This window comes from Paeniglutamicibacter selenitireducens (assembly GCF_051550675.1).
Lineage (GTDB): Bacteria > Actinomycetota > Actinomycetes > Actinomycetales > Micrococcaceae > Paeniglutamicibacter.
The window spans coordinates 1-49493 of the sequence record NZ_JBPULF010000015.1 but is presented as its reverse complement, the minus strand read 5'-3'; the positions used below and the strand labels follow the sequence as shown (position 1 = coordinate 49493).

Sequence of the window (49493 nt, the reverse complement as noted above, 5' to 3'; positions counted from 1 at the left end):
TCCCTCCGGAATCCTTCGCATCCATCCCCCGCCGCCACCCTTTCGGGCTGCGCTGCGGTGTCCGGCGCGAGAAACAACTCTACGCCCCTTTGCCCCGGAAGTCCAAACAGCCACCTTCCACGCAAATCCGCACCGAGGTTCCCCGGACTGCCGCGGAATTCCGCCCCTTCGAGGGTCCAGGAAGTGGCAACTTGGCCGAAAACCGTTTCTGTGAACTGGCTCACCATTAACTGTGTGGTGGCTGCCGCCGCTTGCGCGAGGCTCAGGCCCCGTCTTCGAACCCTTCGGCCTGCACCAGGCAAATGGTGTCGGGGTCCTCCGTGGAATAGTGCCCCAGCGGATCGGCGTACTCGACCCATGTACCTGTGGGCTCGAGGTACTCGAAACGGTACTTGGCGCCGAGCCCGACTCCCGGAACGAAGATCTCCCACACCCAGCTGTTGCCGAGCCTCCGCATGGCATGGCTGGATCCGTTCCAGATGTTGAAGTCTCCGCACACCCTGACGGCACTCACGTCTTCGCAGTGGACCACAAATCCCGTGCCTTCAACTTCGCCCATCGGGGACGTGTAGTGCTGAAGGTGTGCGCCAAGCAAGTGCTGCTTGATGTCCAGGCCACCGGTGCGCAGTCGGTACAGCTCAAGTTCGCCGAGTCTTGGCGCGTGTCGGTACGGATCGTCAAGGGTGGTTGTGGACCCGTCCTTCTCCAACCTTTGGATCCGGTAGTCCGGGACCCGGCCGATCTCCTTGGATTCAAGCAACCCGACCCAAATGTCCCCCAGTTCACGGTGCAGGGGAACAACGCCCGCGGCACTGAGCACGTTCACGCCGTCCACTGCGCGTTGCAGTGTCCTCACTCCTACATGACCCACCAGGTTCAGGTGCGGACCAAGCACCGCATGGGGCGCTCGGTACTCCCCGCGGTCGACGGCTTCGAGCACGGGAAGCTGGACATGCAGTGGAGCACCCAGCGATTCGTCGAGTCGGTGCGGCGCATAGTCATCGGATTCGATCTGCGACTGCCTCATGGCAACAACCCCCGCTCCGTTTGCTGGCTCCACCGACCAAACCTGCGCAACGTCGGTGGTGCGCATCTGAACTGACCAAAGCATTCGTTCGGCTCGCCACCCACGCTACCGAGAATCGTAGCGCGTGGGAATAGTGCTTAAACGGGAGTGGTTCCCGGATCCTCGGCGGATCCGGGAACCACTCCCGTTCGTTCAATGCACCCGCGCCTCGGCACGGGCAAGCCGGCTGTTTAGGCGCTGCGCTTGCGGGACACCTCGTAGAGCGTGATACCCACGGCCATCGAGGCGTTCAGCGACTCCATGCCGGAGTTGATCGGGATCGACACGATCGAATCGCAGTTTTCGCGGACGAGGCGGGAGAGCCCCTTGCCCTCGGAACCAACCACGATGCACAGCGGCTCGGTGGCCAGGCCGAGGTCGGGCAGCGAAACGTCGCCGTCGCCGTCCAGGCCGATCACGAAGACGCCGGCGTCCTTCATGCCCTTGAGCGTGGAGGTCAGGTTCGGCGCGCGGGTCACGGGAACGCGAACCGCAGCGCCGGCGCTGGTCTTCCAGGCCGAGGCGGTCAGGCCGACGGAGCGGCGTTCCGGAACGATCACGCTGTGGGCGTTGAAGGCCGAGGCCGAGCGGATGATCGCGCCGAGGTTTCGCGGGTCGGTGATGCCGTCGAGCGCAACGAACAGCGGGGCCTCCTTGATGTGGCCCTTGTTGTACTTGGCGATGGTCGCCTTGACGGTCTCCAGCGCATCCTTGTAGTCGTACGGCGGGATCTGCAGGACGAGGCCCTGGTGGATGGCCTCGTCGGTCATGCGGTCCAGTTCGGCCTTGCCGGTTTCCAGCACGGGGATGCCGCGTTCGGCGGCGATCTTCAGGGATTCGCGGACGCGCTCGTCCATCTCGATGCGCACGGCAAGGTACAGGGCCTTGGCCGGGATGCCGGCGCGCAGCGACTCGACGACCGAGTTGCGGCCGGTGACGAGCTCTTCGCTGCCCTTGGCACGGCCGGTGCTGCGGCCGCGGGTTGCGGAGCCGCCCTTGGCCTGCGCACGCTTGGCTGCGGAACGCTCGGCGAGCTCCTTGTTCTTGAAGGCCTTGTGGTACGGACGGTCCTCGGCCTTGGGCGTCGGGCCCTTGCCTTCGAGGGCCTTGCGGCCGTATCCGCCGGTTCCGACGGAGGGGCCCTTCTTGCTCTTGCGTACGGCGCCGGAGCGCTTCTGTGCAGCAGACATGATGGTGAATTCCTTGGGTCGGGGCGGATTGCACGGCGATTTCACGCGCCGCCTACCTATTTTAGCGACACGTTGCGCAAAAACACTGCGCTTTGTGGGCGAACTTACCCTTTGAGGCTCCAGCGGGCGCCGTCCGCGGAATCCTCCACGACGATCCCGGCGGCCGCCAGGGTGTCGCGGATGGCGTCCGACCGTGCCCAGTCCTTGGCCTCGCGTGCCGCCGCGCGGTCAGCGAGCTGCGCGGCGACCAGGACATCCAGTGCCGCGCCCTGTGCGGCGTCGGCGGCGGAGCCCTGCTCGATGGTGTCGTCCAGGCCCAACGTGTAGGTCATGGCCATGACCTGCTGCATCGCCTGGTCGGCGGCCTCCAGGTCCCCGGCGGCCAGCGCGGTGTTGCCGCGGCGGACCGTCTCGTGCAGCGCGGCCAGGGCCTGCGGCACGTTCAGGTCGTCGTTCATTGCCGACTCGAAGGCCTCGGTGACCTCGAAGTGGTGCATGTCGATCGAGAAGTCGTCGTTCGGGCCGACGCCGTGGATGCGGGCCAGGGCATTGGCGACGAACCCGTCGATGCGCTCCACCGCGGCGCCTGCCTCCGCGAGGGACTCCGGGCGGTAGTCAAGCTGGGAGCGGTAGTGTGCCTGGCCCAGGAAGTAGCGGACCACGCGCGGGGTGGCGAGCTCCAGCATCTCCGCCGGGGAAATGGTGTTGCCGATGGACTTGGACATCTTTTCGCCCTGGTAGGTGACCATGCCGTTGTGCATCCAGAAGTTCGCGAAGTCGTGGCCCGCGGCCATCGACTGTGCCATCTCGTTCTCGTGGTGCGGGAAGCGCAGGTCAAGGCCGCCGCCGTGGATGTCGAAGGCGGTGCCGAGGTACTTGGTGACCATGGCGGAGCATTCCAGGTGCCAGCCCGGGCGCCCGGTGCCCCAGGGACTCGGCCAGGACGCGGTTTCCGGGTCGGTGGACTTGTGGCCCTTCCAGAGGGCGAAGTCGCGCGGGTCGCGCTTGCCGCGCGGGTCGGCGTCCGGGGCGCCCTGCATGTCGTCGACGTTCTGGTGCGTCAGCGAGCCGTAGGCGGCGAAGGAGCGCACGTCGAAGTAGACGTCTCCGGAGCCGTCGAGCGCCGGGTAGGCGTGGCCGCGTTCGATCAGCGTACCGATCAGCTGGTGCATCTCGGTGATGTGCCCGGTGGCGCGGGGCTCGTAGGTCGGCCGGCGCACACCCAGGGTGTCGTAGGCGGAGGCGAACTCCTGCTCGAAGCGGTAGGCCAGCGCGAACCAGGGTTCGTTGGCGAAGTAGTCCTCGTCGCCCTCGAAGTCCTCGCCGAAGGAAGCGGCGGACTTCTCCAGGATCTTGTCGTCGATGTCCGTCACGTTGCGGACCACGGTGACCTCGAAGCCGCGGTTCTCCAGCCAGCGGGTGAGGATGTCGAAGGCGATGGCGCTGCGCACGTGCCCCACGTGCGGCATGCCCTGCACCGTGGCACCGCAGTAGTACAGCCCGACCTTGCCCTCGATCAGGGGGACGAAGTCCCGGGTGGTTGCCTGCTTGGTGTCATAAAAACGGATGCTCACCACCCAAGGTTATCCGAGGCCGCGCGGATTCACTGGCGGTCCGGCAACGGGGCTCAGCGTGTTACGGAGTAGACCAGGGCCGTGGCGTAGGCGGTCAGCCCGTCCCCCGTGCCCTCGTAGCCCAGGCCGTCCGAGGTCGTGGCCGTGACGGTGACGGGTGCACCGGCCGCCTTGCTGAGCACGGCGTCGGCCTCCAGGCGGCGGGCGGCGAATTTGGGGCGGCGGCCCACGAACTGCACTGCCACGTTGCCGATCTCGAAGCCGGCCTCGCGCACCAGGCGTGCGGCCTCGGCCAGCAGCGTGGTTCCCGAAGCACCGGCGTACTCGGGGCGGTCGGTCCCGAAGTGCGTGCCCAGGTCGCCGATCCCGGCGGCGGAGAAGAGCGCATCGCAGGCCGCGTGTGCCACGGCATCGCCGTCGGAGTGCCCCGACAGTCCCTGGACGCCCGGGAAGTGCAGGCCGGCCAGCCACATGTCGCGGGGTTCGGAGGCATCGGCAACGGCATGGACGTCGATTCCGATCCCGGTGCGCGGAATGGGCATGGGGGCGGCCTCCCGCGTCGGCAGGTCTTCCGGCATCTGGTCGGGCTGGTTCACGGTGGAGCCTTCCTCGTTGCTCTGGCCCAGCAACGACCGGGCCAGGAGCAGGTCCATGGGTGTGGTGATTTTCAGGGCCTCCGGCGCTCCGGGCACGGTGTCCACGCGTTCGCCGAGGCGTTCCATCAGCATCGCGTCGTCGGTGATCCCTTCGGCGCGGGCGGCGTCCCACCCGTCGACCTGGGCATGGGCGGCGATCAGCGTCGCGGCGTGGAATCCCTGCGGGGTCTGGACCGCACGCAGGGATTCGCGGGCGGGCGTCCCCGTGACGTGGGGTCGTTCGGCACCGGCGTCGAGGGAGACGGACTTGATGGTGTCCACGACGGGCAACACCGGGATGACGGCCGTTGCTCCGCCGGCAAGTGCCGCCGCCACGGAGTCGAAGACCTCCGGAGGAGTAAGGCACCGTGCGGAGTCGTGGATCAACACGTGTTCGATGCCGGGGCCAAGCACCGAAAGCCCGGCGCGCACCGAGTCGTTGCGGGTGCTTCCCCCGGTGACGGTTTTGGGTTTCAGCGCATGCCCGGCGCAGAGCGCCGCCAGTTCCTGTTCCCCCGCCGGCAGGACGACGACGACCTCGCCGACGCACTTCGTCCGGGCGATCCGGTCAAGCGCGTGTTCCAGCAGCGGACGGCCATCCAAGGGAACGAGGGCCTTGGGCATCCCGTATCCCAGCCGGGTTCCGGATCCTGCTGCCACGACGATGACGGCCGTGTGTAGGGCCGTTGGGGGGTTCTGCGGGTTTTCTGCACTCACCACTCCAGCCTAGCCGTGATGCTCCGCTCGCCACGTGAGGCTCGGGCCCTGCCGCAATATGCCGAAGGGGTCCGAAACACCATGTGGTGTTGCGGACCCCTTCGGGATCAAACAATTCGAACCGTGCGGTTGCTACGAGGCAAGAACCTCGTCGAGCACGCTTTCGGCCTTGTCTTCGTCTAGCTTCTTGGCCAGCGCAAGTTCGCTGATCAGGATCTGGCGGGCCTTCGACAGCATGCGCTTCTCGCCGGCGGAAAGGCCTCGATCGTGGTCGCGGCGCCAGAGGTCTCGTACAACCTCGGCAACCTTGATGACGTCACCCGAAGCAAGCTTCTCCAGGTTCGCCTTGTAACGGCGGGACCAGTTGGTGGGTTCCTCCGTAAACTCGGCTCGGAGCACGTCGAAGACGTGGTCCAATCCTTCTTGGCCAACTACATCGCGCACGCCGACAAGATCGACATTTTCTGCCGGAACCTCGATCGTCAGATCGCCTTGGGCAACCTTAAGCTTGAGATACATCTTCTCTTCGCCCTTGATGGTGCGCATCTTGATCTCTTCGATCATTGCTGCACCGTGGTGCGGGTAGACAACTGTCTCGCCAACCTCAAAAACCATGTGGATAAACCCCTTTCCCACTTACCAGTTTATCACGGGAATTGCGGAAAATGGTCAGGCGGACTCCCCTACTCCCTAGTAATGGCGCGGATTTGGCCCTTCCCAAGCGGGGAAACTAGTGCTATGCAAACCGCCGATTTCCGGGTGTTTTCCAGCCGTGATCAGCGCCTTGATGACGCATGGATCTGGGGCCAAATCATGCATTCCGGGGAAAAGCGATTAGGCTAGGAGGGAGAGTGGCTTCCTCGGGTGCATCCTGTGTGCCCAATAGCTCACCCGAACTCGAAACTGATTGAGGAGTTTGTGCCGTGATGACCGCACAGAAAAACCGTGGACGCCGCGCCGTTGCGGCAGCTGCCCTGGCCATGTTGGCCCTTGGCGTTACCAGCTGTGGCGCCATCAACGAACAGGCAACGACCTTCCAGTACGCAGCTTCCGACGGCATCGTCCTGAACGTTGCGGATCTCGAAGTACGCAACCTGCTGATTGTCACCAAGAGCGCCACCGACGAGGCCCGCCTGCTGGGCTCGCTCGTGAACAACACCGCCACCGACCAGACCCTGGACCTGAAGCTCTCAACCGGCTCGGTTACCGTCAAGGTCCCGGCGAAGTCCGTTGTCGGACTTGAAAAGGAAGAGAACAAGACCCTCCTTCCCGCGACCGGCGTCATGCCGGGCGAGCAGGCAGACGCAACGCTCAGCGTCGCCGGCAACTCGGACGAGGTGCGCATCCCGGTTGTCGATGGCACCCTGAAGGAATACCGCGAATTCGTTCCGGGCGGCTTCGACGAGAGCAGCATCTCGCACCTGACCCCGTCGCCGAAGTCCGAAGAGCACCACTAACCACTTCGGTGTCGGCCACACGGCAACTCGACGCTTGAGCAACCGGGGCGCGTATCGATCTCCACCGGGATCGGCACGCGCCCCGGTTTTTTGTTGCCGGGAATCCTCGGCGGAGCACACGGACCGGCCCCGGGGAATCGCTTCCCCGGGGCCGGTCGCCTGTATGTGGTTGCTGCGGGTGCTCCCGCGCGCGGGCAGCTAGGCCTCGAACTTGTAGCCGAGCCCGCGGACGGTCACCAGGTGCACGGGCGCCGCCGGGTCCGGTTCGATCTTTGAACGCAGGCGCTTGACGTGCACGTCCAGGGTCTTGGTGTCCCCGACGTAGTCCGATCCCCACACCCTGTCGATGAGCTGGCCGCGGGTGAGCACCCGGCCTGTGTTGCGCAGCAGCAATTCCAGGAGCTCGAACTCCTTCAGCGGCATGGAGACCGGGGTGCTTCGCACCGACACCACGTGCCGCTCGACATCCATGCGCACCGGGCCGGCGGCAACGATGTTGCTGACCAGTTCCTCGCTCTCGCCCTGCCTGCGCAGCACCGCGCGGATGCGCGCCACGAGCTCGCGTGAGGAATACGGCTTGGTGACGTAGTCGTCGGCACCGAGTTCGAGGCCGACGACCTTGTCGATCTCCGAATCCTTGGCGGTGAGCATGATGACGGGAACCTGCGAGGTGGCCCGGATCTGCCGGAACACCTCGGTGCCGGGTTGTCCCGGGAGCATCAGGTCAAGCAACACCAGGTCCGCCCCGTGCCGCTCGAACTCGGTGACGGCGCTGAGTCCGTCCTCGGCGACCCGGACCTCGAATCCTTCCTTGTCCAGCAGGTACGACAGTGGATCGGAGAGCGATTCCTCGTCCTCAACCAACAAAATACGGGTCATCCCCGTCCTCCTTCCGGCCGCGCGGTGTGCGCTTGGGCCGCGTTGTGCTTGGGGTTGTTTTCTGCGGGGGCCACCGCGTCCTGCTCCGGCGTCTCGTCCAGGATCGGCAGGCGGACGGTGAAGGTCGAACCCTGCCCGGGCTGGGACCACACGGTGATCTCGCCGCCGTGGTTTGCAACCACGTGCTTGACGATGCTCAAGCCCAACCCGGTCCCGCCGGTTTGCCGCGAACGCGCGGCGTCGATGCGGTAGAACCGCTCGAAGATTCTTTCCTGCTCGTCCGCGGAGATGCCCGGACCCTGGTCGGTGACGGAGATCTGGATCAGCCCGTCGCGGTGCCGCAGCCCCACCCCGACGGTGGTGTCCGCCGGCGAGTATCGGATGGCATTGTCGATCAGGTTGCGCAGGGCCGTCATCAGCAGGTCGCGGTCCCCGAAGACCGGCTGGTCGACGGTTCCGCCCACCATGATCTTGATGCGCTTCTCCTCGGCCGGGAGCTTGTTGCGGTCGACCGCCTCGGCCAGCACGTCGTTGATGTCGACGATTTCGCCCTGCAGCACAACATTGGTGCCCTGCAGCCGGGAAAGCTCGATGATGTCCTGGACCAGCGCCGCGAGGCGCGCGGATTCCTTGTGCAACCTGGCGGTGAATCGGCGGACCGCGACCTGGTCGTCGGCGGCGCCGTCGATGGCCTCGGCCAGCAGCGAAATGGCGCCCACCGGCGTCTTGAGTTCGTGCGACACGTTTGCCACGAAGTCGTTGCGGACTGCCTCGGTCCGGGTGATCTCGGTGCGGTCGTCGGCCAGCAGGAGGATGTATTCGTCGCCCAGCGGTGCGACGCGAACGTGCACGATCAGGCTCGAGGAGCCCATGGTCCCGCGCGGCAGCTCGAATTCCCGCTCGGCGATGACCCCGTCGGCCCGCACCTTGCGGGCCAGCAGCCGCAGTTCCTCGTGGATCAGCGTATGCCCGCGCACCAGGCCGTAGGCGTAGGAGGCGGGGTTGGCCCGGACCACCCCGTCGACCTCGTCGATGATGACGAAGGCGCGTCCGATGACCGAGAGCACGGCAGCGGAACCCTCGGGCAGGGTGGGTTCACCCACTGCGGGCAGGCCGCGCCGGCTCCGGACGGAACCGCGGTACGCCATGATGCCCACAACGCCCAGGGCCAAACCGACCAGGCCCGCAATCACGGAAAGCAAGACATCGTTCACGCTCTCTACCCTATCCGTCCCGCGCGCGGCCGAATGGGCAGAATCACTGGATGGCGAAACTCATTCACTAAACGTTCACCTTGAACCCCCACTCGGTTCATCTGGTGCTGTAAGAATGGACATGAAAAGTTCCGTGGCCCCTGCCGGCCACGGTGCCACCATCACGAAAGGACGCCCGCGTGCGTAAGGTTTTCCAGGCCGATTTGCAGCAAATCGGTGAAGAGCTCATTCAGATGTCGCAGCTTGTGGCCTCGGCCATGGAACGGGCCTACGAGTCCTTCCGCAACGCGGACATCGAATTGGCCCAGGAAGTCATCGCCGAGGACGCGAAGATCGATTTTCTGCAGACCCAGCTTGACGAGCGCGCCATCGACGTCCTGGCCCTCCAGGGTCCCGTCGCCTCCGACCTGCGCATGATCGTGGGCTCCCTACGCATGAGCGCCTCACTCGAGCGCATGGGCGACCTCGCCCGGCACGTGGCCCAGCTGGTCCGCCTGCGCTTCCCGCAGCCTGTCGTTCCGGCCTCGGTGGCACCGGTCTTCGCCGAGATGGCGGAGCTGGACATCGCCATCGCCCAGAAGCTGGGAACGCTGCTGGACACCCGCGACCTGGCCATCGCCCGCGAGATCATCGAGCTCAACGCCAGGATCAACAAGCTGCACGCCTCGATCTTCAAGGTGGTGGCAGCGGCCGACTGGAACGAGTCGGCTCCGACGACCGCCGATGTCACCCTGACCAGCCGCTACCTGGAACGCTTCGGCGACCACGGCGTCTCGGTGGCCCGCAAGGTCTCCTACCTCGTCACCGGCGAATGGGAACCGGTCAGCGAACCGTTCTAGCCACCGGCCACTGGCCACTGGCCACTGGCCACTGGCCACATACGACAAACCGCCGGTCTTGCGTGCGCCCGGGGCATTGCCCCGGGTACACCGGGCCGGCGGTTTATGTATACCGGTCGATCCGGTGGCGTGGCAGTGGCGTTGCTAACCCTCGCATTCGAGGCAGTAGCCAACGCCGTTGGCCTCTCGGGCGAGCTGCGAGCGGTGGCGGATGAGGAAGCACGACCCGCAGAGGAACTCGTCCTCCTTTTGCGGAACCACGGTGACCGTCAGCTCCTCGTTGGACAGGTCCGCACCGGGAAGTTCGACGCCGTCGGAGGTGTCGGCCTCGTCAAGGTCCGTGGCCACGCTGCGGGCGTCCGGCGCGTTGGCCGACTTGACCGCGTCGAGGGAGGCCTTGCGTGCCTCGGCGACGTCCGGGCGGACTTCATCATAGTCAGTTGCCACGAAATGCGTTCCTTACATGAGTCGGGGGTGCGTCGAGACAGCAGAGTACCGCATGAAACCGTGCGATAGCCCGCATCCGCCGAATTTATCTCTCCGCATTAACGCCCCGGCACTGCGTGCGCCGTCCTCGGCGCCTCCGGCACGGGAATTAAGCTACCTGCCGGGCGGGAACTCGTCGAGAATCCGGGCAATGTCGATACGCAAGTCAAAGCCGGCCAGCGAATAGCGCTTCAGGGCCTTGCCGTCCTCCGCCACGTCCGCCTCCCCCGAGACAAGCCCCGCCTGTTCCAACTTCGCCAGGTGCAGGTAGAGCAGCTGCCGGCTCATCGATACGCGCCTGGCCAGTTCCGAGACATGCAGCGGCCCCGCGGACAGCTCGGCCAGGATCCTCAACCGCGGTTCGCTTCCGAGCGCGGCCAGGACCGTGGCCAGGGGAACCACGGGCAGTTCACCCGGCATGCTCAGGACGGCAGGTCGTGGAGGGTCTTTTCCAGGCGCTCCAGCCGTTGGTCGATGGCCTCGAGCCGCTCCAGGTGGGCGCGTTCCCGTTCCAGGGAGGTGCCGGAGGCCCGCGGTTGGCCCCGAAGTCCCTTGGCCAGGAGGACGGCACCGACGGCCAGCCCGGCGAGGGCGAGAAGGACAAGGAACATGATGAAGTACCAGCCGGCCAGCATTACTCGGCCACCCCCTGGAAGGTTCGTTCGATGTTGCCCAAGCGGCGTTCGATGGACTCCGTGCGCCGGGCAATCTCCTCCCGCAGCTGCGCATCCTCGCCACTGTCGGCGGGCCGCCTGGTGCCGCGTGCCAACCTGGCGATGGCCAGCAGCAGCACTGCGAGAAGGGCTGCGACGAACAGGATTCCCAGCACTGTCGCGGCGATTTCGTAGCCGTTGGGCTGCAACGGGTTCCCCGCTGCTTCCTCGGCAAGCAACGTCAGGTGTTTCATCGGCTTCTCCCTGGTCCGGCGCTGTGGCGCTGTGTGAACCCACCATGTCACCTGCAACAAAAACATTCCAGGTGACGCGCCGTCCCGGGAAACACCGAAGGGCCTGCACCTTCCCGACGCGGGAAAATGCAGGCCCTTCTCTCCCCGCCGCTGCGGGGACGGGCAAACCCTAGTGGCGGCCCTGGTTTGCGACGGCCTTGATGGCGTCGGCGGCGGCCGCCGCGTCAAGGTACTTGCCGCCCGGAGTGACCGGGGTGAAGTCCTCGTTCAGTTCGTACACCAGCGGGATGCCGGTCGGGATGTTCAGACCCGCAATGTCCTCGTCGCTGATGCCGTCGAGGTGCTTGACCAGTGCGCGCAGCGAGTTGCCGTGCGCGGTGACCAAGACGGTCTTGCCGGCGGCCAGGTCCGGCTTGATGTCGCCTTCCCAGTACGGGAGCATGCGCTCGAGGACGTCCTTGAGGCACTCGGTGCGCGGGGCTGCGTCGCCGAGGTCCGCGTAGCGCGGGTCGTTGATCTGGCTGAACTCCGAGTCGTCGGAAAGCGCCGGCGGCGGGGTGTCGTAGCTGCGGCGCCATTCCATGAACTGCTCCTCGCCGTACTCGGCCAGGGTCTGTGCCTTGTCCTTGCCCTGAAGCGCGCCGTAGTGGCGCTCGTTCAGGCGCCAGCTGCGCTTGACCGGGATCCAGCTCAGGTCCGCGGATTCGAGGGCCAGGTTGGCGGTGATGATGGCACGCTTCAGCAGCGAGGTGTGCAGCACCTCCGGGGCCAGGCCGGCCTCGGTGAGCAGCTCGCCGCCGCGGGTGGCCTCGGCACGGCCCTGCTCGGTGAGCGTGACGTCGTACCAACCGGTGAACAGGTTCTTTTCGTTCCACTCGCTTTGCCCGTGGCGAAGCAGGATCAGTGTGTAAGTCATGACCCCATTCTATCGAGGGTGAAGTGCCTTACTTTGCTTCGTGACTCCTAGGCGTCGCGGTGTCGGACACTTTAGGATTAAATCAATGGTTCAGAAAGCGACTCGGCTCGGCGGACGGTCGCGAACCGGTCGTCCCTTGGGCCATGCCACCCGCGGCACCACAAACCCCAACCGGATGCGCCGCGTCGACCGCTGGATGACCGGCACCCAGGGCTGGCGGCTGCGCCCCGACGTCACGGGTGCCCCGCCCATAGCCGTCGACCTCGGGTTCGGCGCATCCCCCGCCACCGCCGTCGAATTCTTCGAACGCGTGCGCACGGTTGCCCCGCAGGCACGGGTGTACGGCATCGAGATCGAGCCCGAACGTGTGGCCCGCGGCACCGCCCTGGGGCTCGACGGCTTGGAGTTCCTGCTGGGCGGCTTCGAGGTCCCCGTCCCCTCCCCCGCCGCCGTAATCCGCGCGTTCAACGTGCTGCGCCAGTACGACGAGGCCGACGTCGCGGGCATCTGGGACACCATGTGCTCGCGGCTCACCGAGCACGGCGTGCTCATCGAGGGCACGTGCGACGAGATCGGCCGGCGCAGTTCCTGGGTTGCCGTGACCAAGGCAGGCCCCCAGTCGCTGAGCATCTCCCTGCGCTTCGGCGCCTTCACGCTTCCCTCCGACGTCGCGGAGCGGCTGCCCAAGGCGTTGATCCACCGCAACATCGAGGGCGAACGGATCCACGACTTCCTCCGGGCCGCGGACGCGGCCTGGCTGGCGGCGGCCCCGCTGGCGTCGTTCGGCAACAAGCAGCGTTTCGTGGCCATGTGCCGTGCACTGCGCGAGGGCGGCTGGCCCATCTGCGATTCCGCTTCCCGCTGGCGCCTGGGCGAAATGACGGTGCGCTGGGAGGCCGTGGCACCGCGCACGGGCCCGCTCGCCGTCGCCGGCTGAAACGCGCCGGCCCGGGCACACCGATCGCCTTTCGGAGGGCAGCCCCGCGGCATGGCGGCACAAAAAATCGCGGCGGCAAACCCCCGTCGCCGGGAATGCGCCACCGCGATCGAGCGCCCGCGGTGCGCGGGCACGCTGCGTCTAGTACGGGTAGTAGCCGCCCTTGCCGGAAACCGCGGGCTTCACGTCAGCCAGGTACACGCAGGCGATGCAGGCGCCGATGAGCTGGAAGACGCCGCCACCGCCGTTGGAGAGCGCTGTCAGGCCGCAGACAAGCACCGCGGCACCGGTCATCGCCATCCAGAACGGCTTGGTCCGCTTGCCTTCGCGCAGGAAGTTCTCGGCGGGGCGGCGCACCGCATCGGCCAGGGCCATGATCGCAATGACCGCCGCGACGATGCTGAGCGCCTTCATCAGGTAGAACTCAAACATTAGGGCAAAAACCATGGCTTCAGCTTAGCCGCACGAAGCCCGCCCATGCCGCAATCGGGCACGACGAGTTACCCGTGCCGGGTTCAGGAAGCGGCGAGGGCCTGTTCCAGGTCACGGTGGAGGTCCTCGACGTTCTCGATTCCAACGCTCAGGCGCACCAGGTTCTCCGGCACCGATTCCGGCTCGCCGGCATGCCGGCGGCGGCGCTCGGCCAGGGACTCGACGCCGCCCAGGCTCGTCGCGGGGATCCACAGGCGCAGCTTCGCGAGCATCGCGTCGGCCGCTTCGGCACCGCCGGCCACCTCGATGCACAGGATGGATCCGAATCCGTCCATCTGCTGCGCGGCGCGCGCGTGCCCGGGGTCCCCGGGCAGGCCCGGGTAGCGCACCCGGGAGATGGCCGGGTGCTTCTCCAGGCGCTGCGCCAGCTCGCGGGCGTTGGCCTCGGCCTTCTCCAGGCGCAGGGACATGGTCCGGATGCCGCGCAGCGTCAGCCAGGCCTCGAACGGCCCGGGGATCGCGCCGTGCAGGGTGCGCATGCCGTGCAGCCTGGCGTGCAGTTCCGGGTTCCGGGTCACCACGGCACCGAGCACCACGTCCGAGTGCCCGCCCATGTACTTGGTGGCCGAATGCACCACCACGTCAGCGCCGAGCTGCAGCGGACGCTGGAGCAGCGGGGTGGAGAAGGTGTTGTCCACGACGGTGAGCACGCCCGCGGCACGGGCTGCCTGCAGCAGCGCGGGAAGGTCGGCGACCTCCAGCATGGGGTTGGTCGGGGATTCGAGCCAGGCCAGGTCCGCCCCGTCGAATGCCCGGACCGCAGCCTCGGTGTCCGCCAGGTCGACGCGGCGCACCGTCAGCCCGAGGGTCTTCTCCAGTTCCGCGACAAGGGCGAGGGAGCCGTTGTAGGCGTGGTTCGGGATCACGAGCGAGCCGCCTGCCGGAAGCAGCGACAGGCCAGCAGCAACCGCCGCCATGCCCGAGGCGTAGGCCAGGGCCGGAAGCTCGCTGTCCTCGAGCTGTGCGATCGTCGCCTCCAGCGGGTCCCACGTCGGGTTCGTGAAACGCCCGTAGACCTTTTCGCCCGCGCCCGAGGCCCCCAGCGAATAGAAGGTCGAGGACAGCACGATGGGCGGGTTCACCGGCTGGTCGGTGGCGTGCGGCGGGCGCCCGGCAGACACCACGATGGTGTCCGGGGCCCAGGGGGTCTTATCGCTGGAAGTCATGTTTTCACGTTACTCCGGGCCGGACCCCCGTCCCCAGCTGGATGACGAAACGCCGCCGGGCTGTGACACGGCGGGAGCGCACCGGCCCGGTGCTCCCGGCACGCGGGGGCCGCCCCGCGCACCATCGAAAAGCGGCGCCGGACCCCAAGGGCGATAGGCTAGGACGGTGAGTTCTACGCAGCAGAATCCTAGATCAGCAGGCCGCTTCATCGTCTTCGAAGGCGGTGACGGCGCCGGGAAATCGACCCAGGCCGCCCTGCTGAGCGAGGAGCTGCGCAAAAACGGCCACACCGTGCTGCAAACCCGCGAGCCGGGCGGCACCCAGATCGGGGAAAAGCTGCGTTCACTGGTGCTTGACCACGGGCAGGGCACCGTCGACGCACGCACCGAGGCGCTGATGTACGCCGCGGCCCGCGCCGCCCACGTCGAACAGGTCATCCGCCCGGCACTGGCCGCCGGCACCATGGTGGTCTGCGACAGGTTCGTCGATTCCTCCCTGGCCTACCAGGGCGTCGGCCGGGCACTGGGCGAGGACGCCGTGCGCTCGATCAACGACTTCGCCACCGGCGGCCTGGCCCCGGACCTGACGGTGCTGCTGGACGTGGCCCCGGCCGCGGGCCGCTCGCGCCGCACCACCGGCGTCGACGGGGCACCGGTGGCCGAGGACCGCCTGGAATCGGAACCGGACGAGTTCCACGCCCGGATCCGCGACGCCTTCCTGCTCTTCGCGCAGCGGGCCCCGCAGCGCTACCTGGTGCTCGATGCGACGGGCACCGTCGACGATCTTGCCGCGGCCGTCAGCGGCGCCGTTGCAGCCCTCCCCGAAACGCCCGGGCGCGCGTCGTGAGCGTCTGGGACGACCTGCCGGGCCAGGAAAAGACCGTCGCGGCGCTCTCCCGCGCGGTGGCGGAGGGCAGCCCGTCGCACGCCTGGCTGTTCACCGGCCCTCCCGGTTCCGGGCGCTCGAACGCGGCCCGGGCCTTCGCAGCCGCCCTGCAATGCACGGTCCCCGACCCGGCGCTGCGTGGTTGCGGGAAGTGCAAGGCCTGCGTGACGGTGCTGGCCGGCACCCACCCGGATGTCGCGTTGATCGCCACCGAGAAGGTCAACTACCAGATCGAGGACGTCCGCGAACTGATCACCAAGGCCCAGGACCGGCCCTCCACCGCCCCGTGGCGCGTGATCATCGTCGAGGACGCGGACCGGATGACCGAGCGCACCACCAACGTGCTGCTCAAGTCCATCGAGGAGCCACCCCCGCACACCATCTGGATCCTGTGCGCGCCATCCCCCGCCGACGTACTGGTGACGATCCGGTCGCGTTGCCGCTCGGTCTCGCTTTCGGTTCCCACCCGGGCGTCGGTTGCCGAGCTGCTGGTCCGCCGCGACGGGCTCTCCGAGGCCCAGGCGGACTTCGCGGCCCGCATCTCCCAGTCCCACATCGGGATCGCCCGCCGCCTGGCCCGCGACGAGGAAGCCCGCCGCCGCCGGGACCGCACCGTGCGCCTGCCGCTGCGGCTTCGAGGGGTTTCCGATGCCGTCATGGCCGCCGCCGAACTCGTCGACCTGTCCACCGCGGAAGCCACCGCTGCGTCCACCGAACGCGCCGAGGCTGAAGCCGCGGCCCTGCGCACGACGCTCGGGATGGACGCCGACGCCCCGATTCCACCCCAGCAACGCGGCCAGTTCAAGGCCCTTGAGGAAAACGCGAAGCGCCGGGCCCGCCGGTCCACCCATGACGCGCTTGACCGTTCGCTGATCGACCTCACCACGTTCTTCCGCGACGTGCTGATGCTGCAGCTGCGCACCGGCACCGAGCTGGTCAACGACTACCTCGCCGACGACCTGCGGTCCTACGCCGCCGCGTCCCGACCCGAGGCGACGGTGGCCAAGATCGATGCCATCGCCGAGGCCCGCACGCGCATCGGCGCCAACGTGGCGCCGCTGTTGGCCCTCGAAGCCATGATGGTCGCCCTGCGGCCCGCCAAGTAACCGAATATTCAGCCCCACCAGGCTAAGGAGCCAGCATGAGAGCCTTCAGACGGCCAGTGTCCGTGATTGCAGCATTGGGCGCCGCGGCCCTGCTGCTGACCTCGTGCAGTCCTGCCACCACGGCGGACCCGACGACGGGTGTGCAAAGCGGCACGGGTTCCGCCACGGCGCCGACCCGGCCTGCGCAGGCCGCCGTCCCCGCCGGGCTCGAGGAGTTCTACACGCAGAAGCCGGACTGGTCCACATGCGGCCAGGGCCTCGAGTGCACCACCATCAAGGTGCCCATGGACTATTCCAAGCCCGACGGCGAGACCATGACCCTTGCCCTGAACCGGCGTGCGGGCCAGAAGGCGCAGGGCTCGCTGCTGGTCAACCCCGGCGGGCCCGGCGGATCCGGCATCGAGATCGTCAGGGATTCGATCCCCAGCCTCTTCGGGCAGGACCTGCAGCGCAGCTTCGACGTCATCGGGTTCGACCCGCGCGGAGTGGGTGCTTCGACGCCTGTCACGTGCGAGACGGCGAAGGAGCAGGATGCCAGCCGCCAGGAGCAGTACGACACCAGCACCGACGAGGGTTTGGCCATCATGCGCAAGTCCAGCGCCGAGTATGCCGCGCTGTGCGCCAAGCGCACCGGGCCGTCGCTCGGCTTCGTGGACACCGACTCCGCGGCACGGGACATGGACGTCATGCGCGCAGTCCTCGGTGACAAGCAGCTGAACTACCTCGGCTACTCGTACGGCACCTCGCTCGGCGCCCACTACGCGCAGCTCTTCCCGCAGAACGTCGGCCGGCTGGTGCTCGACGGCGCCATGGACCCCACGCTGACCAACGAGGAACTCACCATGGGCCAGGCCCTCGGCTTCGAGAACGAGATCCGCGCCTTCATGCAGGACTGCCTCGATTCCGGAAACTGCCCCTTCACCGGCACCCTGGAGGAGGCCCTGACGCAGCTGCGCGACCTGTTCGCCTCGGTGGAGCGCACCCCGATGCTGGCCAGCGACGGCCGCCGCGTGCCGATCATCGACTTCGTCAACGGGTTCATCGTCCCGCTCTACGCCAATTCCCTGTGGCCGGCCCTGACCGAGGGGCTGCGCAACGCGATTGCCGGGGACGTCGACGACATCCAGTTCTTTGCCGACATCACGGCCGGCCGCGAGGAGGACGGCAGCTACACCGGCAACAGCAACGCCGCGTTCACCGCGATCAACTGCCTGGACCACCCCATGAACCCAGACATCGCCGCGATGCGGGCCGACGAAAAGGCCCTTGTCGCCGCGGCCCCCACCATCGGCAAGTACCTGGCCTACGGGGCCGTGGGGTGCCAGGACTGGAAGTACCCGCCCAAGGGGAAGCCCGGCGAAATCAAGGCCGCCGGCGCCGCCCCGATCGTCGTGATCGGCACCACCGGCGACCCCGCAACCCCCTACCAGTGGGCGCAGGCCCTTGCCGCGCAGCTCGAGTCCGCCGTGATGGTGACCTTCCAAGGACACGGCCACACGGCCTACGGGCGCTCGAACAAGTGCATTTCCGACGCCGTGGAATCGTACTTCATCGACGGCACGGTTCCCGCCGACGGGCTCACCTGCTAGCCCCTCGGGACCGGGCACCAGGGGCGGGTCGGCACGTCGTTTTGACCGCTGCCGATTCGCTCCTATAAAGTGGTCACTTGTGGCGGTAAAACGCCACGGTGCCTCCTTAGCTCAGTTGGTAGAGCGTTTCACTCGTAATGAAAAGGTCGCCAGTTCGATTCTGGCAGGAGGCTCTGATTCACCCCCGGCTTTCCGGGGGTTTTTCATTTTAACGCCGCACCGGGCCCGACGCCCGCGCCCCGGCTTTCGGCGAGCGTGGCCGACGGTTGCAGCAGGCCGGTCCGGCCCGGGACAAAGGAGCCGCATGACAGACCTATCGATGCCGGAGCAGCACATCCCGCCCGCGTTGGCGCGGTTCCTGTCCCGTGCGCCGTTGCCGAAGGGGCTGCGCATCACCGGTTGCGTGCCCGATCCGCATCCGGAGGCCCGCGCCTATGCGGGTTGCAGCTTCCGGCTGGGTGGCGACCCGGGCACCAGGTTGAACGTGGTGTTCCGTTCCGCGAAGGTCACCCCCACCAAGGCCGGCCTGTTCGTCACGCTATGGCTGCGCGACGCGAAGGGCACCACCCGCCCCTACACCCCTGAGGACGACGTGGACGAGTTCTGGATTCTTGCCGAAACCGGCGGCGGAACCGGGTATTTCAAGTTTCCCGCCGGCGCGCTGGCCACGCACGGGATCCTGGGCACCGACGCTCAACCCGGCAAGCGCGGCTTCCGCCTCTACACCCCGTGGGACACCGACCTCAATGCCGGCGCCACCAAGGCCTGGGCCTGGCAACGCGGGTTCTTCACAGCGCCCAGCCGACAGGTGCCAAGCCGATAGGCTTTTTCCATGGAGAAACTTTCGCTGCAGTCCGAGAACCTTGAACTCGTCCCGCCGGTGGCCGGTGACATCGACGCGATCTTCGCCGCCTGCCAGGATCCCGAGACGCAGAACTGGGTGCCGATCCCGGTCCCCTACCTGCGCGAGCACGCTGTCGAGTACGCCACGACGCACACCGATACGACGTGGGACGCCGGAACCGAGTTCACCTGGACCATTCGCACCGCCGGCACCCTGGCCGGAGTGGTGGGCCTGTACCGCGTCGGCAACGGCTCGGCAGACCTGGGTTTCTGGATGGATCCCGCGTTCCGGGGCAAGGGTTTGCTGACCGAGGCATGCAACACCGTCCTGGAATTCGCCCTTGCACCGGCACCCGACGGCCTGGCGTTGGCCCGCATCGGCTGGAACGCCTACGCGGGGAACTTCGGTTCGGCGCGCGTGGCCCAGAAACTGGGGTTCCGCTTTGAGGGCACCGCCCGCCTGGGTGCGGCCCTGCGCGGGGAACTGCGCGACGACTGGGCCGGCAGCCTCCTGGCCACCGATGACCGCAGCGTGCAGCAGTGGTCGATCCTGGCCTGAGCATTCCCCTCCGCCGGACCACCCGGCCTTAAACGGCTGTGGGGACCCGGTTCAACGGGTCCCCACAGCCACTCGGTGTCCTCCCCGCCTCGGCAGGGAGGACACCCACGGGATTAGGCGAAGTCGCTCACGGCCGGGTCGGCGCTGATGCGGCCCTCGAGGCCACGGTCCAGGCCGTTGATCGCCGCAAGGTCCTCGGCATCCAGGCGGACCGCGAGGCCTTCGAAGTTCTCGACGATGCGCGACGGGGTGACGGACTTCGGGATCACCACGTTGCCGAGCTCCAGGTGCCAGGCGATGACGACCTGGGCCGTGCTGGCGTTGTGCTTTTCGGCGATGGAAACCAGAACCGGGTCGTTGAGCAGTTCGCTGCCCTGACCCAGCGGCGACCACGACTGGTGCTTGATGCCCTTGGACGCCTCGAACTCGCGCAGTTCGGCCTGCGGGAAGTACGGGTGGGTTTCCACCTGGTTGATGACCGGGAGCACGCCGGTGGCTTCCTCGAGTTCGGCGAGCGCCTCGATGGTGAAGTTGCAGACGCCGATCGACTTCACGCGGCCGGACTTCTGCAGCTCGATCAGCGCACGCCAGGTGTCAACGTACTTGCCCTGCTTGGGCTGCAGCCAGTGGATCAGGTACAGGTCCAGGTATTCAAGGCCCAGGCGCTCCATTGACGCATCGAACGCCGCAAGGGTTTCATCGAAGCCTTGGTCCGCGTTCCAGACCTTGGTGGTGATGAACATGTCCTCGCGCGGAACGTCGGTGGCGGCGAGGGCACGTCCCACGCCCTCCTCGTTGCCGTAGATCCTGGCGGTGTCGATGTGGCGGTAGCCGGCGTCGAAGGCCTGCTGGACGACGTCGGTGGCGACGGTGTCCTCGACCTTCCATACGCCGTAGCCAAGCTGCGGGATGCTGTTGCCGTCGTGGAATGTGAGCTCTGGGGAAACAAGGTTCGTCATGCCCTCATCCTGCCACCGCGAACCGTGGCCCGGGGCGCTTGCGCGTGTCGATCAGCGCTGGGCGAAATGCCGTTCCCGCGTTTCAAGGGCCGGCCGGGATCCCTCAGGGATTTCTCCGACACGGGGTGTAACACTCGGCCGGCTTCCGGACATAGAGGGAGCATGGACCACGTGACAATGCTTCCACGCCCCGGGCCGGCACCCGAAGAACGCTTCGCCGCCGTGCATGCCGCCTGCCACGACACCGTTTACCGGTACCTGGCACGACGGATCATTCCCGTCCACCTTGCCGAGGACCTCACCGGCGAGGTGTTCGTGATCGTCTGGGAGAAGGTGTTGGGCGGCGCCCAACCCGAAACGGCATACGTGGTGGCCATCGCCCGCAACCTGCTGCGCGGTGCCTACCGGGCTTCCGCCAAGGCGTCCCGGCTCAGCAAGGCCCTGGCCCATGAGCACATGCGCCCCACGGTGGAGAACCCTCAGGTGGCCCGGGCCCTGGCGAGCCTGAAGGAGCCCGCGCGGGAGCTCCTCTTGCTCACCTACTGGGATTCGTTCACGTCGGATGAGATTGCCGTCATCCTCAACAGCAGTCCCGGGGCCATCCGGGTCCGGCTGCACCGTGCGCGCAAGGCATTCGCCACGGCGCTGGCTGCCGATTCGGCTCCGCTTGCTTCCATGGGAAAGGTGGCACGACCATGACCACGCATTCGACCCGGCACCCTGTCGGGGAAGTCGATCCGCAGGCGGAGCTCCTGCTGCGCTCATCGGACCCGTTGCCCGGGGACCACGTCCGGGCGCTGGAACACAGCCGTTCACGCAGCGCCGCCATACCCTCCGGCACCTATGTCCCATCCATTTCCCAACAGGTCCTCTCCCTGGCCCCTGCGCCCGCGGGCAACGCCCGGGTTCCGGGCCGCTTGGCGCATGGAGCCCCGACGCGACGTCGCTGGGGCGTGTTCCTGGCCGTCGTCTCCTCGGCGGCAATCGTTGCGGTCATCGCGGTCCTCCTACCGTGGGGCAGTGGCCGGCTGCCGGTTGCCCCGCAGCCGGCAGCCCCCGCGACGGCTGTGGCCCCCTCCCCGTCCGACGGCGGGTTCAATCCCAACTACCCGGACCAGCGGGAAGCTTTCCGGGAATCCGGCGGCTACCGCATCACCGGCTGGTTGCGCCCCGCGCTTCCAACCGACCCCGCGGAGCTGCGTCGTACCGGCTGGCTGCTGAACGTCTACACCGTGGCGGGCAGCGACGAAACCATCGACACCGCCGACGGGCCATGGACCCCCATCGACCTCGGTGGCCGCGACACCTCCCTGCTGGCCCGGAACCAGGAAGCTGGCACCCTGGTGGTTGTCGCAAGCAGGCAGCCCGACCTGAAGCTGGTTGTCCCCGTCCCGGGGCCCTACGGGATCTTGGTCTCGGACCCCGTGAGGCTGGCCTCGGGGACCGTTGACGACGCCACGAGCCTGATGACCCTGGAGGGCGACTACCTGCAGATCCCGGATGTCCGGCTCAACGGCGCCCGGCTCTCCCAGTTCGCCGCCTTTGGGATGGCCCACACCTACACCGGGACACCCGGGGGGTCCACCACGGGGTTCAAGGCGTCGGGGTTCCATTCCTACACGGATCCGGAGGCCCGCTCGTGCATCGCCGCCGTGACGAAATCCGGAATCAAGATCCTGTCCTTCCCCGCGGGATCCACCGCCTCGGGATCCATCGAAGGCGAGCCGCTTCCCGATGAACCGATGGCCAGGCACTCCCTGCGGGTCATGCCGCAGGGCGCCCAGCTCTCCGAGGGGGATGGCGGCTCGACGTTCATCCTGGACACCGGGGCCACTCCGGCCACCACGTTCACGGCATGGCCGACGGCAGAGACCGGCACCTGCGGCGACCACAGCGGACAGATCGTGAAATTCAAGGACGACGGGCAGTAGTTGACGGGACCCACGGACAAGGGGTGGTTGGCCGGAAGGATCCGGCCAACCACCCCTCACGCTTTTGCGGTGTGCAGCACCTAGCGGTGCTTGGCCATTTCTGCCTCTGCGGCGGAGATGCCCTCTGCCACCAGGTCGGCGCGCATTGCCACGTTCTCCAGCCCGGCCGAGGCGTAGCCCCAGCGTTCACCGTCCATCCGCGACATCGCGGCGACCTGCGCGGTGGTGGCCAGGTCGTTTGCTGCCTTGGAGAGCATGCGGTGCACCGCGTAGAGCTCATGCGGAACGTTCTCGCCGGTGCTGGGGTTCTTAGCCTGGGCTTCGACGCAGAGCGCGCGGACCCGGGATTGCAGGTCGGCCAGGTGGTTGGCGATCAGGATCAGGGCGTTGTGCAGCTCATCGTCCTCGATCCCCTCAAGGACCTGGTGCACGCGGTCCAGCGACCGGCCGAAGCGGTCGTAGGCGCGTCGCCACACACCGTCGCCGAGCTCCTTGGCGTCACGGCGCGCATTGCGCGCGGTGGAGAACAGCCCCATCTGCGTGTTTACCCTTGCCTCTGCTCGGTCTCAAGGCCGTTCGCCTTGGCGGCCCGCGGGCCGCATTCGTCTGGAATATCCAGTCTAGAGGTACTGGCCGTACCCGCTGGCGCCGTCCGGGTGCTTTTTGTCCCCGGATTCCTCGGGGCCTTCCGCACCGTGCAGGCCGGCGGGTCCCATGCGTTCGGGCTCGCCTTGCTCGTTGATGATGATGCCCGGTGCAACCTGGGTGCCCGGTGGCAGCTGGCGCAGCGCCATGCGCTGGGCCAACTGCTGATTGGCAAGCTGCTGTGCCGCCATGGCTGCCTGCAATCCGTGGAAGACCCCCTCGAGCCAACCAACCAATTGGGCCTGGGCCACGCGCAGCTCCGCGGTGGTCGGTGTTTCGCCCTCCCCGAAGGGAAGGCGGATCCGGTGCAGTTCGGCGGCCAGTTCCGGGGACAGCCCCGCTTCGAGCTCGTGCACGGAGCGTTCGTGGATGTCCGCCATCCGGGCACGGGCCTGCTCGTCCAGGGGTGCGGAACGGACCTCGTCCAACAGCTGTTTGATCATCCCGCCGATGCGCATGAGTTTCGCTGGTTCACCCACGCCAACGATCTTCTGCCCGTCGTGTTCCGGCCCCACGGCGGAAACCGGTTTGGCTCCAGGAACGGGGCCGCCCACCGGTGCGTGCCCCAGTGGCGCGGGCCTGGCCTCCGGAGGGCCGCTGTGCTGGCCCGCGGCGAAACCGGGCACCGACGGCCACGGGGTGGAGCCGGGTGTCGGCGCGTTGGTTGCCTCTGGCTCTTCCTGGATCTGTGCGCTGTGCTCGGTCATGGCACCATCTTGCCACGGGCGGCCTACCGCCGGGAGGGCGAGCCCCCAGCGGTTTTCCCTTGCCGGTCCCTCCGGCTGGTGTCCCACGTGGGCCAACGGCGGGCCTTCGAACAGTGTTCGAAGGCCCGCCGTTGACCCACCATGCGGTTTGCCGACAACTACCGGGACTAGCAGCAGCGTCCCTGCGGGTTCTTGTCCTGCCAGTCGGCGTAGTCACGCCAGAACTCGCGTTCCCCCATGGGTTGCACACCGGGGTGGGTGCGCGCTTGGTGTTCGAGGTAGACACGGTACTTGTCGGCCCCCAGCACCCCCTCCAGGTAGCGCACGAGGGACCGGGCACCCCGCCAGGCGGCCGTGCAGGCGCGCGCCGCCACTGGGCGCCACGCGCCCGGAACCGATTCCCGGAGGGGGCCCATGGTCAGTGACCGCCCCGGATCACTTGGTGTTCGGCGGGAACGAGCTTCCAGGCTGCCTCGAGTTCCTTCTCCGCCGGCGAGGAAATGATGCCGCTCGGCGCGTAGATCTTCGAGGGCACCTCCGGATCCTCGGTGTTGGTGCCCGCGCCGTTGGGGTACGCCTTGATGGTGGCGATGATGGCCGTGACGATCACCGTCACCGAGAGCACCAGGAAGATCACCGAGAGCCAGCCCTGGACGCCGGTGTTGCGCACCACCGCCTCCATGGCCTCGACGTTCTTCGCGGACCCGAAGCTGGTTTCCCCGCGTTCCAGCGCCCCCTTGAACGCATTGTGCTGGGCGAAGTAGCCGACGGCCGGGACCGGCGAGAAGATCTTCAGGAACGATGCGTACACCGTCACGACCGTGGCGAAGGCCAGCGGCAGCACCACGATCCAGAGGTACTTGAAGTTGCCCCGCTTGGCCACGATCGTCATGACGACGGCCAGGGCGATGGCCGCCAGCAGCTGGTTGGAGATGCCGAAGAGCGGGAAGAACGTGTTGATGCCGCCCAGTGGGTCCGTGACGCCGAGGATCAGGATGTATCCCCAGCCGGCCACCATGATCGCGGTACAGGCCCAGGCACCCGGGCGCCACGAATTGTCCTTGAACTTCGGGATGAAGTTGCCGATGGTGTCCTGCAGCATGAAGCGCGCCACGCGGGTGCCGGCATCGACGGCGGTGAGGATGAACAGCGCCTCGAACATGATGGCGAAGTGGTACCAGAAGCTGGCCATGGCCGCGCCGCCGAACCACTGCTGCATGATGTGGGCGATGCCCACGGCCAGGGTCGGTGCGCCGCCGGTGCGGGAGACGACGCTTTCCTCCCCCACGCTTGCGGCGAGGTCGGTGAGCATGCCCGGGGTCAGGTTCACGCCGGTCAGGCCCAGCGAGTTCACGAAAGCCACGGCCCCTTCGACGGTTCCGCCGGTGGCGGCCGCGGAGGAGTTCATCGCGAAGTAGATGCCGCGGTCGATGGAGATCGCGGCCACCAGGGCCATGATGGCCACGAAGGATTCCATGAGCATTCCGCCGTAGCCCAGGAAGCGGGTCTGGCGTTCCTTTTCAACCATTTTCGGGGTGGTTCCAGAGGAAATGAGCGCGTGGAAGCCGGAGAGCGCACCGCAGGCGATGGTGACGAACAGGAATGGGAACAAGTGCCCCGCGACAACGGGCCCCTTGTCGGAGCCCGCGAACTCGGAGATGGCCGGAACTGCGATCTCCGGGCGGACCACGATGATGGCCACGGCCAGCAGGCCGATCACACCGATCTTCATGAAGGTGGAAAGGTAGTCGCGCGGGGCCAGCAGCAGCCACACCGGAAGCACGGCGGCGATGAAGCCGTAGATGATGATGAACCACGCCAACGTGGTCCGGTCCAGGTGGAAGAACTCGGAGCCCCACGCCGACTCGGCAACCCAGCGGCCCGATACGATCGCGAACATCAGCAGCGCGAAACCGATCACGGAGATCTCCATGACCTTGCCCGGGCGGATGAAACGCAGGTAGACACCCATGAACAGGGCGATCGGGATGGTCAGGCCCACCGAGTACACGCCCCAGGCGGATTCACCCAGCGCGTTGACCACCACGAGGGCCAGGATCGCCACGATGATGACCATGATGGCGAGGGTCGCGACAAGCGCCGCGGTGCCGCCGATGACGCCGAGCTCCTCGCGCGCCATCTGGCCCAGCGAACGCCCGCCGCGGCGCATCGAGAAGAACATGACAAGGTAGTCCTGGACTGCCCCGGCCAGGACCACGCCGATGATGATCCAGATGGTGCCCGGGAGGTAGCCCATCTGGGCGGCGAGGATCGGGCCGACCAGCGGGCCGGCGCCGGCGATCGCCGCGAAGTGGTGACCGAAGAGCACCCGGCGGTCGGTCGGCATGTAGTCCTTGCCGTTGTTCTTGTACTCGGCCGGGGTGGCACGGAAGTCGTTGGGCTTGGCAATCTTGCGCTCGATGAACTTGGCGTAGAAGCGGTAGGCGATCAGGTAGGTGCAGACCGCAGCGAAGACGAACCACATGGCGTTGATGGTCTCGCCCCTCGAGAATGCCAGCATCGACCACGCGACACCGCCCAGCAACCCGATGGCCACCCAGATAGCGATCTTGGCCGGCGTCCATTTTCTTGCTTCCGCCTCGATCGTTTCCGGGGCGACACCTGCCGGGGGCAATTCCGGCGCTGTGCTGCGATGCTGACTCATGGTTTTCCTCTCACGGGGTGCAAACGGGTGGGGCGCGAGTTGTGGACGCAGGGATCACGACTGTGTCGCAGGACACCTTGCGTTCACCACCCACCGTAGACCTCGAGGTAAACGCGGTCAGGCCTTCACGACGATTTTTCCGGTGTGATTCCCTGAATCGAAGTATTCGTGCGCCGAACGGACGTCATCGAACGTAAAACGGCGGTCAATGGCTAGGTCCAGGGCCCCCGAATCGAGCAACGGCAGCGTCCGGCGACGCACTTCCTCCACGATCCGCGCCTTCTGTTCCGCCGGCCTGGCGCGCAGTGTGGTCCCGATGATGCGCGCCCGCTTGGCCATCAGGGCACCCAGGTTCAGCTCCGCCTTGGCCCCGCCGATCAGCCCGATCACCACCAGGGTGCCGTCCACGGCGAGCGCCCGCACGTTCGATCCCAGGTACTTGGCGCCCACCACGTCCAGGATGACGTCGACACCGGCGCCCCCGGTAAGTTCGGCGGTGCGGACGGCGAAGTCCTCCTCGCGGTAGTTGATCCCGTGGTGCGCCCCGAGCTCCAGGCAATGGGTGATCTTCTCGGCGCTGGATGCCGTGACAAGCACCGTGGCACCGGCCGCGGCACAAAGCTGGATGGCCATCGAGCCGATCCCGCCGGCACCGCCGTGGATCAGCACCGTCTGCCCTTCACGCAGGTCCGCCTCGAGGAAGATGTTGGAGACCACCGTCGCGGCGACTTCCATGAACCCGGCGGCGTCGACCAGGTCGACGGAGTCCGGGATTTCAAGCACGTGTCCGGCGGGCACCGCCACATACTGTGCGTACCCTCCCCCGGCCAGCAGCGCGCAGACGCGCCTGCCGACGAGCGACACGTCGGTGCCGGGGCCGACGGCCTCGACGACGCCGGAGACTTCGAGGCCGGGGACGTCGCTGGCCCCCGGCGGAGGCGGGTAGACCCCGATACGCTGCTGCACGTCCGCCCGGTTCAGCCCGAAGGCCGCCACTTTCAGAAGCACCTCGCCGGCACCCGGGACGGGATCCGGGCGCTCGGTTTCCGCCATGACTTCCGTTCCGCCAGCACCCCGATATTCAATGGCACGCATCGCCGCCCGCTTTCCCTGGATCGTTTCCGTTTACCCCATGATCGCACCCGCCCGGGGCCGGGCGGGGTTCGCGATTTCGACACGCCTGCCGGGCCGCGCCGCAGGTGGTCCGCGGGTGAGGTGCGGCTGGCGTATACTTTTGGGGTCTGGATGGTTGTCCGAGCGGCCTAAGGAGCTGGTCTTGAAAACCAGTGTGCGGTAACCCCGTACCAAGAGTTCAAATCTCTTACCATCCGCCAAGCAGGAGAGGCAGTCCCCGTTCACGGGGACTGCCTCTCCTGCGTTTCCGGACCGCGGCGTTTGGCCGGACCCGGCTACGGTGCGAGGTTATTGCTCAGACGCACCAGCTCGCGGGCAATGTCCCGGGCGTCACCCAGGGTGCGGGCCGCGCCGTCGAGCGGAGCACCGGCCTGTGCGGCGATGGCGGTCCCCCACTGCACCGAGGAAAGCTGCAGGCCGAGCACGAAGATGGCACGGTGGGCCAGCCCGTGGGCGTCGACCAGCCGGTACGGCTCACCCACCACGTCGAGGCCCTGCCCCGGGATGGGTTCGCCTGCGGCGTTGCGCATGGTCAGCGGCGCGGCGAGCCCGTCGTCGAGCAGTTGGCGCAGCAGCGGCGAGGCGGTCTGCAACACCCTGTTGGCGGGCATCATGGCCTCGACCAGCACCGACGCGGTGTAGCCGGGCGAATCGACCCACGGGGACGAGGCAATGAAGGCGGAGGATGCGGGGTCGATCTCGAATTCAGGGTCCGGGCCGATGAATTCCACGATGGAGGCTCGCGCGAGCGCCGCCAGCTCCTCGATGCGCTGCACCGGCGGCCCGGAGGAGAGCCCCTCCACGAGGGGCTCAAACCAGCCCTGGACCTCGTGCAGGCGCGATTCGTCTGAGATCAGCCCCTCGGCGATCATGTTCTTGAGCTCCATGCGCCCGGCGTTCAACGTCCCGATGGCCATCTTCAGCGGGTCCTTCTCCCCGCCGGCGGAGGACAGTGCGTCGGCCTCCAGGTACTCCAGCACGGCGTTCTGGTACTCCTTCGCCGAGCCGAACCCGCGTTCGGCAAAGGGGTGACCGAGCCCCGGGACATCCAGGAAGCCCAGATCCGGGGCGTGCTCGGCCACCAGCTGCTGCGCCTCGGAGAGCCACACCTGCGCGCCGGCCTGGTGCTCGGCATCCAGCACCGACACGAGGCGGCTGAGGAATTCGTCCGGGTCGAGCCTGAAACGCCCGGGGGTCCTGGCGGCGGCCGTGCGGTAGTAGGCCAGCAGCACGTCGCGGTGCAGAAGCGGCCAGACGTGTGCCCCGAATTCCGCGGTGGCCTCCGGGTTCGTCACCCGTTGCTCCGCGATCCGCTGGATGATCACCTCGCTGTCGAAGTACTCCAGGCGGACCGAGCGCGGGATGAAGTCCTCGATGCAGGCCTTGGCCCGGTAGGGGGTACCGCGGCGCGAGGCGGCAACGATCTTGGGTTCGAAGCCGGACGCCCAGTACTCGAGCTCCTGGCCCGGCCCCCCGTTGACGGCGCGGAACTCGCCGCCGCGGCCCACCGTCAGTTCCACCATCACGTCGAAGAAGTTCAGGCCCAGGCCCCGGACGAGCGCGGTCTGCCCTGCCCGGATCTTCTCCCATGCAACGTCGCTCGGCACGTTCGGGCCCTGGTAGGTCAGAGCGATCTCGTCGGCTTCCTCGGAGATCGCCGACTGGGCAGGGTTCAGGTTCGCCGGGACGTGGCCGAGCGCCAGCACCACCGCGTCGGCGGTGAATTCCTCTGGCACGCCCGCGGGCTGCGGATGCGGGTAGGACTCGTCGACTCGCTGGGCCTGCAACACATAGCGGGCCTCCGTGCGTGCCAGGCTGCGGACTTCCGAACGTACGAAGCGGACCTCGGCGACGCGTTCAGCGTTACGCAGGGCCTCCGCTACCGACTCGAAGACATGGCGCAGGTAGCGCCCGTACAGGGCGCGCGGCGGGTAGGAGCCGCGTTCCAGGGCGGCGAGTTCCTGGGCCTCGACAGTGCTCAGCAGGGCCCCGTCGCCGCCGGAGGCCCGCCACTGCTCGAAGCTCAGCCCGGGGTCGTCCGGGTGGGTCCGCTCGGGGGCCACGGTGGGGAAGACCGACGGCGTATTCATCAGGAACAGCCGCGACTGCGCGGTGGACCAGACGCGTCCGGCGCCGGGTTCGAACTGGTCGAAAACCAGGACCCGGATCCGCCGGCCGAGGCCTTCGGCGTGCCGCAACTCGGCCGCAAGCCGTTCCAACACCGAGGTGCCACGTGGCCCGGCGCCGACTACTGCGATGGTGTACGGATCTGGTCCGGAATTCTGCTGCTCATTCACGGTTTTCAGCCTAGTCCCCCGCGGGTGTCCGGGTCACTTGGGCGCACCCGGCAAGATCGTCCCGGCATGAGAGACTTTGGCCATGAGTTCTTCATCGCCCCGCACCGCGCCGGATGCCACCCCGGCGGACACCTCCACCATGGTGGACCACGATGCCGCGGGAAGCGGCCCGGTACCGCCGCCCTCCCCGAACACCGAGGCACCTGCGGGCGAACCGGCCGACGCGCTGCAGTGGCTCGAGGAGATCGATTCCCCGCGGGCCATGGACTGGGTGCTGGCGCAGAACGCACGGACCGAGGCCGAACTCTTCGACGCCGACTTCGAGGCCAACCGCAGCGCCATCCTGGAAGTCCTCGATGCCACGGACCGCATCCCCATGGTGACAAAGCGCGGCGGGCACTACTACAACTTCTGGCGCGACGCCGAGCACCCCAAGGGGCTCTGGCGGCGCACCACCTGGGATTCCTACCAGGAAGCGGACCCGCAGTGGGAGGTGCTGCTCGATGTCGACGCCCTGGCCGCCGCGGACGGCACCGACTGGGTGTTTTCCGGCGCCCAGATGCTGCGTCCCGCACCGGGCGCCCCCTACACCCGCGCCCTGCTCAAGCTCTCCCCCGATGGCGGCGACCAGGTCCGGGTGCGCGAGTTCGACATCGCCGCCGGCGGCTTCGTGCCCGGCGGCTTCGACCTTCCCGTCGCCAAGACCAACGTGTCGTGGATCGACGAGAACACGCTGTATGTGGCCACCGAGGTCGGCGAGGGCTCGCTGACGCGTTCCTCCTACGCCCGCACCGTCCGGAAGCTGTCCCGCTCCCAGGAGCTGGAGGAAGCTCCGGAGGTTTTCGCGATCGACGAGTCCCACGTCCTCGCCTTCGTTTCGCACGACCCCACCCCCGGGTTCGAGCGCGATGTGGCGCACGACGTGATCGACTTCTACAACTCCAAGACCTACCTGCGCCGCGGGGATTCCTGGGTCCACGTCGAGGTGCCCACGGATGTCGGGGTCTCCTTCCACCGGAACTGGGTGCTTTTCTCCCCGCAGACCACCTGGACCCGCGACGGCAAGACCCACGTGCCCGGCTCGCTCCTGCTCGCCGAGCTTGACGCGTTCATGGCCGGTACCGCATCCCTGCGCGAGGTCTTCGTGCCCACCGACAACACGTCGCTGCAGTCGATCGACTTCACCGCCAACTACCTGCTGCTCAATGTCCTGCAGGATGTTTCCTCGCAGATCCTTGTCTGCGACCCGGCCCTCGATTTCGCCCTGAGCCCGTTGGAGGCCGGGGCTCCGCTGCACAGCTTCAGCATCTCCGCCGTCGACGACCTGGACCCCGAGTGCGCCGACGATTACTGGCTCACCATCACCGGTTTCCTGACCCCCACGACGCTGGCCCGCGGCACCGTCGCCTCCGTAACCGCGCCTGCGGCGCCGCCGCAGCTCGTCAAGGCCGCCCCGGCCCGCTTCGACGCCACGGGCTTCGAGGTGTCACAGCATTTTGCGGTGTCCGACGACGGGACGCGGGTGCCGTATTTCCAGGTGTCCCCCACGGACCTGCCGCTCGACGGCCTGAACCCGGTCCTGGTAAACGGCTACGGCGGATTCCAGGCCAGCCTCACCCCCGCATACGTTGGTCCGCTCGGACCGGGCTGGCTGTCGCGCAGCACACCGGAGGGACGCCGCGCCAGCTACGTCGTGGCGAACATCCGCGGCGGCGGGGAATACGGCCCGCGCTGGCACCGGGCGGCACTCCGCGAAAACCGCCACCGGGCCTACGAGGACTTCGCCGCCGTTGCCCGCGACCTCGTGGCCCGCGGAGTGACCACCCCCAGCCACCTTGCCGCAACAGGCCGCTCGAATGGCGGGCTGCTCATGGGAAACATGATCACCGGCTACCCGGAGCTCTTCGGCGCGGTTTCTTGCGGCGTCCCGCTGCTGGACATGCGCCGGTACACCCGGCTGTCAGCGGGCCACTCGTGGATCGCGGAGTACGGGGACCCCGACGTGCCCGCCGATTGGGAGTTCATCCGGACTTTCTCCCCCTACCACCGGCTTGACGACGCATTGCCCGCCGGAACGCAGTACCCCGCTTCGCTCATTTGGAGCGCCACAAGCGATGACCGAGTGGGTCCTGTCCAGGCACGAAAGATGGCGGCCAAGATGATGGACCTGGGCGTCGCAAACGTCAGGTACCACGAGTCCCTCGATGGCGGGCACGCAGGGGCCTCCGACAATGCCGCTTCCGCGACCATGCTGGCCACCAGCTACGAGTTCCTGTGGCGAAACATCGGCTCTTAATCGGTCGATATTCCGCGGGAAATCCATGTTTTCTTCCCCCGGCCGGATCTCGTTTTGTAAGCAGCGCCAGCTTTGGGTAGTCTTGGGGAGCTGGAAACAGCAAATTGGACACGTGCCAGAGCGGCCGAATGGGCTTCACTGCTAATGAAGTGTCGGGGTTAAACTCGACCGGGGGTTCAAATCCCCCCGTGTCCGCCAAATGGCCCCCTACGCAAGTAGGGGGCCTTTTTGCGTCCTGGGCTTCGTTGCGGGACTACGGACTCATAGGCCAAAAAGAGTGCCTGCACCGGGTGTTTCACCGCGGCCTCTCCATCTCAAGACCCGGTTCAACAAGGCCCGTCGGCCCGGTCCAAGGGCCAAAGGGCGCGTTCCTCGCAGCATCAAAAACGCGTGTTTCCGGCCCTGACACCGGCCGGCAACACGCGTTTCCCGTCTGGGAGGCAAATCCCTGTGCGAAAGACCTACTTGTCTCCGTCGCCGAAGGCGTTGAGCAATGTACGAACCATCTCATCGGGGAGGCCGGTACAACGGGCGACAATCACGGTTGCCTCGTCAAGTTCCCCCATGCGCAGGTGGTCAAGGAACTCGGTCCGCTCGGGTTCCGCCAGGTCGTTGACGCTGAAGTGGACGGCTCCGTCGGGACCCTGCCCCTCGAAGCTGAAGTCCGCGATGTTTGCCGAAGATGAGCTCCCGCCTCCCAGTGGCGAGGAAACAAGCATGCGGAGGATCTCGCCCTGGTCCAACCCCGAGTGCTTGGCAATCAACGATGCCGCACCGGGCAGGTCGTGGTCGCGCACGAGCGACATGAACTGGTCGTATTCAGCCGGCGGCAGGTCTTCGCTGGCGAATTCCCGGGGGTCGCCGTCGACCAGGTAGGAAACCTTGAATTGTGTAGAGGTCTGTTCGGCTCCGCTTCCAAACTCCTGCGCCCAATCGCTGGGCACCACCCACGCGTCGTCGTCCCCGATGGCCGGGGCGCTGGGAATGGACAAGGCCTCCTGGGGTGAGACCTCGCTCGCCGGAGCTGACGCAGGGTTCTCCAACGAAGGGATCGAGGCAGCCGCGCTCGGGCCTTCGTTCTCCGCGACCGGATCGGCGCCACCATTCGCGGCGAGTTCGGCCTGGCGTTCGTCCTCGAGCTGCTTGGCAATCGTCAAGCCTTCAACGGGTTCCTTGCGGATTTGCGGGTAGCGCTCAAGGCTACGCACGGCGATGATGCTCGCCTTGTACCCATCCCCCGTCATGGCCTTGTAATTCTGAACGGCCGCCATGAAGTCGCCCTGCGCCAGCGACCTGTAAACGGCGCGATGCCCCTCACCGGTGAGTTTCAAGGCTGCGGATTCTGCGGTCTCAGGAGTGATCGCTGCTGAAACCTCGGCCGAGTTCTTGGCGCGCAGCCGCGACAACCACAGCCATCCAAGACCAAGGATGAGCAGCGGAACGACGACCCAAAGCAGAGTTTCCATGTCTCTAGACTACGACCCTGCAGGTTCAAGGGCTAAGCCGGCGACACTGCAAAGTACAGGACTTTAGCGCGACCGACAGGGCGACCAAACTGCCCACCATGGTTCCAGTCGATACATCCGATGTCTAGACTGGGTCTATGGCAGTCACAGACGCAGCGATCACGCGCATCAAAGAAATGATTCTTGGCGGAGAGCTTTCCCCCGGAGACCGTCTTCCCCCGGAAAAGGAGCTGTCGGAGCGTCTTGGGCTTTCCCGTTCGTCACTTCGCGAGGCGGTCAAGGCCCTCGAACTCATCCGGGTACTTGATGTACGACGTGGAGACGGAACCTATGTCACCAGCCTTGAACCGCACCTGCTCACCGAGGCCATGTCCTTCGTTGTTGAACTGCACCAAGACTCCTCGATCCTTGAGCTACTCGAAGTCCGACGGATCCTTGAACCCTCGGCGGCGGGCTTGGCTGCCCAGCGACGCAGCGAGGAACATCTCGCCAGGCTCGAGGAATCCGTGCATGCTGTCACGGCTGAAACCGACATCCAGGAACTGGTCACCCACGACTTGCTTTTCCACTCGATCATTGCCGAAGCCGCGGGAAACGCATACCTCGGGACCCTTCTGGAGGCGCTCTCCAGCAACACCGTTCGCGCCCGCATCTGGCGTGGGTTGACGCAGGACCATGCGGTCCAACGCACCCTTGACGAACACCAGGCGATCCTCTCCGCGATTCGCTCCGGCGACACCGACTTGGCCAAGGCACTTGTCACGGCGCATGTTTCCGGAGTGGAGACGTGGCTCAGGCAATCCACGGCCAGCTGACGCCGGTTGCTTGCGGGGGTTCGGCGACGACTTCCTGAAGACCCCGCTCCTGAAAACAGGAAAGCCCGGTTCCGCAACCTCGCCCTGCATGGGGCGGAGGCGGCGGAACCGGGCCTTTCAGCGAGCCGATCCATCGGGAAAGGGCTGAGGCACGTGACTATTCGTAGAGGTTGGCCTTGATCTTCGCGTCATCGATGTTCTTGGCGTCGTACCAGTAGAAACCGGTGTCGATGACCTTTTCCACGGACTCCCCCTTGATGGCCGCAGCAGCAGCCTTGACGGTCTCGTAGCCGATCCCGACGGGGTTCTGCGTCACGGCGCCGGCCATCAGACCAGAGCGAATGGCGTCCATCTGGGCCTTTCCGGAGTCGAAGCCGACGACCGTGATCTTGCCCTTCAGGCCGAGCTCCTCGATGGCCTTGACCACGCCGATCGCGGAGCCTTCGTTGGTGCCGTAGATGCCCTTGAGGTTCGGGTTGCCGTTGATGATGGTCTTGGCGAGGTTTGCCGACTCGAGCTGGTCGCCGCCGCCGTACTGGACGGTGACGATCTTGATCTCCGGGTTGTTCGCCGCCATGTACTCGGTGAACCCATCACGGCGGTCCTTGCCGGACGTGGAAGTCTGGTCGTGGGCGACCACCGCGATCTCGCCCTTGCCTCCGATGAGTTCGGCCATGTGCTTCGCGGCCTCGGCCGCCGCTGCCTTGTTGTCGGTGGACGCCGTCGCCACAGGAATCGTCGAATCAACGCCGGAGTCGAAGGCGATGACAGGGATGTTCTTGGCCTTGGCTTCGTCCAGGATCGGGGTGGCTGCCTGCGAGTCCAGTGCTGCGATGCCCAGCGCCGAGGGGCTCTTGGACATTGCGGTCGTCAGCATCTCGATCTGCTGGGCCACGTCCTTCTCCGTGTTCGGGCCCTCGAACGTGACCTCCACGCCGTACTCGGTGGCTGCCTGCTCGGCACCGGTCTTGACCGACTGCCAGAACTGGTGCTGGAAGCCCTTGGAAACAATCGCTACATAGGGCTTCTTTCCGTCACTGCCGCTTGCCGCACCGGCATCGGGCGTCGTTGCCGTATCGCAGGCGGACAAGGTGAGGGCCAACAGCGACGCTGCTGCCAGGCCAATGAGCTTCTTGCGGAACATGACATGTACTCCGTTTCGTGATGGGAAAATGCGGGTGTACTGCGAGTGGCGATGTTGAGCTTTTCCGCCCAGGCTTGCAGCGCGCAGGGCGGCAGGGCCGGAGGTGGAAGTTCGTGGTGGGGCAAGGAGGAAGAGGTCGGGCCTAGCCGCCGCTCTTGTCCTTGCGGCGAAGCATGTCCAGGTACACGGCGAGCAGGATGACGCTGCCGATGGCTACGGACTGCCATTCCTGCGGGACATTGATGATGCGCAGGCCGCTGGTGAGCACGGACATGATCAGCGCGCCGATCACGGTCCCCACGATCGAGCCCTTGCCGCCCTGGAGCGAGGTTCCCCCGATGACGACGGCCGCGATGGCCTGGAGCTCGTAGCCCGCACCCTGGCCCGGCTGCGCCGAGTTCAGTCGGGAGGCGATGACCACGCCGGCCAAGCCGGTGAAGGTGCCGGCGAGGGTGTAGATCCACATCTTCCAGCGTCGGACGTTGATGCCGGACAGCGCCGTTGCCTGCTCGTTGGAGCCGATCGAGTAGGTGTAGCGCCCGATCAGCGTCTTGGACAGCACGACCCCCGCGATGACGGCCGCGATGAAGAAGATGAAGACCGCGTTGGGGATGATCAGGCCCGGGATCGACTTGCCCAGCGCCAGCTGGCTGAATCCGGGGGTGTCGTTGAAGTAGATCGGCTTGGTGCCGGAGATAACCAGGGCAAGGCCCTGGGCGACCATCATCATGGCCAGCGTGGCGATGAACGGCGGGATGCGCAGGTAGGAGATGAGCACGCCGTTGATCAGGCCGATCACGGCCCCGGCCAGGACGCCGGCGATCACGCCGAAGGCGAGCGGAAGGCCCATGTAGGTCAACGTCACGCCGACCATGACCGAGGTCAGCGACATGCCGGTTCCCACCGAGAGGTCGATGCCGCCGGTGATGATCACGAAGGTGGCGCCGAGGGCCAGAAGACCGATGACCACCGTGGAGAGCAGGATGTCGGAGAGGTTCGACGGGGTCAGGAACAGCGGGTTCAGGATGCCGAAGAGGATGACCAGGACGATCAGCGAGCCGAAGGCCATCAGCTGCTGCATGCTGGCGCGGGCCCGGACCATGAGGTCCGATTCCTTGCGTTTCAGGGGCGGCTTGACCGACGGCGAGCGGCTGCCGTTCTCAACCGAGGTGGTGGTGCTCATGCTGTTTTTACTCCTCGTTCACTCTGCGTGGCAAGTTCCATGATTCGTTCCTGGGTGGCCTCTGCGTTTTTCAGGAAACCGGTGATTCGCCCCTCCGACATCACCGCGATGCGATGCGACATGCGCAAGACTTCCGGCAGTTCGGAGGAGATCATGATGATCGACTTGCCACTGGCTGCAAGTTCGTTGAGCAGGCGGTAGATCTCGTCCTTGGCGCCCACGTCGATGCCGCGGGTTGGTTCGTCGAAGATCAGCACGTCGCAGTCCTTGACCAGCCACTTGGCGATCACGATCTTTTGCTGGTTGCCGCCGGAGAGGTTCTTGGCGCTCTGGTGGATCGACGGTGTCTTGATCCGCAAGCGCTCGACCTGTTCCCCGGAGATGTACTTGAGCATGCGCCCGTTGATGAATCCGAACTTGCTGATCTCCTTCAGGGAGGAAAGCATGATGTTCTGTGCGACGTCGGCTTCCAGCATGAGTCCCAGGTGCTTGCGGTCCTCGGAGAGGTAGCCGATGCGCAGCTCGGCGGCCTTGGCGGGATTCGGGATGCTTACGGTCTGCCCGTTGAGGGCGATCGAGCCGGAGCTGATCTTGTCCGCCCCGACGATCGCCCTGGCGACTTCGGTGCGGCCGGCGCCCATGAGTCCGGCAAAGCCCAGGATTTCGCCCTTGGCAATGCTGAACGAGACGTCCTTCAGCAGCTCCTTGGTGGAGAGGTTCCGAACTTCCAGCCGGGTTTCCCCGCTTGCAGGAATGTTGGCCGGGCGGGCGGTTCCGGAGACCTCGCGTCCGACCATCAGCGAGATGACCTCCGGCATGGTGGTGGTCTCGGTGTCGAGGGTGTCCACATACTCGCCGTCGCGGATCACGGTGATGCGGTCGGAGATGACGTTGAGTTCGTCCATGCGGTGCGAGATGTAGATGGCACCGGTTTCCGGGGTGATGAACCGGCGGATGATCCGGTGCAAGGTCTCGACTTCGGCATCGTTGAGCGCTGCGGTGGGCTCGTCGAGGATCAGCAGCTTCGCGTCGAAGCTCAGCGCCTTGGCGATCTCGACCATCTGCTGCTTGGCCACTGTCAGTTCGGCAACCTGCTGGACCGGGTTGAGGTCCACTCCGATCCGCTCGAAAAGTTCGCGGGCCTGGCGGTTGAGCGCCGAGTCGTTGATGAACGGCCCCCGCATGGGTTCGCGTCCCAGGAAGATGTTCTGGGCGACCGTCAGGTCGCGCATCAGGTTGAATTCCTGGTGGATGATACTGACACCGAGCTCCTGTGCGTGCTTCGGGCCGCTGATGTCCACCGCGTTGCCGCCGATGCGGAAGGTTCCCGCATCCGGAACATAGATCCCGGACAGCAGCTTCATCAGCGTGGATTTTCCGGCGCCGTTCTCGCCGACCAACGCCAACACTTCTCCGGGGCGGACGTTGAGTTGCATATTCGCCAAGGCGCGAACGCCGGGGAAGCTCTTGTCGACCCCGTCGACCTCCAGCAAGTACTCGCTCATATCCATACCCTCCTAACATCGGATGTTTAGTAAAAAACTACTCGTGAATCAGATCACACGCAACCCAAAAACTGCAAACAATCGCATTTTCAATCAAATTCGAACTTGATTCATCCGATCTTTCATCGGAGGTTTGGGTAGACCCTCCGCGCGGTCCCGGCCCAGACCGACTCCTGTTCGGCCACGGAGAGCGTGCCCACCAGGGCTTCCAGCACCTCCAGGGTCGGCGCATAGCCGCCGGCAGGGACCGTCATCGGCCAGTCACCGCCGTACATCATGCGGTCCGGGCCGAAGGCCTCCAGTGCCACGTCGAAGGCCGGCCGCAGCGTCGAAACGTCGTAGCCCGCGTGCGGGAAGCGCAGGCCCGAGAGCTTCGTGAAAACCCGGGGCAGCTGCGCCAGCCGTGTGAGGGAATCCCGCCATGCGGCAAACGCCTCGGCACCGGAACCCAGCGGTGGTTTCGCGAGGTGGTCGATCACGATCCGCAGGTCGGGGTGCTCCATGGCCACGCGCAGCGTCTGGTCCAGATGCCGCGGGAAGGCGTCGGGGACATCCAACGGGATATCGTGCCTTGCCAACAGTTCAAGGGACGCCGAAACGTCCGGGCGTTCAAGGAAGTCAGCCCGCGGATCGTCGTGCACCAGGTGGCGCACCCCGCACAGCGGGCCCGACTCGCGCAATCTCCCGAGCTGGTCCTCGAGCGATTGCGGCGAGCAGAGATCCACCCAGCCGACGACGCCGAGCACCCAGTCGTGCCGGTCCGCGACGCCGAGCATGAACTCGGTGTCGGCCAGGGTGTCGGCGGCCTGCACCAGGATCGCGCCATCGACGGCACTCTTCCGCAGCTCCGCCTCCGCCATGGCCGGGGTGAAGTCCGCATACAACTCCCCCAGCTCGGGCGTGAGCCACGGGTACGCGTCGCGGTCGCCGAGCTGCCACAAATGCAGGTGCGCATCCAACCGCTCCATCATCGTCCACCTCGAGGGGAGCGACCAAGGGGGCCCTGCGCATTCGGGATCCGGCTACCGGATGGCCAGTGCGCCATCGAGCAACCCCCGTTCGACAAGTGCATCCCACAAGCCCTCGTCAACCGGGGCCTGGGCGCGGGCAGCATTCGCCCGCGCCTGCTCCGGGGTGGAGGCCCCGAGCATCACCGAGACGATGCTCGGGTGCCGCATCGCGAAATGCACGGCTGCGGTGGGCAGGTCCGTGCCGAATTCCCCGGCCACCGCAGCCAGCGCCCGTGCACGGCCAAGGATATGCGCGGGGGCCGGTTCGTAGTTGTAGTTCGCGTTCGCGGGAACCACCGGGGAAGCCAGCAACCCGGAGTTGTACACCCCCACGTTGACGATACCCACCGACCGTTCCATGCACAGGGGCAACAGTCCGGACGCGGCCGGCTGCTCCAGCAGCGTGTACCGCCCCGCGAGCATCACCAGGTCGAGATCGGCCCTCCGCACGCATTCCACCGCGGCTTCGGTGGAGTTCGTGCCCACGCCGATGGCCTGGATGAGGCCCTCCGCACGGAGCTTTTCAAGCACGGGCAGGCCCCGGGCGATGCCATCCTCGAGGTCGTAGGCATCGGGGTCGTGCAGGAAGGCGATGTCCAGGTAGTCGGTGCCGAGGCGTTGGAGCGTGGACTCGATGCTTGCGCGGATGCCGGCCTCCGAGGGGTCCCAACGCCTGCGGGTGGTGGCGGGAACCGAGAATCCCTCGCCATCAAGCTCCCCGGCAAAGCCGGCGTTGGGCTCCAGGACCCGCCCGACCTTGCTGGAGAGCACGAGGTCCTCCCGGACAACGTCGCCGACGAGCCACGCGCCGAGGCGGGACTCGGAAAGCCCCAGCCCGTAGTGCGGGGCGGTGTCGAAGTAGCGGGCGCCGGAATCGTAGGCCGCCTGCAGCGTTGCCTGCGCGGTGGCGTCTTCCATCGGCCGATAAAGGTTACCCAGGGCCGCGGCACCGAATCCGAGGCTTCGCCCGGAACCCGGGTCGCCGAACCCGAGGCCGATCAGGGATTCGCGCATCACCGCTGGTCCCCCGCCGGGTCCTGGGAAAACGACCAGACCATCGGGATCCCGCTGTCGTCTGCGGAGTAGTCGTCACCGACCTCGAGCAGTTCCGCCATCCGGGCCTGCCAGGCGATGTTGGCCGGGTGCTCGGCGAGCTCAAGGCGCATGGCCCGGTAGTCCTCGACCTGGACCAGATGGAACAGTTCGCGGCCGCTGCGCCAGATGCGCCAATCCTGCACCCCGGCGGTCTTGAGCGCCGCGTGCAGCCGAGGTGCAAGCGAGGCATGGATCCGGTCGTAGTCGGCCTCGCTGCCGGGCTTGAGACGGGTGTTCAGTGCGATGGTTTCCATCGGGCCTCAGGCCTCCGTTGTCGCGGTGTTGCCATTCATCGACGAGGCACCACTGAGTGCCAAATCACTTGCCCATTCAACACCATTGGGAAACTCGAAGTCGGCAAGCGTTTGCGCAATCATCTGCGTTCCGGCTCCGGGCACCTTCGGCGGCCAGTAGGCGCCGGAGTGGACGTTGATAGGCTCCACAAAATGTTCGTGCAGGTGGTCAACGAATTCGATGTAGCGGTCCTCGGCGGTTCCGGACACGGCAATGAAGTCGAACATGGAGAGGTGTTGAACCGCCTCGCACAATCCCACTCCTCCCGCGTGCGGGCAGACTCGGACTCTGAACTTTGCCGCAAGCAACAGGATCGCGATGTTTTCATTGACACCTGCCACGCGGGCGGCGTCGATCTGCAGCACCTGCAATGCGTCGGCCTGGAGGAACTGCTTGAAAAGCACCCGGTTCTGGCAGTGCTCGCCGGTGGCCACGGGGATTGGGTGGACGCCGCGGGCAATGGCCGCGTGCCCCATGATGTCATCGGGGCTGGTCGGCTCCTCGATCCAGGCGATGTCGAACTCGGCCAGGTGGCGCATCCACTCGATGGCCTCGGCGACATCCCAGCGCTGGTTGGCGTCGACTGCGATCTTGATGTCCGGGCCCACCACGGAGCGCGCTGTGCGCAGGCGCCGGATGTCGTCGTCCAGGTCGGCTCCGACCTTCAGTTTGATTTGGGTAAAGCCGTCGCGGACGGCCTCGGCGGCCAGACGGGCCAGCTTTTCATCGGAGTATCCAAGCCATCCCGGGGTGGTGGTGTATGCGGGGTAGCCGTTGGCCAGGAGTTCCTCGATGCGCGCCGCGCGCCCGGGGAGGGCTTTGCCGAGGATTTCCAACGCATCTTCGCGAGTCAGCGCGTCGGAAAGGTACCGGAAGTCAACAAGGTCAACGAGTTCCTCGGGGCTCATCGCTGCAAGCAATGCCCAGAGCGGCTTGCCTTCACGTTTGGCCTTAAGGTCCCAGAGGGCGTTGACCACAGCTCCGATCGCCATGTGCATGACGCCCTTTTCCGGGCCGAGCCAGCGCAGCTGCGAGTCGTGGACCATCCAACGCCACGTCGCGCCCATGTCGCCCAACAAATCCTCGACATTGCGTCCAACGAGGAATGGCGCCAAGGCTTGGATGGCGGTGGCCTGCACGTCGTTGCCGCGGCCGATGGTGAACACGAAGCCGTGTCCTTCCAATCCGTCACCGGCATCGGTTTCCAACACCACATATGCCGCCGAGTAGTCGGGGTCCGTGTTCATGGCGTCGGATCCGTCAAGATCCCGAGAAGTGGGGAATCGGACATCAGTGGTGCTCAAGGCCGTAATCATGCTCATGCTGTCCTCCAGGTGGTGGTTCCCGCGGTTTCGTGGGGGTGCCGCTTTCGCCCGGGCCAGCTGTACTGGTAGGCGAGATCGATTTCGTCTACCCCGAGAGTAGACATCGGATGTTTATGTTGTCAAAGGTTCTTTTTGGGCTAAAGTTGTGAATCAGCACACGCAAATCATCCGATGCTTGGAGTCAGAATGAAGTTTGCACGAATCGGCGAACCCGGAGCGGAACGCCCCATCGCGCTGGACAACGAGGGACGAGCCTTCGATATTTCCAGCACCACACCCGACATCGACGGGGATTTCCTCGCGGGAGACGGCATCGCCGCGGTCCGCGCGGGACTCGCCGCCGGAAGCTATCCGGCACTGGGTTGGAGCCTGGCCGAGGGCGACGGGTTCATCGCCGCACCCACGGGCGAACGCATCGGCGCCCCCGTCGCACGCCCCGGAAACATCGTTTGCATTGGCATGAACTACGCGGCCCACGCCCGTGAATCGGGCTCCGAACCGCCGACGATTCCCGTCGTGTTCCTCAAGCCGACGAACACTGTCGCGGGGCCGTTCGACCCGGCCCCGATCCCGCCGTCTGCCCAGAAGTACGACTGGGAGGTCGAACTGGGAATCGTCATTGGCGCCCCCGCCAAGTACCTGTCCTCCCCGGAAGCAGCCAAGGACGCCATCGCTGGCTTGCTGATCGCCAACGACCTCTCGGAGCGCGAGTACCAGATCCCCGGAGCGGCCGGACAGTGGACCAAGGGCAAGTCCCTGCCACAGTCCACCCCGCTTGGCCCGTTCCTGGTGCCGGCCGATGAAATCGACGGACACAACCTGGGCTGCCGTTCATGGATCAATGGGGAAATCCGCCAAGACTCGAGCACCGCGGACTTCATCTTCGACCTACCCACCGTGGTCCACCACCTGAGCCAGTACATGGCGCTGGAACCGGGCGACGTCATCCTGACCGGCACCCCGGAGGGCGTCGCCCTGTCGGGCCGTTTCCCGTATCTCACAGAGGGCGACATCGGTGAATTCGAAATCCAGCACCTTGGCCGCCAACGCCAGGTCTTCTTCCGAGAGCAGGTCAACGCATGAGCGAATCAACTTCCACCACCCTGACCCAGGACATGGCCGGCCTGCGTGCGATTGTCACCGGCGGGGCCTCGGGCATCGGCGCGGCGATTGCGGCGACCCTTGCCGACCGCGGAGCATCCGTTGCCGTGCTGGACATCAACACGGCAGCCGCCGATGCCCGCCATCTCCCCTTCACCTGTGACGTCGCGAATTCCGACTCCGTGAACGAGGCCGTCTCCGGGGCTGCCCTTGCCCTTGGCGGGATCGACATTGTCATCAACAACGCCGGAATCGGCGCCCAGGGCACCGTCGCCGACAACGACGACGACGAGTGGCTGCGCGTGCTGAACATCAACGTGGTCGGCATGGCCCGGGTATCCCGCGCCGCCCTGCCGCACCTGCGTGAATCCTCGGCCGCCGCCATCGTCAACACGTGCTCGATTGCGGCAACGGCCGGCCTCCCGCAGCGGGCACTGTATTCCGCGTCCAAGGGCGCAGTGTACTCGCTAACGCTGGCCATGGCCGCCGATCACGTGCGCGAGGGAATCCGAGTCAATGCTGTGAACCCCGGCACCGCCGACACCCCGTGGATCGGCCGGCTCATGGACGCGGCGGAAGACCCGGTTGCCGAACGGGCCGCGTTGAACGCACGGCAGCCCCACGGCCGGATGGTTGCCGCAGAAGAGGTTGCCGGTGCCGTCGCCTACTTGGCCAGCCCGCTCTCGGGCTCGACCAATGGCGTGGCTCTTGCCGTTGATGGCGGCATGCAGGGCCTTCGTTTGCGTCCGATCGGAAGCTAGCCCCACCGCTGAACGCGCTCGGCCCGCACCCCTTGTTCCCGCCAAAACGGCAGCTCAAGGGGTGCGGGCCGATTCCATGTGGCGGTTCGAGCCTGTTCAGTCGCAGGGAACAGCAGCCGCGTCAGACCACAAGGGGGACCGCATGGAACTCATCGACCAAATGGCCGGCGCGCTTATGGAACGCTATCGTCGTTGCATCGGAGCAATCACGTGTTCCCGGGCAACAAGTACAAAGTGAGGGTGTCATGAGCGAACGTTTTGCTGTGCTGAGCGCGAGTGAGGTCGATTCGATCATGCTCCAGTCCCTCCAGCCATACTTCACCAAGGAACTTCAGTGGGTTGGCGGAACTGTATGGGGTTATTCCGATCAGCCGGAGGCCTGGATTCAGCTCGGGTCCCAGAGAGGCGTTGACGGGACGGTGTTGGTGGCTGGCCAGTATCTTCCTGCCGCTCCGCCGGCACCGAACGCAGACTGGGAGGACGTCGTCGAATTCAGTGCCCGGGCCGGCACCGATTTCCCGGGCATCGTCACCGATGGGCTCATCGACCAAGACTCCCCCGGTGCCCCTCGTCGGCTGACCTCGGGACCGGGTGACTATCGCTTGCGCGTCCACGTGAGTGGGCGGGACAATCCGGGTGGGACCGGCCAGCGTGTGCTGGTGCATTCTTGGAAGCAAGCACCGAGCGCGCCGGAAACAGTGAGCCTGACCAGCGAGTTCGGCAAGCTGACCGATTTTGACCACCAGTGGGACTGAAACGGGAGGAGGCATGTCCAAGAAATCTCGCCTGGCCGGCGGCAGCGCAGTGGCCGTCGCAGCCTTGGGCATTGCATCAGTCGATATCGCGACTACGACCGCGCAGACAGCTCAAACGCCGCTGTGCCCACACGAGCAATCTGGCTTCGTGTGGGCAGAGCATTTAAGCGGTTCGAGCCTGTCCAACCGCCGGGGACGGCGTCCGGGTCAGACCACGAGCGGGACCGCGTGGATCTCATCGGCCAGATGGCCGGCGCGCTCGTGGATCCTCTTCACGGCCTCCGCGGACGGGGCTTCGGACTGGCAGAAGTCAGTTCCGCTGTCCGGGTCTGCCCACGCCTGCTTGAACTGCACGTTTTCCTCCGCCTGGATCGCGAGATCGGCCTCGTGCGCGGCCTTGAGATCCGCCTCGGACAAGCCCTTCATATTGTGGTGGGCGTCCATGAATTCAGCCATGACAACACTTCCACAGTGAAGATGAACGCAACAAATCGCTTGACGTTCGGCTCATTTAAGGCCATCCCAGACTCAGTTCCAGAGCAGGAACTACCCGGCCTGGGCCAGCACGAACGGCAGCACGCCCGGAGCCCCCGCCGAGCGCAGGACGCGTGCCGCCTCGGTCAAAGACCAGCGGCTGTCGGCCAGGTCGTCGATGAGCAAGATGGGCCCCGGCGCGCCGGCCAACCGTTCGGCCATCTCGGCCGGAACCACAAACTGGTCCCAGACCGCCGCGAGCCTGAATGCAGAGTTGCCACCCGAGTCCCCACGCGGTCCCCCACCCCGGTACTCCAGCTGGCCCAGGTACGGCAGGCGGCCGATCTCCGAGATCCCTTGCGCAAAAGAGCCCACCAGTTGGGGACGCTTCCGCGACGGCATCGACACCACGGCAACCGGGCGGGTCTCCCACTTCCACTCGCTCAGGACCTTGACGCACGCATCAAGCATGGGCTTGGCGATGGGTGCATCGGGCTCGTCACTGTTTTCCAACAGCGCGCGCAGGCGGCCGCCCCAGCCAAGGTCCGTGAGGCGCGCCAAGGCCCGTCCGTCATCTGCCTGGAGTTCGGCCTTGATCTTTCCCTTGAGCGGGACCCCAAGCTTCTCCATGCCTCCGGGATACATGCGCCGGGCTTCGAGCAGGGCACCGACCCTGCCTAGGGCCGTCTGCGCCGAGTCTCTGGCCGATTCCTGGATCTCGTCGCTGAACCACACCCCGGCGCAGTTGTCGCACTTGCCGCACGGCGCGGCCGCGGGGTCGTCGAGCGCCTTGGCCAGGAACTCCATGCGGCAGCCGCGTGTCATCTCGTAGTCGATCATGGCGTTTTGCTCGGCTACCCGGGCCGCGGCCACTCGCGTGTAACGCTCGGCGTCGTAGTACCACTGGTTCCCGGTGCGCATCCAGCCACCGGACACCCGCTCAACGGCGCCGTCCACGGCGAGAACCTTGAGCAGCAGCTCCAGCGGGGTCCTGCGGATGTTGACCCGCGATTCCAGCGCCGGAACCGACATCGGGCCTCCGGCCGCGCCGAGTTCCTGCAGGACGGCGTGGGCGCGTTCCTCATCCGGCATGGAGCTGGTGGCGAAGTAGCGCCAGATTTCGCGGTCCTCGGTGCCCGGCAGCAGCAGCACGTCGGCGTTGATGCTGCCACGGCCGGCGCGGCCCACCTGCTGGTAGTACGCCACGGGCGAGCTGGGCGCCCCGACGTGGACAACGAATCCCAGGTCCGGCTTGTCAAAGCCCATGCCCAGGGCGCTCGTGGCCACCAGCGCCTTGACCTCGTTGTTCTTCAGCGCCGTTTCCGCGCGGTGGCGTTCCTCGGTGTCGGTGCGCCCGGAGTAGGCCAGCACCTTGTGTCCGGCCTCGGAAAGCAAACGGGTGATGTCCTCCGCTGCGGAGACGGTCAGGGTGTAGATGATGCCCGAACCGTGGAAATCGTTCAGGTGGGTCAGCAACCAGGCGAACTGGGTGCGCGGCGAGGGAAGCCGCAGCACGCCCAGGCGCAGCGATTCGCGCGCGAGGGATCCTCGAAGGGTGAAGACGTCGGCCCCGCCAACGGCCAGCTGTTCCTGGATGTCATGGACGACGCGTTCATTGGCGGTGGCGGTCGTGGCCAACACCGGAACGGAATTCGGAAGTGCTGTGATCAGGTCCTTGATGCGCCGGTAGTCCGGGCGGAAGTCGTGCCCCCAGTCGGAAATGCAATGGGCTTCGTCGATCACCAGCAGGCCCATGCGCTCGACGAGCGCGGGGAGCTGGGTGTCGCGGAACACCGGGTTGTTCAGTCGCTCGGGCGACACCAGCAGCACATCAAGCTCGTCGTTGGCCAGCTTCTGCGCGATCTGTTCCCAGTCGAGGGCATTGGCGGAGTTGATCGCCTCGGCACGCACCCCGGCCCGCGATGCGGCAGCCACTTGGTCGCGCATCAGCGCCAGCAATGGCGAAACAATCAACGTGGGACCGGCTCCACGGGCCCTCAGCAACAGCGACGCCACGAAGTACACGGCCGACTTGCCCCAACCGGTGCGCTGCACCACCAAGGCCCGGTGTCCGCCCGCCACGAGCGCCTCGATGGCCTCAAACTGGCCCTCGTGGAAGTCGGCGTCGTCCCGGCCAACCAGGGACCGCAAGATGGCGGTCGCCTGGGAGCGCAGATCCGTTTCAATGCTGGGTGGGTAAGCGTCCATGCTCCCCAGTATCCCAGTGTCCGGAGACAGTTCGGAGCGCGCTTCCCCGCACAGCCAACATAGTCCTATGGTGCTACTCACCTTCACTACGAAGAATCCCCGCTTGCCGAGCCTAAACCGCTAAGCTCTTCACTGTGAGTGTGGAAATCGATCTTTCAGAGTCCTTCAAGGCCTACGACGTGCGCGGCATTGTCGGGGCCTCCATTACTGCCGAAGCTGTCGAGGCCATCGGCGCCGCCTTTGTCGACGTGCTGGGTCTCTCGGGCCGGGATGTCTTGGTTGGCGGCGACATGCGTCCCTCCTCCCCCGAATTCGCCGCGGCTTTCGCCCGGGGAGCCGCCTACCGCGGCGCCAACCCGAAGATGCTCGGTCTGATTTCCACCGATGAGCTCTACTTCGCGGCCGGGTCCCTGGATTGCGCCGGCGTGGTCTTCACCGCCAGCCACAACCCCGCGGCCTACAACGGCATCAAGATGGCCAAGGCAGGCGCGGTTCCGGTGTCCTCGGATACCGGGCTCTTCGACATCCGGGACCTGGCCCAGACGTACCTGGAGGAGGGCCTGCCGGTATCCTCCGAGGGCCCCGAGGGGTTCATCACCGAACTCGACGTGCTTGCCGGTTACTCCGAGTACCTGCGCTCGCTGGTCGACCTCACGGGAATCCGCCCACTGAAGGTCGTAGTCGACGCCGGCAACGGCATGGGCGGCCTCACCACGCCGGCCGTCCTGGGCGACGCCATCCTGCCAGGCCTCCCCCTGGAGATCATCGACCTCTACTTCGAGCTCGACGGGACCTTCCCGAACCACCCGGCCAACCCGCTTGAGCCGGAGAACCTGCGCGACCTGCAGGCCGCGGTCGTCAAGCACGGTGCCGACATCGGTCTTGCTTTCGACGGCGACGCCGACCGCTGCTTCGTGATCGACGAAAAGGGCGACCCGGTGTCCCCCTCGGCAATCACCGCACTCGTTGCCGTGCGCGAGATCGCCCGAGCCAAGGCGTCCGGCGAGGAAACGCCAGTGATCATCCACAACCTGATCACCTCGCGCGCCGTGCCGGAGGCAGTCACCGCAGCAGGCGGACGCCCTGTCGTCACCCGCGTGGGGCACTCCTTCATCAAGGCCGTCATGGCCGAGGAAGGAGCGGTCTTCGGGGGAGAGCATTCCGCCCACTACTACTTCCGGGACTTCTACAACGCCGACACCGGCATGCTCGCTGCCATGCACGTGCTCGCCGCGCTGGGCCAGCAGGACACCCCGCTGAGCGAATTCGCCGCCGAGTACGAGCCGTATGTCGCCTCCGGAGAAATCAACTCCGAGGTCGAGGACAAGGCCGGCGCCGTGGCCCGCGTTCTCGAGGAGTTCGCCAATGGGCACGACCTAAGCCCCGACCACAGCGGTTTCATCTGCCCGCCGTGCCACCCGGACTTGGCGAATCGCGAGACCGCGGTCAGCACCATGGACGGCACCACCGTGGCCGCCACCGACGGGTCGTTCTGGTTCAACCTGCGTCCGTCAAACACCGAACCCTTCCTCCGTTTCAACGGCGAGGCAGTGGACCGCAAGACCATGGAACTCGTCCGCGACGGGGTCCTGGCTATCGTAAGGAACAACGCATGAGCACCCCCGAAAACAAGATCGCTGAACTGGGCACCGCTGCACAGCTCGAACTGAACAAGGTGCTGGGCACCGCACTGGGCGTGGCCCGCGAACAGCTTGAGGAGCAGGGCGTCTTCCTGCCCTTCGCCATCGCCATCGAGCCCGCGGCCGAGGGCGCAGAGCAGGAATTGCGGCTGCTGGCCGTCCAGCCCACCGAGGACCCTGAAGATCCTGAGGCAGACATCGACGCCGAGGCCATGATGGCCGACCTCGTGCAGCTGCTCAACGACCAGCGTGATTCGTTCAACGCCGTCGCCTTCGTCTCCGACGTGACCCTGCTCGAAGAGGGCAAGGACGCGGTCCACGTGGTGGCGGAGCACCGCGACGGCGGCGCCGTCGCCATCGTGCAGCCGTACACCTCCCCGGACCCGGAAACCGGCGAATGGGACTTCTCCGAGCCGAGCGCCGAAGCCGGCGAGATCCAGGTCTGGGCCTAGGTTCCACCAGCTTCCGCGGGGTGGGGCGCCCCAACCCGGCCCGGGCGCGGGTGGGGGGCCACCCCCCGCCCCGCCGGCCCCCGCCCCGCCCGCCCCCCCCCCCCCCCCCACCCCCCCCCCCGCCCAGCCCCCCGCCGGCTTGGTGCGCACGGGCCGGGCCAACGGCACCCGGG

Annotated in this window: 48 protein-coding genes and 3 tRNA genes; 20 read left to right on the top strand and 31 right to left on the bottom strand. The window is 66.5% G+C overall.

Going from position 1 to position 49493, the window contains the following annotated elements; genetic code table 11:
• Positions 1 to 262 precede the first annotated feature (262 nt).
• From ACSYDW_RS18665 to ACSYDW_RS18645, 5 genes are all read right to left on the bottom strand, one after another.
• On the bottom strand, positions 263 to 1027 hold the full coding sequence (locus tag ACSYDW_RS18665; protein ID WP_438340235.1) for a GlgB N-terminal domain-containing protein: 765 nt from the start codon (positions 1025 to 1027) through the stop codon (positions 263 to 265).
• 230 nt (positions 1028 to 1257) lie between these two features.
• Positions 1258 to 2256, bottom strand: a complete 999-nt coding sequence (rlmB, locus tag ACSYDW_RS18660) for a 23S rRNA (guanosine(2251)-2'-O)-methyltransferase RlmB (protein ID WP_438340234.1) — start codon at positions 2254 to 2256, stop codon at positions 1258 to 1260.
• 104 nt (positions 2257 to 2360) lie between these two features.
• Positions 2361 to 3830, bottom strand: coding sequence for a cysteine--tRNA ligase (gene cysS / locus ACSYDW_RS18655; RefSeq protein ID WP_438340233.1), 1470 nt, complete (start codon positions 3828 to 3830; stop codon positions 2361 to 2363).
• Between the two features lie 53 nt (positions 3831 to 3883).
• Positions 3884 to 5182, bottom strand: a complete 1299-nt coding sequence (gene ispD / locus ACSYDW_RS18650; RefSeq protein ID WP_438340232.1) for a 2-C-methyl-D-erythritol 4-phosphate cytidylyltransferase — start codon at positions 5180 to 5182, stop codon at positions 3884 to 3886.
• A gap of 132 nt (positions 5183 to 5314) precedes the next feature.
• On the bottom strand, positions 5315 to 5797 hold the full coding sequence (locus ACSYDW_RS18645; RefSeq protein WP_438340231.1) for a CarD family transcriptional regulator: 483 nt from the start codon (positions 5795 to 5797) through the stop codon (positions 5315 to 5317).
• Between the two features lie 311 nt (positions 5798 to 6108).
• Between ACSYDW_RS18645 and ACSYDW_RS18640 the strand changes: the two genes are divergently transcribed.
• Positions 6109 to 6639 carry a hypothetical protein gene (locus tag ACSYDW_RS18640; protein ID WP_438340230.1) on the top strand — a complete coding sequence of 177 codons (531 nt, stop codon included), beginning with the start codon at positions 6109 to 6111 and terminating at the stop codon, positions 6637 to 6639.
• Positions 6640 to 6837: 198 nt separating this feature from the next.
• Here ACSYDW_RS18640 and ACSYDW_RS18635 read toward each other — a convergent pair whose 3' ends face one another.
• Both ACSYDW_RS18635 and ACSYDW_RS18630 read right to left on the bottom strand, forming a co-directional pair.
• The gene (locus ACSYDW_RS18635; RefSeq protein ID WP_438340229.1) at positions 6838 to 7518 is read right to left on the bottom strand and encodes a winged helix-turn-helix domain-containing protein; all 681 of its coding nucleotides are present in this window, start codon (positions 7516 to 7518) and stop codon (positions 6838 to 6840) included.
• Positions 7515 to 8732, bottom strand: a complete 1218-nt coding sequence (locus ACSYDW_RS18630) for a sensor histidine kinase (protein WP_438340228.1) — start codon at positions 8730 to 8732, stop codon at positions 7515 to 7517. The genes ACSYDW_RS18635 and ACSYDW_RS18630 overlap by 4 nt, the downstream gene beginning before the upstream one ends.
• Positions 8733 to 8911: 179 nt before the next feature.
• On the opposite strand from ACSYDW_RS18630, the gene phoU reads away from it, so the two are divergent.
• Positions 8912 to 9571: a phosphate signaling complex protein PhoU gene (gene phoU / locus ACSYDW_RS18625; RefSeq protein ID WP_438340227.1), complete on the top strand. Its 660-nt coding sequence runs from the start codon at positions 8912 to 8914 to the stop codon at positions 9569 to 9571.
• Positions 9572 to 9715: 144 nt separating this feature from the next.
• Here phoU and ACSYDW_RS18620 read toward each other — a convergent pair whose 3' ends face one another.
• The 5 genes from ACSYDW_RS18620 to ACSYDW_RS18600 form a co-directional block, all read right to left on the bottom strand.
• On the bottom strand, positions 9716 to 10018 hold the full coding sequence (locus ACSYDW_RS18620) for a DUF4193 domain-containing protein (protein ID WP_438340226.1): 303 nt from the start codon (positions 10016 to 10018) through the stop codon (positions 9716 to 9718).
• Positions 10019 to 10171: 153 nt separating this feature from the next.
• A complete protein-coding gene (locus tag ACSYDW_RS18615; protein ID WP_438340225.1) occupies positions 10172 to 10477 on the bottom strand; it encodes an ArsR/SmtB family transcription factor in 306 nt (101 codons plus the stop codon).
• 2 nt (positions 10478 to 10479) lie between these two features.
• A complete protein-coding gene (locus ACSYDW_RS18610) occupies positions 10480 to 10692 on the bottom strand; it encodes a hypothetical protein (protein WP_438340224.1) in 213 nt (70 codons plus the stop codon).
• Positions 10692 to 10964, bottom strand: coding sequence for a hypothetical protein (locus ACSYDW_RS18605; RefSeq protein WP_438340223.1), 273 nt, complete (start codon positions 10962 to 10964; stop codon positions 10692 to 10694). Before ACSYDW_RS18605 ends, ACSYDW_RS18610 begins: the two co-directional genes overlap by 1 nt.
• Before the next feature lie 169 nt (positions 10965 to 11133).
• Positions 11134 to 11880, bottom strand: a complete 747-nt coding sequence (locus ACSYDW_RS18600; RefSeq protein WP_438340222.1) for a phosphoglyceromutase — start codon at positions 11878 to 11880, stop codon at positions 11134 to 11136.
• Between the two features lie 85 nt (positions 11881 to 11965).
• Between ACSYDW_RS18600 and ACSYDW_RS18595 the strand changes: the two genes are divergently transcribed.
• Positions 11966 to 12817, top strand: coding sequence for a class I SAM-dependent methyltransferase (locus ACSYDW_RS18595; protein ID WP_438340221.1), 852 nt, complete (start codon positions 11966 to 11968; stop codon positions 12815 to 12817).
• Positions 12818 to 12958: 141 nt separating this feature from the next.
• Here ACSYDW_RS18595 and ACSYDW_RS18590 read toward each other — a convergent pair whose 3' ends face one another.
• Positions 12959 to 13264 carry a DUF2516 family protein gene (locus ACSYDW_RS18590; RefSeq protein WP_438340220.1) on the bottom strand — a complete coding sequence of 102 codons (306 nt, stop codon included), beginning with the start codon at positions 13262 to 13264 and terminating at the stop codon, positions 12959 to 12961.
• 68 nt (positions 13265 to 13332) lie between these two features.
• Entirely contained in the window at positions 13333 to 14475 is a 1143-nt protein-coding gene (locus tag ACSYDW_RS18585) for a trans-sulfuration enzyme family protein (RefSeq protein WP_438340219.1), read from the bottom strand.
• Between the two features lie 166 nt (positions 14476 to 14641).
• Between ACSYDW_RS18585 and tmk the strand changes: the two genes are divergently transcribed.
• The 6 genes from tmk (at position 14642) to ACSYDW_RS18555 (ending at position 19458) form a co-directional block, all read left to right on the top strand.
• Entirely contained in the window at positions 14642 to 15322 is a 681-nt protein-coding gene (tmk, locus tag ACSYDW_RS18580; RefSeq protein ID WP_438340218.1) for a dTMP kinase, read from the top strand.
• Positions 15319 to 16467 carry a DNA polymerase III subunit delta' gene (locus ACSYDW_RS18575; RefSeq protein WP_438340217.1) on the top strand — a complete coding sequence of 383 codons (1149 nt, stop codon included), beginning with the start codon at positions 15319 to 15321 and terminating at the stop codon, positions 16465 to 16467. The genes tmk and ACSYDW_RS18575 overlap by 4 nt, the downstream gene beginning before the upstream one ends.
• Positions 16468 to 16502: 35 nt before the next feature.
• Positions 16503 to 18056: an alpha/beta hydrolase gene (locus ACSYDW_RS18570; protein WP_438340216.1), complete on the top strand. Its 1554-nt coding sequence runs from the start codon at positions 16503 to 16505 to the stop codon at positions 18054 to 18056.
• 100 nt (positions 18057 to 18156) lie between these two features.
• A tRNA-Thr gene (locus ACSYDW_RS18565) sits at positions 18157 to 18229 on the top strand.
• 131 nt (positions 18230 to 18360) lie between these two features.
• Positions 18361 to 18879: a MepB family protein gene (locus ACSYDW_RS18560; RefSeq protein WP_438340215.1), complete on the top strand. Its 519-nt coding sequence runs from the start codon at positions 18361 to 18363 to the stop codon at positions 18877 to 18879.
• Between the two features lie 9 nt (positions 18880 to 18888).
• A complete protein-coding gene (locus ACSYDW_RS18555; protein WP_438340214.1) occupies positions 18889 to 19458 on the top strand; it encodes a GNAT family N-acetyltransferase in 570 nt (189 codons plus the stop codon).
• Positions 19459 to 19571: 113 nt separating this feature from the next.
• On the opposite strand, the gene ACSYDW_RS18550 is transcribed toward ACSYDW_RS18555, so the two are convergent.
• The gene (locus ACSYDW_RS18550; RefSeq protein WP_438340213.1) at positions 19572 to 20417 is read right to left on the bottom strand and encodes an aldo/keto reductase; all 846 of its coding nucleotides are present in this window, start codon (positions 20415 to 20417) and stop codon (positions 19572 to 19574) included.
• A gap of 177 nt (positions 20418 to 20594) precedes the next feature.
• On the opposite strand from ACSYDW_RS18550, the gene ACSYDW_RS18545 reads away from it, so the two are divergent.
• Entirely contained in the window at positions 20595 to 21116 is a 522-nt protein-coding gene (locus tag ACSYDW_RS18545; RefSeq protein WP_438340236.1) for an RNA polymerase sigma factor, read from the top strand.
• On the top strand, positions 21113 to 22348 hold the full coding sequence (locus ACSYDW_RS18540) for a hypothetical protein (RefSeq protein ID WP_438340212.1): 1236 nt from the start codon (positions 21113 to 21115) through the stop codon (positions 22346 to 22348). Before ACSYDW_RS18545 ends, ACSYDW_RS18540 begins: the two co-directional genes overlap by 4 nt.
• Positions 22349 to 22428: 80 nt before the next feature.
• Here ACSYDW_RS18540 and ACSYDW_RS18535 read toward each other — a convergent pair whose 3' ends face one another.
• From ACSYDW_RS18535 to ACSYDW_RS18515, 5 genes are all read right to left on the bottom strand, one after another.
• Positions 22429 to 22884 carry a hypothetical protein gene (locus ACSYDW_RS18535; protein WP_438340211.1) on the bottom strand — a complete coding sequence of 152 codons (456 nt, stop codon included), beginning with the start codon at positions 22882 to 22884 and terminating at the stop codon, positions 22429 to 22431.
• An 84-nt stretch (positions 22885 to 22968) separates the two neighbouring features.
• Positions 22969 to 23700 (bottom strand): proteasome activator, encoded by a 732-nt coding sequence (locus ACSYDW_RS18530; protein ID WP_438340210.1) that lies wholly within the window; start codon positions 23698 to 23700, stop codon positions 22969 to 22971.
• Positions 23701 to 23867: 167 nt separating this feature from the next.
• A complete protein-coding gene (locus ACSYDW_RS18525; RefSeq protein WP_438340209.1) occupies positions 23868 to 24116 on the bottom strand; it encodes a YbdD/YjiX family protein in 249 nt (82 codons plus the stop codon).
• A gap of 2 nt (positions 24117 to 24118) precedes the next feature.
• Positions 24119 to 26365, bottom strand: coding sequence for a carbon starvation CstA family protein (locus tag ACSYDW_RS18520; protein ID WP_438340208.1), 2247 nt, complete (start codon positions 26363 to 26365; stop codon positions 24119 to 24121).
• A 117-nt stretch (positions 26366 to 26482) separates the two neighbouring features.
• Entirely contained in the window at positions 26483 to 27460 is a 978-nt protein-coding gene (locus tag ACSYDW_RS18515) for an NAD(P)H-quinone oxidoreductase (RefSeq protein ID WP_438340207.1), read from the bottom strand.
• A gap of 148 nt (positions 27461 to 27608) precedes the next feature.
• Here ACSYDW_RS18515 and ACSYDW_RS18510 point away from each other — a divergent pair.
• Positions 27609 to 27699 (top strand) — tRNA-Ser (locus ACSYDW_RS18510).
• Between the two features lie 75 nt (positions 27700 to 27774).
• On the opposite strand, the gene ACSYDW_RS18505 is transcribed toward ACSYDW_RS18510, so the two are convergent.
• The gene (locus tag ACSYDW_RS18505; protein ID WP_438340206.1) at positions 27775 to 29796 is read right to left on the bottom strand and encodes an FAD/NAD(P)-binding protein; all 2022 of its coding nucleotides are present in this window, start codon (positions 29794 to 29796) and stop codon (positions 27775 to 27777) included.
• Positions 29797 to 29878: 82 nt separating this feature from the next.
• Here ACSYDW_RS18505 and ACSYDW_RS18500 point away from each other — a divergent pair, with 82 nt between their 5' ends.
• Positions 29879 to 32092 carry a prolyl oligopeptidase family serine peptidase gene (locus tag ACSYDW_RS18500; RefSeq protein WP_438340205.1) on the top strand — a complete coding sequence of 738 codons (2214 nt, stop codon included), beginning with the start codon at positions 29879 to 29881 and terminating at the stop codon, positions 32090 to 32092.
• Positions 32093 to 32198: 106 nt separating this feature from the next.
• Positions 32199 to 32290: transfer RNA gene (locus tag ACSYDW_RS18495), tRNA-Ser, on the top strand.
• Positions 32291 to 32553: 263 nt separating this feature from the next.
• On the opposite strand, the gene ACSYDW_RS18490 is transcribed toward ACSYDW_RS18495, so the two are convergent.
• The gene (locus tag ACSYDW_RS18490; RefSeq protein WP_438340204.1) at positions 32554 to 33558 is read right to left on the bottom strand and encodes a hypothetical protein; all 1005 of its coding nucleotides are present in this window, start codon (positions 33556 to 33558) and stop codon (positions 32554 to 32556) included.
• 137 nt (positions 33559 to 33695) lie between these two features.
• Between ACSYDW_RS18490 and ACSYDW_RS18485 the strand changes: the two genes are divergently transcribed.
• Positions 33696 to 34373, top strand: coding sequence for a FadR/GntR family transcriptional regulator (locus ACSYDW_RS18485; protein ID WP_438340203.1), 678 nt, complete (start codon positions 33696 to 33698; stop codon positions 34371 to 34373).
• Positions 34374 to 34530: 157 nt separating this feature from the next.
• On the opposite strand, the gene ACSYDW_RS18480 is transcribed toward ACSYDW_RS18485, so the two are convergent.
• The 7 genes from ACSYDW_RS18480 to ACSYDW_RS18450 form a co-directional block, all read right to left on the bottom strand.
• Positions 34531 to 35517, bottom strand: a complete 987-nt coding sequence (locus ACSYDW_RS18480) for an ABC transporter substrate-binding protein (protein ID WP_438340202.1) — start codon at positions 35515 to 35517, stop codon at positions 34531 to 34533.
• Positions 35518 to 35659: 142 nt separating this feature from the next.
• Complete coding sequence (locus ACSYDW_RS18475; RefSeq protein ID WP_387530921.1) at positions 35660 to 36700, bottom strand: ABC transporter permease; 1041 nt, start codon at positions 36698 to 36700, stop codon at positions 35660 to 35662.
• Positions 36697 to 38205, bottom strand: coding sequence for a sugar ABC transporter ATP-binding protein (locus ACSYDW_RS18470; protein ID WP_438340201.1), 1509 nt, complete (start codon positions 38203 to 38205; stop codon positions 36697 to 36699). Before ACSYDW_RS18470 ends, ACSYDW_RS18475 begins: the two co-directional genes overlap by 4 nt.
• A 122-nt stretch (positions 38206 to 38327) precedes the next feature.
• Positions 38328 to 39173: an amidohydrolase family protein gene (locus ACSYDW_RS18465; RefSeq protein ID WP_438340200.1), complete on the bottom strand. Its 846-nt coding sequence runs from the start codon at positions 39171 to 39173 to the stop codon at positions 38328 to 38330.
• Positions 39174 to 39227: 54 nt separating this feature from the next.
• On the bottom strand, positions 39228 to 40229 hold the full coding sequence (locus ACSYDW_RS18460) for an aldo/keto reductase (RefSeq protein WP_438340199.1): 1002 nt from the start codon (positions 40227 to 40229) through the stop codon (positions 39228 to 39230).
• A complete protein-coding gene (locus ACSYDW_RS18455; protein WP_438340198.1) occupies positions 40229 to 40564 on the bottom strand; it encodes an L-rhamnose mutarotase in 336 nt (111 codons plus the stop codon). The genes ACSYDW_RS18460 and ACSYDW_RS18455 overlap by 1 nt, the downstream gene beginning before the upstream one ends.
• A gap of 6 nt (positions 40565 to 40570) precedes the next feature.
• Entirely contained in the window at positions 40571 to 41926 is a 1356-nt protein-coding gene (locus ACSYDW_RS18450) for an L-fuconate dehydratase (RefSeq protein ID WP_438340197.1), read from the bottom strand.
• Positions 41927 to 42115: 189 nt separating this feature from the next.
• Between ACSYDW_RS18450 and ACSYDW_RS18445 the strand changes: the two genes are divergently transcribed.
• The 3 genes from ACSYDW_RS18445 (at position 42116) to ACSYDW_RS18435 (ending at position 44546) form a co-directional block, all read left to right on the top strand.
• On the top strand, positions 42116 to 43012 hold the full coding sequence (locus tag ACSYDW_RS18445) for a fumarylacetoacetate hydrolase family protein (protein ID WP_438340196.1): 897 nt from the start codon (positions 42116 to 42118) through the stop codon (positions 43010 to 43012).
• A complete protein-coding gene (locus tag ACSYDW_RS18440) occupies positions 43009 to 43791 on the top strand; it encodes an SDR family NAD(P)-dependent oxidoreductase (RefSeq protein WP_438340195.1) in 783 nt (260 codons plus the stop codon). Before ACSYDW_RS18445 ends, ACSYDW_RS18440 begins: the two co-directional genes overlap by 4 nt.
• A gap of 245 nt (positions 43792 to 44036) precedes the next feature.
• On the top strand, positions 44037 to 44546 hold the full coding sequence (locus ACSYDW_RS18435) for a hypothetical protein (RefSeq protein WP_438340194.1): 510 nt from the start codon (positions 44037 to 44039) through the stop codon (positions 44544 to 44546).
• Between the two features lie 207 nt (positions 44547 to 44753).
• Here ACSYDW_RS18435 and ACSYDW_RS18430 read toward each other — a convergent pair whose 3' ends face one another.
• Both ACSYDW_RS18430 and ACSYDW_RS18425 read right to left on the bottom strand, forming a co-directional pair.
• Positions 44754 to 45002: an SCO4226 family nickel-binding protein gene (locus tag ACSYDW_RS18430; protein ID WP_438340193.1), complete on the bottom strand. Its 249-nt coding sequence runs from the start codon at positions 45000 to 45002 to the stop codon at positions 44754 to 44756.
• A gap of 90 nt (positions 45003 to 45092) precedes the next feature.
• Positions 45093 to 47228 (bottom strand): RecQ family ATP-dependent DNA helicase, encoded by a 2136-nt coding sequence (locus ACSYDW_RS18425; RefSeq protein ID WP_438340192.1) that lies wholly within the window; start codon positions 47226 to 47228, stop codon positions 45093 to 45095.
• Between the two features lie 134 nt (positions 47229 to 47362).
• Between ACSYDW_RS18425 and ACSYDW_RS18420 the strand changes: the two genes are divergently transcribed.
• Positions 47363 to 48844, top strand: a complete 1482-nt coding sequence (locus ACSYDW_RS18420; protein WP_438340191.1) for a phosphohexomutase domain-containing protein — start codon at positions 47363 to 47365, stop codon at positions 48842 to 48844.
• Complete coding sequence (locus ACSYDW_RS18415; protein ID WP_438340190.1) at positions 48841 to 49320, top strand: hypothetical protein; 480 nt, start codon at positions 48841 to 48843, stop codon at positions 49318 to 49320. The genes ACSYDW_RS18420 and ACSYDW_RS18415 overlap by 4 nt, the downstream gene beginning before the upstream one ends.
• Positions 49321 to 49493 lie beyond the last annotated feature (173 nt).

Bases quoted from the DNA above. Each gene is read 5' to 3' on its own strand.
- ACSYDW_RS18665 (WP_438340235.1), bottom strand. From the start codon at position 1,027: ATGAGGCAGTCGCAGATCGAATCCGATGACTATGCGCCGCACCGACTC.
- rlmB (WP_438340234.1), bottom strand. From the start codon at position 2,256: ATGTCTGCTGCACAGAAGCGCTCCGGCGCCGTACGCAAGAGCAAGAAG.
- ACSYDW_RS18645 (WP_438340231.1), bottom strand. From the start codon at position 5,797: ATGGTTTTTGAGGTTGGCGAGACAGTTGTCTACCCGCACCACGGTGCA.
- ACSYDW_RS18640 (WP_438340230.1), top strand. From the start codon at position 6,109: ATGACCGCACAGAAAAACCGTGGACGCCGCGCCGTTGCGGCAGCTGCC.
- ACSYDW_RS18635 (WP_438340229.1), bottom strand. From the start codon at position 7,518: ATGACCCGTATTTTGTTGGTTGAGGACGAGGAATCGCTCTCCGATCCA.
- ACSYDW_RS18615 (WP_438340225.1), bottom strand. From the start codon at position 10,477: ATGCCGGGTGAACTGCCCGTGGTTCCCCTGGCCACGGTCCTGGCCGCG.
- ACSYDW_RS18610 (WP_438340224.1), bottom strand. From the start codon at position 10,692: ATGCTGGCCGGCTGGTACTTCATCATGTTCCTTGTCCTTCTCGCCCTC.
- ACSYDW_RS18605 (WP_438340223.1), bottom strand. From the start codon at position 10,964: ATGAAACACCTGACGTTGCTTGCCGAGGAAGCAGCGGGGAACCCGTTG.
- ACSYDW_RS18600 (WP_438340222.1), bottom strand. From the start codon at position 11,880: ATGACTTACACACTGATCCTGCTTCGCCACGGGCAAAGCGAGTGGAAC.
- ACSYDW_RS18595 (WP_438340221.1), top strand. From the start codon at position 11,966: ATGGTTCAGAAAGCGACTCGGCTCGGCGGACGGTCGCGAACCGGTCGT.
- ACSYDW_RS18590 (WP_438340220.1), bottom strand. From the start codon at position 13,264: ATGGTTTTTGCCCTAATGTTTGAGTTCTACCTGATGAAGGCGCTCAGC.
- ACSYDW_RS18585 (WP_438340219.1), bottom strand. From the start codon at position 14,475: ATGACTTCCAGCGATAAGACCCCCTGGGCCCCGGACACCATCGTGGTG.
- ACSYDW_RS18570 (WP_438340216.1), top strand. From the start codon at position 16,503: ATGAGAGCCTTCAGACGGCCAGTGTCCGTGATTGCAGCATTGGGCGCC.
- ACSYDW_RS18560 (WP_438340215.1), top strand. From the start codon at position 18,361: ATGACAGACCTATCGATGCCGGAGCAGCACATCCCGCCCGCGTTGGCG.
- ACSYDW_RS18555 (WP_438340214.1), top strand. From the start codon at position 18,889: ATGGAGAAACTTTCGCTGCAGTCCGAGAACCTTGAACTCGTCCCGCCG.
- ACSYDW_RS18550 (WP_438340213.1), bottom strand. From the start codon at position 20,417: ATGACGAACCTTGTTTCCCCAGAGCTCACATTCCACGACGGCAACAGC.
- ACSYDW_RS18545 (WP_438340236.1), top strand. From the start codon at position 20,595: ATGCTTCCACGCCCCGGGCCGGCACCCGAAGAACGCTTCGCCGCCGTG.
- ACSYDW_RS18540 (WP_438340212.1), top strand. From the start codon at position 21,113: ATGACCACGCATTCGACCCGGCACCCTGTCGGGGAAGTCGATCCGCAG.
- ACSYDW_RS18535 (WP_438340211.1), bottom strand. From the start codon at position 22,884: ATGGGGCTGTTCTCCACCGCGCGCAATGCGCGCCGTGACGCCAAGGAG.
- ACSYDW_RS18530 (WP_438340210.1), bottom strand. From the start codon at position 23,700: ATGACCGAGCACAGCGCACAGATCCAGGAAGAGCCAGAGGCAACCAAC.
- ACSYDW_RS18525 (WP_438340209.1), bottom strand. From the start codon at position 24,116: ATGGGCCCCCTCCGGGAATCGGTTCCGGGCGCGTGGCGCCCAGTGGCG.
- ACSYDW_RS18520 (WP_438340208.1), bottom strand. From the start codon at position 26,365: ATGAGTCAGCATCGCAGCACAGCGCCGGAATTGCCCCCGGCAGGTGTC.
- ACSYDW_RS18515 (WP_438340207.1), bottom strand. From the start codon at position 27,460: ATGCGTGCCATTGAATATCGGGGTGCTGGCGGAACGGAAGTCATGGCG.
- ACSYDW_RS18500 (WP_438340205.1), top strand. From the start codon at position 29,879: ATGAGTTCTTCATCGCCCCGCACCGCGCCGGATGCCACCCCGGCGGAC.
- ACSYDW_RS18490 (WP_438340204.1), bottom strand. From the start codon at position 33,558: ATGGAAACTCTGCTTTGGGTCGTCGTTCCGCTGCTCATCCTTGGTCTT.
- ACSYDW_RS18485 (WP_438340203.1), top strand. From the start codon at position 33,696: ATGGCAGTCACAGACGCAGCGATCACGCGCATCAAAGAAATGATTCTT.
- ACSYDW_RS18480 (WP_438340202.1), bottom strand. From the start codon at position 35,517: ATGTTCCGCAAGAAGCTCATTGGCCTGGCAGCAGCGTCGCTGTTGGCC.
- ACSYDW_RS18475 (WP_387530921.1), bottom strand. From the start codon at position 36,700: ATGAGCACCACCACCTCGGTTGAGAACGGCAGCCGCTCGCCGTCGGTC.
- ACSYDW_RS18470 (WP_438340201.1), bottom strand. From the start codon at position 38,205: ATGAGCGAGTACTTGCTGGAGGTCGACGGGGTCGACAAGAGCTTCCCC.
- ACSYDW_RS18465 (WP_438340200.1), bottom strand. From the start codon at position 39,173: ATGGAGCGGTTGGATGCGCACCTGCATTTGTGGCAGCTCGGCGACCGC.
- ACSYDW_RS18460 (WP_438340199.1), bottom strand. From the start codon at position 40,229: ATGCGCGAATCCCTGATCGGCCTCGGGTTCGGCGACCCGGGTTCCGGG.
- ACSYDW_RS18455 (WP_438340198.1), bottom strand. From the start codon at position 40,564: ATGGAAACCATCGCACTGAACACCCGTCTCAAGCCCGGCAGCGAGGCC.
- ACSYDW_RS18450 (WP_438340197.1), bottom strand. From the start codon at position 41,926: ATGAGCATGATTACGGCCTTGAGCACCACTGATGTCCGATTCCCCACT.
- ACSYDW_RS18445 (WP_438340196.1), top strand. From the start codon at position 42,116: ATGAAGTTTGCACGAATCGGCGAACCCGGAGCGGAACGCCCCATCGCG.
- ACSYDW_RS18440 (WP_438340195.1), top strand. From the start codon at position 43,009: ATGAGCGAATCAACTTCCACCACCCTGACCCAGGACATGGCCGGCCTG.
- ACSYDW_RS18435 (WP_438340194.1), top strand. From the start codon at position 44,037: ATGAGCGAACGTTTTGCTGTGCTGAGCGCGAGTGAGGTCGATTCGATC.
- ACSYDW_RS18430 (WP_438340193.1), bottom strand. From the start codon at position 45,002: ATGGCTGAATTCATGGACGCCCACCACAATATGAAGGGCTTGTCCGAG.
- ACSYDW_RS18425 (WP_438340192.1), bottom strand. From the start codon at position 47,228: ATGGACGCTTACCCACCCAGCATTGAAACGGATCTGCGCTCCCAGGCG.
- ACSYDW_RS18415 (WP_438340190.1), top strand. From the start codon at position 48,841: ATGAGCACCCCCGAAAACAAGATCGCTGAACTGGGCACCGCTGCACAG.